Origin of the sequence: Methylobacterium sp. J-076 (assembly GCF_022829405.1) — a bacterium.
Taxonomy (GTDB): Bacteria; Pseudomonadota; Alphaproteobacteria; order Rhizobiales; family Beijerinckiaceae; genus Methylobacterium.
This window is the reverse complement of the sequence record NZ_JAKSXW010000133.1, coordinates 336319-392138: the sequence shown is the minus strand read 5'-3', so window position 1 is coordinate 392138 and position 55820 is coordinate 336319. Positions and strand designations below refer to the sequence as shown.

Below are 55820 nucleotides of genomic sequence, written 5' to 3'. Positions count from 1 at the left end.
CGGTCGGCTTCAGCCCGGCGGGGGTGCGGTCGAACAGCAGGAGGCCGGCCTCCTCCTCCAGCTGGCGAATGCGCGCGTAGAGCGCGGCGGAGGTGACGTTCAACTCCTGTGCCGCCCGCGTCATGGTGCCCAGCTTGGCCACCGCCGCGACCGCCTGGAGCTGTTTCAGGGACAGGTTGCGCATCGGCCGCTTTTCGTTTTTTTTGATCGGTGCCGCAAGGCTGTGGAGATTTCTTGACGAGGGTATCCGCGGGTTCTTATCGATCGTGCCATATGGCTGGCTATGATGGGCGGCCCCGGACGGCTACAGACCCGTTCCCGGACATGGCAGCGCGACAGAAGGACAGAGGCCGATGGCGGATCTAGCGGTCGGGACCCCCCTCGACGTCTATCTCGCGCAGGTGACGCAGGCCGATGCCGGCCTGCACGACACCGCCGCGGTGGTCGCGGCCATCGCCGAGGCGGCGATCGGGATCAGCGCCGTGATCGGGCGCGGGGCGCTGGGCGGCGACCTCGCCGCCAGCGGCGAGCAGAACAGCGACGGCGACGTGCAGAAGGCGCTCGACGTCATCGCCCACGAGCGCGTCACGGAGGCACTGCGCGGCGCACCCGTGGCGACCGTGGCCTCCGAGGAGGCCGAGGGCGTGATGGTGCTGAACGCCGCGGCACCGCTGGCGGTGGCGATCGACCCCCTCGACGGCTCGTCGAACATCGGCGTCAACATGGCGGTGGGGACGGTGTTCGGCATCCGCCCCGTGGTGGCGGGCGAGGATGTGGAGGCGAGCTTCCGCACGCCGGGCACCACGCAGCTCGCGGCGGGCTTCGTCAGCTACGGCCCGGCCACCGCCCTGATCGTGACCTTCGGCCAGGGGACGCAGAGCTTCGTGCTGGACCGGGACCAGGGGAAGTTCCGCCTCACCGCCGCGGCCATGAAGATCCCCGCCGCCGCCAAGGAATACGCCGTCAACGCCTCGAACGCCCGGTTCTGGGACCCGCCGGTCAAGGCCTTCGTGGAGGATTGCCTGCGCGGGACCGAGGGGCCGCGCGACAAGGACTTCAACATGCGCTGGCTCGGCTCGATGGTGGCCGACATCCAGCGGGTGCTCACCCGGGGCGGCGTGTTCCTCTATCCGGGCGATTCCCGGAAGGGCTACGCCCGCGGGCGCCTGCGGCTGCTCTACGAGGTCGCCCCGGTCGCCATGCTGATCGAGCAGGCCGGCGGGGCGGCGACGGACGGCCAGGAGCGCATCCTCGATATGGTGGCCGCCGGCATCCACGAGCGCGCGCCGCTCGTCTGCGGCTCGACGGACGAGGTCGCCTGCGTCAGCACCTACTATGCCGGCGGCAAGCCGGATGCGGGCCGCTCGCCGCTGTTCGGGCAGCGGGGCCTGATGCGCCCCTGAGGGCCGGCCCTTCGCGGAACACGGCGATGTCGGCGCGCCATCCCATCATCTCGGTGACCGGCTCCTCGGGGTCCGGCACCACGTCGGTGCGCAACACCTTCGAGCAGATCTTCCGCCGGGAGGACGTCCACGCCGTCTTCATCGAGGGCGACGGCTTCCACGCCTTCGACCGGGACACGATGCGCCGGATGATGGCGCGGGAATCGACGCTGTCCCACTTCGCCCCCAAGGCGAACCTCCTGCCCGATCTGGAGGAGGTGTTCCGCGCCTATTCCGAATCGGGCGGCGGGCGGACCCGGCACTACGCGCACGATGCCCACGACGCCCGCCTCTACGGCATCCCCGAGGGCACCTTCTCCGATTGGGAGGACTTCCAGCCGGGCTCGGACCTGCTGTTCTACGAGGGGCTGCACGGTTGCGTGGTGAACGACCAGGTCGACATCGCCCGCTTCCCCGACCTCAAGATCGGGGTGGTGCCGGTGATCAACCTCGAATGGGTCCAGAAGCTGCACCGGGACCGCTCGTTCCGGGGCTATTCCACCGAGGCGGTCACGGACGTGATCCTGCGGCGGATGCCGGACTACGTGCAGACCATCTGCCCGCAATTCTCGTGGACGGACATCAACTTCCAGCGGGTGCCGACGGTGGACACCTCGAACCCGTTCATCGCCCGGTGGATTCCCACCGCCGACGAGTCCCTGGTGGTGATCCGCTTCAAGAACCCGAAGGGGATCGACTTCTCCTACCTCGTGTCGATGATCCACGATTCGTTCATGAGCCGGGCGAATTCCATCGTGATCCCCGGCGGCAAGCTCGACCTGGCGATGCAGCTCATCCTGACGCCGATCATCATGCAACTCGTGGAGCGGCGGCGACGGCTCGCCTGAGCGCCGCCCCGACGAGACCCACCCGACCCCCGCCGAAAGACCCGTGATGCTTCCACCCGTCATCGCCCCCTCGATCCTCTCGGCCGACTTCTCCCGGCTGGCGGAGGAGGTCCGGGCCGTGGAGGCCGCCGGGGCCGACTGGATCCACCTCGACGTGATGGACGGGCATTTCGTGCCCAACATCACCTTCGGCGCCCCGGTGGTGAAGGCCCTGCGGCCGCACACGCAGAAATACTTCGACGTCCACCTGATGATCGCCCCGGCCGATCCCTACCTCGCCGCCTTCGCGCAGGCGGGGGCGGACGGCATCACCGTCCATGCCGAGGCGGGGCCGCACATCCACCGCTCGCTGCAGACGATCCGCGACCTCGGCAAGCGCGCCGGCATCGCGGTGAACCCCGGCACCCCGGCCTCCGTGGTGGAGCCCCTCCTCGACATCGCCGACCTCGTGCTGGTGATGACCGTCAATCCCGGCTTCGGTGGGCAGAGCTTCCTGAAGAGCGCGATGGAGACCGTCTCGCGGGTGCGGGCCATGGTGGCGGGCCGGGACATCCGCATCGAGGTCGATGGCGGCATCGACGCCGAGACGGTGCGGCTGGCGAGCCGGGCGGGGGCCGACACGTTCGTGGCCGGCAACGCGGTGTTCGCCGCCGGCCCCGGCGAGTACGCCGCGCGCATCGCGGCGATCCGCGACGGCGCCGAAGGGGCGTCGGGCCGCAGCCTGTCGGTGTGACGCCCGGACCCCGCGGTCCCGCCCTCCCCATCGCCGCCCTGCTGGCGGGGATGGTGTCGCTGCAGGGCGGGGCGGCCATCGCCAAGGCGCTGTTCCCCGCCGTCGGCGCGGCCGGGACGGCGAGCCTGCGCGTCGGGTTCTCGGCCCTCGTCCTGCTGGCGGTCTGGCGCCCGTGGCGGCGCAGCCTGAGCGCCCGGGACGCCGGCTGGATCGCCCTCTACGGTGTGGCCCTCGGGGCCATGAACCTGCTGTTCTACCTCGCCCTGACCCGCCTGCCGATCGGGCCGGCGGTGGCCATCGAGTTCACCGGCCCCCTGCTGCTGGCCATCGCCGGATCCCGGCGCCGGATGGATTTCGCCTGGATCGCCCTGGCGGTGCTGGGCCTCGGCCTGCTCCTGCCCCTCGGGGGGAGCGGCGGCCTGGACCCCGTCGGGATCGCCCTGGCGCTCGCGGCCGGCGCGGCCTGGGCCCTCTACATCCTGTTCGGGCAGCGGGCGGGGCGGGTCGATGGCGGGCAGGCGGTGGCGCTGGGCATGCTGGCCGCCGCCCTCGTCGTCGCCCCCGCAGGCCTCGCGGAGGCGGGGGCGGCCCTGTTCGCCCCGGCGACCCTCGCCCTCGGCTTCGCCGTGGCGCTGCTGTCGAGCGCCCTGCCGTATTCCCTGGAGATGGTCGCCCTGCGCCGCCTCGACCGGACGACCTTCGGCGTGCTGATGAGCCTGGAGCCGGCGGTCGCCGCGGTGATGGCCTATGCCCTGATCGGCGAGGCGCTGAGCCCCGTGCAGGGGCTGGCCATCGCCCTAGTGATCGCGGCCTCGGCCGGCATCACCGTCTCGGGCGCCCGGCGTGGGGCGGCGGCTACTTCCCCGCCAGAACCCGTGACGCGACGTTGATGTATTTGCGCCCCGCCTCCTGGGCATGGAGCACCGCGTCGCCCAGGCTCTCCTCGTCGCGCACGCTGGCGAGCTTGATGAGCATGGGGAGGTTGATGCCCGCCACCACCTCGACCGAGCCGCCGTTCATACAGGACAGGGCAAGGTTGGAGGGGGTGCCGCCGAACATGTCGGTCAGCACGACGACCCCCTCACCGGTGTTCACGCGGCAGACCGCGGACATGATGTCCCGCCGCCGCAATTCCATATCGTCCTCCGGCCCGATCGTGATCGTTTCGATCTGATCCTGGGGGCCGACCACGTGTTCGAGAGCGGCCTTGAACTCGGTCGCGAGCAAACCGTGAGTGACGAGCACCATGCCAATCATCGACACGTGTTCCGACATCCTGTGTCGTCCGCCATGTTGTGCATTGCACAGATTCTCACAAGGCGATCGCGACTCTTTGCCCGCACTTCTCGGAAATCATGCCACGAGCCGAAGTCAGGCGCTACAGGCTGCAATGATCTGACACAAATCCCCCGACGTGTGCGGCTGCGAAGTCACGCTTCCCTGCGGCGCAGGGCGGCCCGCACCAGCAGCGGGGCGAGCCCCGCCCGGCGGGCCCCCGGTTCGAGGACGAGGCGGGGGAGGGAAATCCCGAGGATCAGCGCATCCTCCGGCGGGTCCGGCATCCGGGGCGCCGCGGCCACGAGGTCGATCGCCAGGGCGAGCACCGCCTCGGGCCGGGTGGCGAGGCCGAGGTCGTCCGCCGTGAGCAGGCCCTGCCCGCGGATCTCCACCCGTCCCGCCTCGCCCGGATGCGGCCGGGCGACGAGGCGCCCCTCCCGCACCGCGATGCGGACCCGGTCGTCGGCGACGAGGGCGCCGCCGGCCGAATCGGCGAGCTGGAGGGCGAGCGTCGACTTGCCCGCCCCCGAGGGGCCGAGGATCAGCACCCCCGCCTCGCCGAGGGCGACGCAGGCGGCGTGCAGGCTCTCCATCAGGCCGCGTGCTGCGAGAGCTGACGCGACGCGGCGGGCAGGCGCACGATGAAGCGGGCGCCGCGCACGGTGGGCTCGCCGTCCTCGTTGGGCACGCCGGGCCGGTTCTCGGCGCGGATCGTGCCCCGGTGCGCCTGGACGATCTGCCGGGAGATCGACAGGCCGAGGCCGGAATTCTGGCCGAAGCCCTGTTCCGGCCGGTCGGTGTAGAAGCGCTCGAAGATCCGCTCCAGGGCGTGTTCGGGGATGCCCGGCCCCTCGTCCTCGCAGACCAGCTCGATCTCGCCCCGCACCCGGCGCAGCGCCACCCGCACCTTGGCGTCGGAGGGCGAGAAGGAGCGGGCGTTGTCGAGGAGGTTGTTCACCACCTGCCCGAGGCGGCTGTCGTGGCCGATGATCGCGTAGGCCCCCTCCGGGTCGGTGGGGTCTAGGTCGAGCTGGATCAGGCAATCCTTCGGCCGCCGCCGCTCGTTCGCCACCGAGACGACGGTGGCGAGCAGCTTCTTGAGGTCGACCCGCCGGGCCTCGGCCCGGGCCAGCTCGGCATCGAGGCGGGAGGCGTCGGCGATGTCGCTGATCAGCCGGTCGAGGCGCTTCACGTCGTGCTGGATGATCGCCATCAGGCGCCCGCGGGAATCCTCGCTCTTGGCCAGCGGCAGGGTCTCGACGGCACTGCGCAGGGAGGTCAGCGGGTTCTTCAGCTCGTGGCTGACGTCGGCGGCGAAGTTCTCGATGGCGTCGATGCGCCGGTAGAGCGCCTGGGTCATGTCCCGCAGGGCACCGGAGAGATGGCCGATCTCGTCGGTCCGTTCGGTGAAGTCGGGGATCTCCTCGCGGGTCTTGATGCCCATGCGGACCTTCTCGGCCGCCTCGGCCAGCCGCCGGACGGGGCCGGCGATGGCCCCGGCGAGGAGGAAGGACAGCACCACCATCACCATGGCGGCGATCAGGAACACCTGGAACAGGCCGAACCGCTCGGAGGCGATCACCCGGTCGATGGCGTCGCCCTGGGTCGAGATCAGCAGGGCGCCGCGCACGGCGCCGGCCTTGTGGATCGGCACCGCCACCGACACCGTGGTCTCGCCCAACGCGTTCCGCCGCACGAGGCTGCCCCGGGCGCCGTTCATCGCCGCCTGGACCTCGCGCAGGGAGTGGCCGTTGACCGGCCCGGCCTCCTCCTGCGGCGCCGAGCGCCCGAACAGGCCGGTGAGCTTGGCGTGGACCGTGTCGAAGGCCGATTCGAGCAGGCCCGCCTTGTGCGGTCGCCCGGTCGCGAGGCCGGTCGCGGGGTCCTGGCGCGAGGCGTCGCCGCGCTTGAACAGGGTGCGGGTGTCGAACAGCAGCCCGCCTTCCTGGTCGTAGACCCGGGCGCGGTTGCCGGTGGGCGTCACGAGGCGGGCGAGCAGGGGGGCGACCCGTTCCGGATTCAGGGAGAAGGCGAGGGACTGCGCCTCCTCGTCCCCTTCGCCGGCCTGCTGCTGCAGGAGCCTGTCGGGGTCGATGCGGATCGTGTCCGGATCGACCGAGGCCGAGGCGGCGATGGCGCCCGCGATGATCTCGCCCTGGATGGCGAGGCTCTGGACCCTGGCCTGGATCAGGCCCTGGCGGAACTGGTTCAGGTAGAGGAAGCCGACGAGGAGCGCGATCAACCCGACGAGGTTGAGCACCACGATGCGCCGGGTGAGGCTGGACGACGCCCGCTGGCCCACCGCGTCCCACAGGGCGCGGGGCAGGCGCAGGGGGTAGGCGAGCATCTGGCCGAGCGTCGGCCGTGGCGGGGCGTCGTCGGCGGGCGAGGAGGAGGCGTGGGGTTGCGACACGGATGAGCGATCCGTCCTGGCCGGGATCACGCCTCCTTGAACCGGTAGCCGACGCCGTAGAGCGTCTCGATCATGTCGAAGCTCTGGTCGGTCGCCTTGAACTTCTTGCGCAGCCGCTTGATGTGGCTGTCGATGGTCCGGTCATCGACGTAGACCTGATCGTCGTAGGCCGCATCCATCAGGGCGTTGCGGCTCTTCACGACGCCCGGGCGGTGGGCGAGCGCCTGGAGGATCAGGAACTCGGTCACGGTCAGCGTCACCGCCTCGCCCTTCCAGGTGCAGGTGTGGCGCTCGGGGTCCATCATCAGCGCGCCGCGCTCGAGCGAGCGGGCCGCCGCCTCGGCCTCGCCCCGGGGCGGGGCGCCGGGGGCCTCCTTGGCGAAGCGCCGCAGCACCGCCTTCACCCGCTCCACCAGCAGGCGCTGGGAGAACGGCTTATGGATGAAGTCGTCCGCGCCCATCTTGAGGCCGAACAGCTCGTCGATCTCCTCGTCCTTCGAGGTGAGGAAGATCACCGGCAGGTCGGATTTCTGCCGCAGCCGCCGGAGCAGCTCCATCCCGTCCATGCGCGGCATCTTGATGTCGAAGATCGCGAGGTCGGGGGGCGAATGGCGCAGGCCGTCCAGGGCCGAGGCCCCGTCCGTGTAGGTCTGGATCCGGTAGCCTTCCGTCTCCAGGGCGATCGACACGGAGGTCAGGATATTCCGGTCGTCGTCGACGAGGGCAATGGTCGGCATGCGCGGGTCCCTGGCTGAACGGGGTCGGGCGCGGTCGCCGGCGAGGGCGGCCACGTCGCATCCCGGCCCCATCGGGGCTGGCGGAAGGCGCGAGGGCATACCGCCGCGGGAAGCGGTTCCCGCTCGCGTCGAGGGGGACGGGTGCTTTAATATGTTCCCTCAGAAAAAGCGAGCGGCGGTCATAGCTTGGCCGTAATCTTCGGGACCGCAGGCGGATCGGGGGGATGGCGATGGCTGAGACTTTGGGCGTATCCGAAGGGCCCCGCGGCCCGGCCCGGCCCCTTCCGGCGGCGGAGGCCCCGTTCGACGCGGTGGGGCTCGCCCGGCTGCTCCTGCGCGGCACCCGCTCCGGCGCCCTGGCCACCGTCGATGGGGAGAGCATGCCCTTCGCCTCCCTCGTGACCATCGCCACCGACGCGGACGGCACGCCGCTGATGCTGTTGTCGCGCCTGTCGGCCCATACCCGCAACCTGCTGGCCGATCCGCGCTGCTCCCTGCTGTTCAGCCAGGGCGGCAAGGGCGATCCCCTGGCCCATCCCCGCCTGACGGTGGTGGGCCGGGCGGCCCAGACCGGCGAGACCCGGGCGAGGGAGCGGTTCCTGGCCCGCCACCCCAAGGCCAAGCTCTACGCCGACTTCCCGGACTTCGCCTTCTTCGCCCTCGCGCCGGAGGCGGGGCACCTGAACGGCGGCTTCGCCAAGGCGGCGACCCTGACCCCGTCGGAACTCCTCCTCGACCTCGCGGGCAGGGAGGCCATCGTCGCGGGCGAGGCCGGCGCGGTGGCCCACATGAACGCCGACCACGCCGACGCGCTGGCGCTCTACGCCGCGGCGGCGGGGGAGAACGGGGCGTCCTGGCGCCTCAGCGGGCTCGATCCCGAGGGGATGGACCTGATGGCGGGCGACCGCACGGCCCGGGTCCTCTACCCCGAGCCGGTGGCCGATATGGGCGGCCTGCGCCGGAGCCTCGCGGCCATGGCCGCACAGGCGCGCTCGGGCGCGGAACCGGCCGCGGACGGGGGACCTGCGGGAGATTCAACCCGCGCGTGAGAGGATTGCATTGCCGGGATGGCAAATGGCGGCCAAACACCCCATATGGGCACCATGAACGATACGCATTCCGACACCTTTCCCTTCAGCCTCGAGGTTCATCCGGTCGGCGAGAGCGGCGCTCTCTACCAGTGGAGCATCCGCAAGCACGGAAAGCTCCACCAGCGCTCGGACCGGAAGCATCCCACCGAGGCCAAGGCCCGCTCCCATGGCGAGGCCGAGATCGAGCGTCTGATCCGCGACCGCGGACGGTAAGCTTCGACCCGAACGACACGAGCCGCCCGGAGCGCCCTCCGGGCGGCTTCGTTTCGTGTGGACATCCCCTCAGGTCGCCCCAGCATCGGCCCCGCGCTCGACGCTGTGGCGCCGCGCTGCTATCCCGCAGGCGCACGGCCGGCCCCTCTGCCGGCCCCCCGCGATCTGACGGCATGCGCCTCGACCGGCTGCGCGCCCGAACGGAACACCGATGACCGCCCCGATCGACACCATCCGCAACTTCTCGATCGTCGCCCATATCGACCACGGGAAATCGACGCTCGCCGACCGCCTGATCCAGGCCACCGGCACCGTGGCGCTCCGTGACATGAGCGAGCAGATGCTCGACTCGATGGACATCGAGAAGGAGCGCGGCATCACCATCAAGGCGCAGACCGTGCGCCTCGAATATCCGGCCAAGGACGGCCGGACCTACATCCTCAACCTGATGGACACGCCCGGCCACGTGGACTTCGCCTACGAGGTCTCGCGCTCGCTCGCCGCCTGCGAGGGTTCGCTGCTGGTGGTCGATGCGTCGCAGGGCGTCGAGGCGCAGACGCTGGCCAACGTCTACCAGGCGCTCGACGCCAATCACGAAATCGTGCCCGTCCTCAACAAGGTCGACCTTCCCGCCGCCGAGCCGGACCGGGTGAAGGAGCAGATTGAGGAGGTGATCGGCCTCGACGCCTCCGCGGCGGTGCCGATCTCGGCCAAGACCGGCCTGAACATCGACCTCGTGCTCGAGGCCATCGTCACCAGGCTGCCGCCGCCGAAGGGCGACCAGAGCGCCCCCCTCAAGGCCCTACTCGTGGACAGCTGGTACGACGCCTATCTCGGCGTCGTGGTGCTGGTGCGGATCGTGGACGGGGTGCTCAAGAAGGGCATGACCATCCGCATGATGGGGGCCGACGCGGTCTACGGCGTCGACCGGATCGGCGTGTTCCGCCCCAAGATGTCGGAGATCGACGCTTTGGGCCCGGGTGAGGTCGGCTTCTTCACCGGCTCGATCAAGGAGGTGGCCGACACCCGCGTCGGCGACACCATCACCGAGGACAAGCGCCAGACCACGGGGATGCTGCCGGGCTTCAAGGAAGTGCAGGCGGTGGTGTTCTGCGGCCTGTTCCCGGTGGACGCGGCCGAGTTCGAGAACCTGCGCTCGGCCATGGGCCGGCTCCGGCTCAACGATGCGTCGTTCTCCTACGAGATGGAGAGCTCGGCCGCCCTCGGCTTCGGCTTCCGCTGCGGCTTCCTCGGCCTGCTGCACCTGGAGATCATCCAGGAGCGGCTGGAGCGCGAGTTCAACCTCGACCTGATCTCCACCGCGCCCTCCGTGGTCTACCGCCTGCAGATGCGCGACGGCACGACCAAGGAACTGCACAACCCGGCCGACATGCCGGACGTGATGAAGATCGAGACCATCGAGGAGCCGTGGATCCGCGCCACGATCCTCACGCCCGACGACTATCTCGGCGGCGTGCTCAAGCTCTGCCAGGACCGGCGGGGCGTCCAGATCGACCTCAACTACGTCGGCAAGCGCGCCATGGTCATCTACGACCTGCCGCTCAACGAGGTGGTGTTCGATTTCTACGACCGGCTGAAGTCGATCTCGAAGGGCTACGCCTCCTTCGACTACCACGTGTCGGACTACCGCGAGGGCGACCTCGTGAAGATGTCGCTGCTGGTGAACGCCGAGCCGGTGGACGCCCTGTCGATGCTGGTCCACCGCACCCGCGCCGAATCGCGCGGCCGGGCCATGTGCGAGAAGCTGAAGGACCTGATTCCCCGCCACCTGTTCCAGATCCCGGTCCAGGCGGCGATCGGCGGCAAGATCATCGCCCGCGAGACCATCCGGGCGCTGTCCAAGGACGTGACCGCCAAGTGCTACGGCGGCGACATCTCGCGCAAGCGCAAGCTCCTCGACAAGCAGAAGGAGGGCAAGAAGAAGATGCGCCAGTTCGGCCGCGTGGAGATCCCGCAGGAGGCGTTCATCGCCGCCCTGAAGATGGACGATTGAGACGGCCGCGCCCCATATCTTTGTCCTCGCGAGCGCCAACCCCCGTCATTGCGAGCGGAGCGAAGCCATCCAGGGTTCCGCCAACGCCTCGAGACGTCCCGCTGCCCTGGATTGCTTCGCTCCCCTCGCAATGACGGAGAGGGTGTTCACCCCGGCGGCAGCACGTCGATCTGGATCCCCGCATAATACGCCGCCAAGTTCGCGATATCCGCGTCCGACAGTTCCTTCGCGACGACGTTCATGATCTCGTTCTGGCGCCGGCCCTCGCGGTACTCGGTGAGCTGCTTCACGAGATAGGGCTCGACCTGCCCGGCGAGGTTCGGGGCCTCCGGCAGCTTCGAAAGGCCGTCCATCCCGTGGCAGGTCTGGCAGGCGGTCGCGCGCTTCTTGCCGAGGGCGGCATCGCCGGCCTGCGCGCTCAGCGGCACCAGCGTGGCGGCGAGGATGAGAATCAGGCGGGTCATCGTCACGGGCTGCTTGTCCTGATGGCATTTCGACTCCCAGCCTTCTCCTGCTCACCCCCCCTCATCCTGAGGTGCCCGCCTTGGCGGGCCCCGAAGGAGGGTTCCAGGGATGACAGCGCTGGCTGGAACCCTCCGTCGAGGCCGCGTCGCGGCACCTCGGGATGAGGGGGAGGGATGGATGGCGGGTGGAAGAGGCCCCTCCCGAGAGAGGGGCCCGCTCCCGAGAGACTACTTCTCGTAGGAGATCCGATACACCGCCCCGGCGGAGTCGTCCGAGACGAGCAGCGAGCCGTCGAGCATCACCGCCACGTCCACCGGACGGCCGAGATACTCGCCGTCGCCGGTGAGCCAGCCCTCGGCGAAGGGCTTCACCGACTCCACCTTCCCGTCGGCGCCGAGCTTGGCGAACATCACCCGCGCGCCAACCGGCTGGGTGCGGTTCCACGAGCCGTGCTCGGCGATGAAGATGCCGCCCTTGTACGAGTCGGGGAACGACTTCCCGTTGTAGAAGGTCATGCCGAGATCGGCCGCGTGGGGCGGCAGCTCGGCCTTCGGCGCCACGGCGTCGGCGGGCGGGGTCTCGCTCTTGTACTCCACCGTCCGCACGGCGCCGCCGCCGAACCACGGGAAGCCGAAATTCTGCCCGGCCTTGCTGGCCTGGTTCAGCTCGCCCGGGGGCGTGTCGTCGCCCATGCCATCGACCTGGTTGTCCGTGAACCAGAGGCTCTTGTCGGTGGAGAAGTCCATGCCCACCGAGTTGCGGATGCCGGTGGCGTACACCTCCCGGTTCTTGCCGTCGGCGTCGATGCGGATGATCCCGCCGATGCCCTGCTTCCGGTACAGGTCCATCTTGCCCGCGGGCGGCACGTTGTAGGGCTGGCCGAGCGCGATGTAGGTCTTGCCGTCCGGCCCGACCCGGCAGACCCGGGCGGTGTGGTTGAAGCTCTCCTCGGAGGTGGGGATCAGCTCGCCCTGCTTGACCAGCACGCCGGCGGCGACGTCCGGGTTCTCGTAGAAGAACTCCGCCGCCGGGAAGGCCAGCACCCGGTTCTGCTCCACGACGGTGAGCACCCCGTCGCGGGAGAAGCAGACACCGTTGGGGATCTTGAAGTCGATGCCCGGAGCGAAGACCTTCACCTCGTCGGCGACCCGGTCCTTGTCCCGGTCGGTGACGGTGTAGACCTTCGACTTGCGGGTGCCGACGAACAGCACGCCGGCATTGGGCCCCACCGCCAGGGCGCGGGCATCGGGCACGACGGCGTAGAGGGCGATCTTGAAGCCGTCCGGCAGCTTCACCTTCGCGAGGTTCTTGGCGATCGCGTCGGCCCGGCGGCCGGTCTGCGGAATCTCCGGGGCGGCCTGCGTGTTCGTGCTGTGGAAGCCCTCGAGCTTCTCCAGGTCGTCGGTCTTGGCCTTGGTCTCGGCCGGGGCCGCCCCCTGCGCGAGGGCGGGCATGGCCACGCCCGCCAGGAGCGCGGCGAGAATCAGGGTTCGCATCGGGCAGTCTCTCCCCCAACCGCCCTGTCCACCGGGCGATGATGGGGAAGGATAGATCGCCGTCGATGGGGCACAAGGGAGTGGTGCGACGGAAACCCGCCCGCGTCCCGTCACCAGTTCCATTCTTCGAAGCCCGGCTCCCGGCAGCGGTAGCCGATCGGGCATTGCGGGTTGTCCCGCGTCGGCACGAAGCGCAGCTCGGAGATCTCGGACAGCTGGCACTGGTCGCGGTTGCGTACGAGACGCTCGGGCGGGCCGTTGGCGGCGATGACGATGTCGCCCTCGCGCTCCACCAGGGCCATGGCTTCGGCGCAGGTCATCCGGGCCGTCACGGAGCCCCGGGGCGGGCGCGCCTGGGCGCGGGCCGCCGTCCCGGCCGCGGCGGCGAGGGCGAAGAGGAGGAGGGCGAGGACCAACGGCCTCATCGCAGGTCGAACCGGATCCGAGATACGCACGCCCCGCGAGCTGTCGCGGGTGGCGCCATCCTGCACGGGCCCGCGGCCGGCGACTGTCACCGGAATGCGCCACCGGCCTTCTTTCGCCGTCGGCCCGCCGCATTCCGGGGCATAAATGTTCGGCGAGGGCACGTCGGCCCTAACAATTTGTGAACGCGATCTGCTTGCGGGCACACGCACAGCGTGATTCCCGTAGCTCTTCCGGTCCGGGCCAGGGTGATCGGCCCCTCGGACGGCCCTACGCGCGGCAGCCAGGGACAATCAGCGATGTCGGCTCTCTCGATCCTCGACGTTCAGGCGATTCGCGCGGCCCCCCTGTCCCGGGAGCCCTATCCCTACGCACTAGGGACGAACGTCCTGAACCGGGAGTCGATCGAGGAGATCCGCCGGGACTTCCCGGAAATCGGCAAGCCCGGCTATCTCACCGTCGATGAGGTCTCGCTGCGGGGCCGCTTCAAGGCGCTGATCGACGAACTGGAGAGCGACGAGTTCTCCCGCATCCTCGGCGAGAAGTTCGGCATCGACCTCGTCTCCTGCCCGCGCCTCACCACCATCATGAAGCGCAGCCAGCCGAAATACGGCGCGATCCACACCGACGGGCCGTCGAAGGTGCTGACGCTCCTCGTCTACATGAACGACGCCTGGGACGCCCCGGCCGCCGGCCGCCTGCGGGTGCTCTACGACGGCCGGAACTTCGAGCCCTTCGCCGTCGAGGTGCCGCCGACGATGGGGACGATGTTCGCCTTCCTCCGGGCGGACAATTCCTGGCACGGCCACGAGCCCTTCGAGGGCGAGCGCCGGGTGGTGCAGGTCGCTTGGCTGAAGGACGCCTCGGAGCTGGAGCGCAAGCGCAAGCGCAACCGCACCGCCCAGTTCCTGAAGGGCATCTTCGGTCGCTGACGCGATGGAGGCCGTGATCGATCCGGGGGAATGGCGCGGCGGGCTCCCCGCGACGACCTTCCCCCCGCCGTCTCACGAAGAGGCCGGGCGCAACGCCCTCGTGGCGCTCCCCCCGGCGCCGGCCGAGCCCTCCGACGGGGGGGCGCGGTCCCGCTACGTGATCCCGGCCGTGCTCATCGCCGGCTGGGGCGGCCTGTTCGCCTACTGCGCCGCCTACCTGCGCGAGGACCTTCCGTTCCGCCCGCAACCGGCCTCCGAGACGGCGAGGCGCACCGAGGAGCCGCCCCGGCGGGTGGTGCTGCTGCCGGACCCGCCGGCCGAACCGCCCCGGGCCGTCGCGCCGCCGGCTCCGGCCGAGGCGGACAAGCTCGCCGCCGCCGCGCCGGCGCCCGCGGCGGCCTCTCCGGTGGCTCTGGTGCCACCCAGACGGGTGGCCCCCGCCCCCGCCCCCGTCGACTATGTCGGCATCTGGGGGCCGACCCCCGCGGCCTGCCGCACCCCCTCCCGCCGCCGGGGCTACCTCCCCGCCACCATCACCGCCGACCGGGCGCGGGCGGGCCGGACCACCTGCGCGTTCCACGACGGGCACCACACCGGCAACACGTGGCTGATGGCGGCCGAGTGCACCGACCGCGGGCGCCGCTGGTCGTCTCAGGTCCGCCTCGTCGTCGATGGCGACCGCCTGACCTGGGCCAGCAGCCGGGGCGCGGCCACCTATGTCCGCTGCGGACGCCGGGCGGGCTGACCCGCGTCCGCAGCCGCGCCGTGACATAGGACACCGACAGCCCCTCGACGCTGCGCCGCGCCTGCGCGAGAGGGGGGGAGGCGTCGGCAGGGTCCGGGCCGTCCCATCCGTCGTCCGAGGAGCGCGCAGCATGGCTGATTTCGCGGCCGAACCCGCCGCGGCCCCTCCGCAGGACGGCATCCCGCCCCGGGAGCGGATGCTGGCGATGGCCGGGCTCAGCCTCGCCATGGCGATGGCCGTCCTCGACGGGGCGATCGTCAACGTGGCGCTGCCGGTCCTGGCCAAGGACCTCGGCGTGACGCCCGCGGACGCGATCTTCGTGGTGAACGCCTACCAAGTGGCCGTCACCGCGAGCCTCCTGCCCTTCGCCTCGCTCGGCGACATCTTCGGGTTCCGGCGCGTCTACCTGCCGGGGCTCGCGGTGTTCGTCGTCGCCTCCCTCGCCTGCGCCTTCGCGCCGAGCCTGACGCTGCTGATCGCCGCGCGGATCGTCCAGGGCTTGGGCGCCGCGGCGATCATGAGCGTCAACATCGGCTTCGTGCGCTTCATCTACCCGCACCGGATCATCGGCCAGGGCGTCGCCAACGTCGCCCTGGTGGTGGCGGTGGCCTCCGCGGCGGGGCCCACCGTCGCCGCGGCGATCCTGTCGGTGGCCGATTGGCCATGGCTGTTCCTCGTCAACGTGCCGGTGGGCCTGCTGGCGCTCACCGTGGCCTCGCGGACCCTGCCCGCCACCCCCGAAAGCCGCCGGCCCTTCGACGGGCTGAGCGCCCTCCTCAACGCCCTGACCTTCGGCCTGCTGATCATCGGCATCGACCGCCTCGGCGATCCCGGCGGGGCGGTGACCGGGGGCCTCGAGATCGCGGCCTCCCTCGTGTGCGGCACGGTGTTCGTGCGCCGGCAGGTCCGCCTGCCGGCGCCGCTCCTGCCGGTGGACCTCCTGCGGATCCGCGCCTTCGCCCTGTCCATGGCGACCTCGGTCTGCGCCTTCTCGGCCCAGATGGCCTCCTACGTGGCCCTGCCGTTCTACTTCCAGGACGTGCTCCACCTGTCGAGCACGCAGACCGGCTTCCTGCTCACCCCCTGGCCCATCGCCGTGGCGGTGATGGCGCCGATCTCGGGCCGGCTGGCGGACCGCTACCCGCCGGGGCTCCTCGGCGGGGCCGGCCTCGCCGTGCTGGCGCTCGGCATCGCCTGCGTCGCCGCCCTGCCGGCGGACGCGTCCGTAGCGGACATCGTGTGGCGCCTCACCCTCTGCGGGCTCGGCTTCGGCCTGTTCCAGTCGCCGAACAACCGGGTCATCGTCACCTCGGCCCCCCGGGAGCGGAGCGGCGGTGCCAGCGGCATGCAATCGACGGCGCGGCTCACCGGCCAGTCCCTCGGGGCGGCCCTCGTCGCGGTGCTGTTCGGGCTCACCCACGGCCTCGGCCCATCCCGGGCGGTGACGCTCTCCCTGTCCTGCGCGGTGGCGCTGGCCGCCGTCGGCGCCTGCGCCAGTGTCCTGCGGTGGCAGCGGAGGGTGTAAGGATAGCCCATCGGGGCCGCGCCGGCCGCGGCCCCTCAACCGAAAGAAAGAACTCCCATGGACCTCGATCTCAGCGGACGCAGGGCCCTCGTGACGGGCTCGACCGGCGGCATCGGCTACGCCATCGCCAAGGCCCTCTGCGACCTCGGGGCGGAGGTCGGCATCAACGGGCGTACCGTCGAGCGGGTCGATGCGGCGCTGGCGAAGCTGCGGGGCGAGGCCAGCGCGGGCCGGGCCTTCGCCGCCGTGGGCGACGTGTCCGACGCGGCGGGGGCGGACGCCCTGGTCGCCGCCCACCCCCACCTCGACATCCTCGTCAACAACACCGGCATCTTCGAGCCGAAGCCGTTCTTCGAGATTCCCGATGCCGACTGGCAGCGCTTCTTCGATGTGAACGTGATGAGCGGCGTGCGCCTGTCGCGGGGCTACACGCCCGGTATGGTCGAGCGCGGCTGGGGCCGGGTGATCTTCATCTCGAGCGAATCCGCCCTCAACGTCCCGACCGAGATGGTCCACTACGGCATGACGAAGACCGCCCAGCTCTCGATCGCCCGCGGCCTCGCGCAGACGGTGGCCGGGAGCGGCGTGACCGTGAACAGCGTCCTGCCGGGGCCGACCCTGTCCGAGGGCGTGGAGACGTTTCTCCGGCAGATGAGCGGCAGCGCCACCGGCGACATCGAAGAAGTCGGCCGCCAGTTCGTGGCCGAACACCGCCCGACCTCGCTGATCCGGCGATTGGCCAAGGTCGAGGAGGTCGCCAGCCTCGTCGCCTACCTCTGCAGCCCGGCCGCCAGCGCGACGACGGGCGCTGCCATGAGGGTCGATGGCGGCGTCCTGCAGTATCTTGCCTGATCGGGGCTGAGGCCCCGCCGGACCTGCCGCGACCGGCCCTCGGGCCGGCCCGGCTGTCCGGCGATCAGGACTTGAGGTGGGCGGCGAGGTGCTTGTTCATCTCGAACATCGAGCACTTGTCCTTGCCGAACACCTTCTTCAGCTTGTCGTCGGCGACGATCTCGCGCTTGTTCTCGGGGTTCTGCAGGTTGTGCTTCTTGATGTATTCCCACACCTTGCTCACCACCTCGCCGCGCGGCAGCGGGCTGGTGCCGACGATGGCGCCGAGCTCGGCCGAGGGCTTCAGCGGCTGCTGAAGGGCGTTCGGCTTGGCGGCCGCCGGCTTCGCGGTCGCCTTGGCGGTCTTGGCGGGGGCGGACTCGGAAGCAGCCTTCGTGGTCTTGGCCGCCTTGGGCGCAGCCTTCTCCGTCTTCGTCGCCATCAATATCCTCCGATGCTCGGACATCACCGGGGCGAACCGCGCCCCGTCGCCGCGTCAGCATAGCAGCTTCAACTAAGCGGTGCCGCACCCGTTCCAAGAGGAAATTGGACGCTAACCGCCTCAATCCACAGGGCGCACCCGACTTCGGCCCGTCCCGCACCGATGCGCAAGCAGAATCTTATCGCATGGGGTCGGATATGAAACAGGATCGTAACCGTGATTTGCAAGGACCGGTGACATGTTCGCACCGATCTTCTCCCTCGCGCTCGCCCTCTCGGTCGCGCTGGTCGTCTCCCTGGCGGCCGGGACGCGGTCAGACGGCGGCCCCGGCGCTCCGGCGGCCCGCGGCCTGATCTGACGGGGGCGATTCGCCCCCGTGGGCGGCGCCGGACGACGGAACCGGTGGCGCCCACGCCCGTACTGCCCCTGTCGCCCCCACCCAAGCCGGGGCCGGACGCCCCGCGACGGGGCGCGCGTCAGGAGGGACCATGCCCACCGATCTGCCGACAGAACGGGCCGTCAGGAAGCCGGGTACGATGGAGCTCGACCCGGGGGCGGAGGGCGTCGCCCTCGACGAGACGCCGCGCCTGATCGCGTCGAACAAGGTGGAGGGGACTGCGGTCTACGACCGCTCGGGCCAGCACCTCGGCACGGTCCACAACTTCATGGTGGACAAGGTGTCGGGGCAGGTCGCCTACGCCGTCCTCGCCTTCGGCGGGTTCCTCGGCCTGGGCGAGAACCACCATCCCCTGCCGTGGCGGGCCCTGAGCTACAGCACCGATCTCGGGGGCTACGTGGTCGATATCGATCCCGGCGCCCTGTCGGGGGCGCCGAGCCAGGGGCCGGGCGAGGACGGTTTCGTCGATCCGAACTACAAGAAGAAGCTCGACGAGTATTACGGCAGCCTGTTCGCCGCCGGCTGAGGGCCGGCGTTCAGAACTTGCCGCCGAGGCCGACGCTGCCGCCGGGGGTGAGCGCCGGGGCCATCGAGGACGAGCTGCCGCTGCGGCTGTCGCTGCCCTCCAGCTCGTCGCGGCGGATGCGCCGCTCACCCGCATCGGTGCCGCGGCTGGCGGCGCCCGCGGTCCTCGGCACGTCGAGGTTCCGGGTCGGCTGGGTCTGGAGCGGCCGGCCCTCGTCGTCCACGCTGGCCGTCCGGGCCCCGCGGTTCGGCATGGCGTTGCGCATGGAGGGCGGCAGGCCGACATCGGTCTCGGGCATCACGCCGGACGTTCCGCCCAGGGCCTGGCAGCCGGCGAGGCCACCGGCGGCGAGCGCGACGACGAGAACGAGGGCGGGCACACCTGCCGACGACGGAGTCCTGGACATAGACGGTTCCTCGGGCGGGCCGCCGAGGGGCGGACCGCAGGTTGTTTCTCCGCGTCTACGCTGGGGTTGCGGCGAAAAACAGACGTCTCATGGGGTTGCACGCCGCGGCCCCGCAGGCCGCGCGGGCATGGCGGCGCGGAACTTGCGCCCTGTTGCCCAACGCCCACAGACCTGATCCATAACTTTGCCCAGGTCGGGGGCTACCCCCTCCTGGCCGCGCCGGGTTCGGGCGGCACGGCGCTTCCGCTCGGCCGCCCATCGATTTCACAGAGGACGACGCGTGCGTACTACCAGTCGGATCATTGCGGCCCTGGCGCTCGCCCTGGGGGCGACGGGAGCCGTCGCCCAGACGCCGCCCGGCGCCGAGGGCGGTTCCGGCACCGGTGCGCCTGTGGGCGCATCCCCGCCGCCGCCGGCCGCCGCGCAGACTCCTCCGGCCGCTCCCCCGCCCATCGCTTCCCAGCCCGCCGCCCCCGCGCCGTCCGCGCCCCCGGCGCTGCCCCCGGCCGCCGCCGCCCAGCAGGGCACCCCCGCCACCGTCCTCGACACGTCGGATTACGAGAGCCTCCTCGGCCGCAGCGTCCGCAGCGCGGGCGGGGACGAGCTCGGCCGGGTGATCGACATCATCATCGACAAGGACGGCCACCCCCGCGCGGCGATCATCGATTTCGGCGGCTTCCTCGGGGTGGGGACCCGCAAGATCGCCGTCGACTGGCGGGCCCTGCGCTTCGCCTCGGACGGCAAGGAGCGCCGGCTCTCCGTCGCCCTGACCCGCAACCAGGTCCGCGTCTCGCCGGAATACAAGTCCGGCGAGCCGATCGTCGTGCTCGGCCCGGCGAGCGGCGCCACCCCGCCCGAGGGCGGCGAGCAGGCGGGCGCGGCCCCGGCCCCCGCCGGGCTGGCCGCCGCCCCGGCCCAGGGGCCGACGCCGGTTCCGCCGCCGGCCCCGGCCCCGGCCCCGGCGCCAGCCCCGCCAACTCCGGCGCCAGCCCCAGTCGCCCCGCCGCAGGCCGCCCCCCAGCCCCCGGCGCCCAGCAAGGCTCCGGATAAATGACGGTGGCCCGATTGAAGGCAGGGCCTCACGTTCCGGCGGCTCCGGCCCGCGAACGCGATCCGGTCCGGCAGGAGGCCCGCAAGGAGTTCCTCGCCGGGGGCAAGCCGCGCGTCACCCCGGTGGCGGGCCCGGCGGGGGCATCCCCGGCCGCGCCCGCGCCGGAGGCCGCCCTCGCCCCGGCGGCGGCGGAACCCGTCTCCCTGCGCAGCCGCCGGGGCCTGGATGCCTTCGCCTTCTTCGTGGCCAACCTGCAGACCGGGTTCGGCCCGTTCCTGGCCGTGTACTTCTCCCAGGCGAAGTGGACCCAGTCCGACATCGGCTTCGCCCTGACGGTGGGCAGCCTCGTGGGCCTCCTCGGGCAGGTGCCGGGGGGCGCCTTCGTCGATGCGGCGCGCTCGAAGCGCTTCGCCGCGGGCGTCGCCGTGGTGTCCGTGGCGGTCAGCGCCCTGGCCCTCGCCGTGTGGCCGAGCTTCCCCGTCGTCCTGCTGGCGATGGCCGCGCATTCGGCGGCGAGCTGCGTGCTGACGCCGGCCCTCGCCGCCATCAGCATCGGCCTCGTCGGGCATGCCAGGGCCGGCGAGCGGCTCGGGCGCAATGCGAGTTTCCAGGCCCTGGGCAACGCCATCGCCGCCGCCGGCATGGGCGCCTGCGGCTACTACCTCTCGAACGGGGCGGTGTTCTACCTGACCGCGGCCCTCGGCATCCCGGCCGTGATGGCCCTGTCGCGGATCCGGGCCGACGAGATCGACGCCAACACCCGCGTTCAGTCGGCCCAGCCCGTCGGCGGCGGGCGCGGCGGCCTGTGGGCGCTGCTCGCCAACCGGGGCCTGATGAGCTTCGGCGCGTGCATGCTGCTGTTCTTCCTCGCCAACGCGGCGATGATGCCCCTCGTCGGCAGCGTCCTGACCCTGCGGGCGAGCGAGACGGCGACCGCCCTGGTGGCGGCCTGCATCATGGTTCCGCAGGCGGTGCTCGCCGTCTGCGCACCGGCCGTGGGGCGGGCGACGGAGCGGTTCGGGCGCTACCCGGTCCTGCTGGTCGGCTTCGCGGCCCTGCCGCTCCGGGGCCTGCTCCTCGCCTCCACCACGAACCCCTACGGCCTCGTGGCGATCCAGGTGCTCGACGGCGTGTCGGCCTCGGTGCTGGGGGTGATGGTCCCCCTCGTCGTCTCGGACCTGACCCGCGGCACCGGCCGGTTCAACCTCGCCCTGGGGGCGGTGGGCACGGCCATGGGCATCGGCGCCGCCCTCTCGACCTCGCTGGCCGGGATCATGGCCGACAGGCTCGGGAGCCACAGCGCCTTCCTCGGCCTCGCCTTCGTCGGCTTCGCCGCCTTCATGCTCGTGGCGCTGATCATGCCCGAGACCCGCAGGGGGGCGGCCGAGGCGCGGGCGGAGGGGCACTGAATGGCGCGGCACCGCTTTCGCTTGGGGCGGCCGATCAAGCTATGTTCAGCGTGAGCCGCTAAATGCGCGCTGGCCCGATCACGACACTGCAACGTATGGCAACGCTGCGGCGTTGGCGCTACGGGACGGACTTGCCTTTAATACCGCATGCTCGCACGGCTGCTGCCGGCCGGCCACGCGAGAACGGGATGGTCGCCACGATGGAAGAACTCCACCGATACGCCGAACGGCCCTTCGCCTTCGTCGGACGGTACCTGCGCCGCCGTTGGCTGCCGCATATGGTCATCCTCGTCTCGGTCCTGGGCGCGGTCGGATTCTCGGTCTCGACCGACTACGCCCTGAAGGGCGTGGTCGATGCGCTCACCAAGGGGCCCGGCCCCGACAACACCGTGATCTGGAGCGCCCTCGCGGTCCTCGTCGCCTTCATCGCGACGGACAACATGCTCTGGCGCGTTGCCGCCCTGACGGGGGCCTTCACCTTCGTGGGGGTGACGGGGGACATCCGCCGCGACCTGTTCCGGCACATGACCGGCCATTCGCCGTCCTTCTTCTCCGACCGGCAGCCCGGCACCCTGGCGAGCCGCATCACCGCGACCTCGAACGCGATCTTCACGGTCGAGAACATGTTCGTGTTCAACGTGATGCCGCCGACGGTCGCCGCCTTCGGCTCCATCGCCTACATCGCCACCGTCAGCATGACGATGGCCGGCATCCTCGCCGGCATCTTCGCGGCCGTCGTCGTGCTGATGTTCAAGATGGCCTCGGCCGGCAAGCCGCTGCACCACGACTTCGCGGCCAAGGCCGCCAGCGTCGATGGCGAGATGGTCGACCTCGTGGGCAACATGTCCCTGGTGCGGGCCTTCTCGGCGGTGAAGCGCGAGGGCGTGCGCTTCGAGGGGACCATCGGCACCGAGATGCGGGCGCGGCGCTCGTCGCTGCTGTACCTCGAGAAGCTGCGCATCGTTCACGCGATCCTCACCGTCCTGGCGATCCTCGGCCTGCTCTACTGGTCGATCCGGCTCTGGGAGGCGGGACAGGCGACGAACGGGCAGGTGGTCCTCGTCTGCACCCTGGGCATCCGCATCCTGGCGGCCACCCGCGACCTCGCCGTGGCCCTGGTGGACGCCACCCAGCACACGGCCCGCCTCTCCGAGGCCCTCCAGACCCTGCTGCAGCCGCACGACCTCGTGGACCACCCGGAGGCGAAGGCGCTCGCCGGGCAGGGCGCGAAGATCGAGTTCGAGCACGTCGCCTTCCACTACCCGGACGGGCGCAGCGTCTTCACCGATTTCGACCTGACCATCGAGCCCGGCCAGCGCGTCGGCCTCGTGGGCAAGTCGGGCGGGGGCAAGTCGACCCTGTTCTCGCTGATCCAGCGCTTCTACGATGCGCAGGGGGGCGCGATCCGCATCAACAGCCAGGATATCGGCCGCATCACCCTCGAATCCCTGCGCGAGGCGATCACCGTCGTCCCGCAGGACGTGTCGATGTTCCACCGCACCCTGCGGGAGAACATCCGCTACGGCCGGCCGGAGGCCACCGACGACGAGGTCTGGCAGGCGGCCGAGGCGGCCCATTGCACCGACTTCATCAAGGCCCTGCCCGAAGGGTTCGACACGATCGTCGGCGACCGGGGCGTGAAGCTCTCCGGCGGCCAGCGCCAGCGCATCGCCATCGCACGGGCGATCCTGAAGAACTCGCCGATCCTCCTCCTCGACGAGGCGACCTCGGCCCTGGACGCGGAATCGGAGCAGGCGATCCGCCATGCCCTGGCGAACCTGATGAAGGGCCGCACGGTCATCGCCATCGCCCACCGGCTCTCGACGCTCCAGGACTTCGACCGGATCGTCGTGCTGGAGGGCGGCCGGATCGCGCAGGACGGCCCGCCGGACAAGCTCACCCATCTCGACGGCTTCTTCCGCGAACTGATGAAGAAGGAAACCATGGGCGCCTCGCTGGCCGCGGCCTGAGGGCGAGGCCCGGTCCTTGCGTGGGCATGGCGGCCCTGCCCACGGAACGGTTCCCAGGGGGCTCGCCCTCTGGTGGGGTGTCGGGGCCCAACCCCGATCGTGGCGGGGCACCGCCCCGCCCCCGCGAGAGGTCCCCGACCTCTCGAAACCGTGACAGGCCATGCCCGACCTCGACACCGTCGTCCGTGAGATCTCGGAGGAGATGGCCGCGCGCCCGGACCGCGGCACCGTCGCCGACTACATCCCCGAACTAGCCCATGTGGACCCGAACCGCTTCGGCCTGGCGGTGGTGGAAGCGGACGGGCGGGTGAGCGCGGGCGGAGACAGCGAGACGCTGTTCTCGATCCAGAGCATCTCGAAGGTCTTCACCCTCACCCTGGCCCTCGGGATGATCGGCGACCGCCTGTGGCGGCGGGTCGGGCGCGAGCCCTCGGGCAACCCGTTCAACTCGATCGTGCAGCTGGAGCGCGAGCGCGGGGTGCCGCGCAACCCGTTCATCAATGCCGGCGCCATCGCCGTCACCGACGTGATCCTCTCCGGCCACGAGCCCCGGGAGGCGCTGGGCGAGATCCTGCGCTTCATGCAGTTCCTGGCACAGGACCAGACCGTCACCATCGACGAGAAGGTCGCGGCCTCGGAGCGGCGCACCGGCTTCCGGAACAGCGCGCTCGCCTACTACATGAAGTCCTTCGGGGTGATCGAGAACCCGGTGGACTTCACCCTCGGCGTGTACTTCCACCACTGTGCCATCGCGATGAACTGCCGCCAGCTCGCCATGGCGGGGCAGTTCCTGGCCCATAACGGCATCAACCCGGCCACCGGCTTCAACGTGGTCTCCCCGGAGCGGGCGCGCCGTATCAACGCGATCATGCTGACCTGCGGCCATTACGACGGGTCGGGCGAGTTCGCCTACCGGGTCGGCCTGCCGGGCAAGAGCGGCGTCGGCGGCGGCATCTTCGCCGTGGCCCCCGGCAAGGCCTCGATCGCGGTGTGGTCCCCGGGCCTCGACGCCGCCGGCAACTCCCACCTCGGCCGCGTGGCCCTGGAACGTCTGACCCAGCGCATGGGGTGGTCGGTGTTCGGGGTGTGAGGGCGCTTGCCCGGTCCCCTGTAATCCCCCGCCGTCATTGCGAGGCGAAGCCGAAGCAATCCAGGGCGCGCCCTGCCCGGATGAGGCGGTGCCGGCTGGACTGCTTCGCTGCGCTCGCAATGACGGCAGTGAGCGTGCGCCTTGCGCAGCCGCCCGTTCCGGGGCAAGCGGCCCGGCCAGCTTGAGGACGAGCCCCATGACGACCCGCGCGGCCCCGCTTCCGCAGGCGGCCGGACACCCGACCGCCTCCGACCCGGCGATGATCGTCGCCCGGCTCGACCGCCTGCCGGCGACGCGGACGGTGTGGCGCATCGTGGCGCTGCTCGGCCTCGGCTTCTTCTTCGAGCTCTACGACCTGCTGTTCACCGGCTACGTGGCGCCGGGCCTCGTGAAGGCCGGCATCCTCACGCCGACCACCCCCGGCCTGTTCGGCGCGACCGGCGTGGCGGGCTTCGTGGCCGCGCTGTTCACCGGGCTGTTCATCGGCACCATGGCCTGCGGCTGGCTCGCCGACCGATTCGGGCGGCGGGCGATCTTCACGTGGTCGCTCCTCTCCTACACGGCGGCCAACGTCGTGATGGCCTTCCAGACCGAGGCGTTCGGGCTGAACCTGTGGCGGCTCATCGCCGGGATCGGGCTCGGGCTGGAGATGGTGACCATCGGCAGCTACCTCTCCGAGCTGGTGCCGAAGGCCATCCGGGGCCGCGCCTTCGCCCTGTGCCAGGGCATCGGCTTCTGCGCGGTGCCGGTGGTGGCCTTCCTGTCCTACCTGCTGATTCCGCTCTCGCCCTTCGGCCTCGACGGCTGGCGCTGGGTGGCGCTCATCGGCGCCTCGGCGGCTTTGCTGGTGTGGTGGATGCGCGCCGGCCTGCCCGAGAGCCCGCGCTGGCTGGTGCAGCGCGGGCGGGTCGCCGAGGCGGAGGCGGTGATGGCCCGGCTGGAGGCGAAGGTCGCGGCGGAGTACGGCCGCCCCCTGCCGCCCCCCGGCCCGCCGCAGCCCGCCCGGCCGCAGGGCGCCTTCCGCGACATGTGGGTGCCCCCCTACCGCCGCCGCACGCTGATGATGGCGGGGTTCAACGTGTTCCAGACCGTGGGCTTCTACGGCTTCGCCAACTGGGTGCCGACCCTGCTGATCGCGCAAGGCATCACCGTCACGTCGAGCCTCGCCTACACGGCGCTGATCGCGCTCGCCGCCCCGGTGGGGCCGCTGATCGGGCTCGCCATCGCCGACCGGTTCGAGCGCAAGCACGTCATCGTGGCCGCCGCCCTCGTCTACATCGCCTGCGGCCTCGCCTTCGCGCAGGTGCGGGACGTCGCCGCCATCGTGGCCCTCGGCATCGGCCTGACGCTCGCCTCGAACGTCATGTCCTACAGCTTCCACGCCTATCAGGCGGAGCTGTTCCCCACCGGCATCCGGGCGCGGGCGGTGGGCTTCGTCTATTCCTGGAGCCGCTTCTCGGCGATCTTCACCGGCTTCATCATCGCCTTCGTCCTGCGGGAGGCGGGCACGCCCGGGGTGTTCCTGTTCATCTCCGCGGCGATGCTCATCGCCGGCGGCCTCGTCGCCCTCCTCGGGCCGCGCACCCGGGACGTGGCGCTGGAGGAGATCGCCAGCTGAGAGTCGTGCTATGCTTCCGCCGACAAATCGGGCGGACGAGATGGGCGCGAGGGCGGCACCGGACGGGCGGATGACGACGGAGGAGTTCCTGGCCTGGGCCGAAGGGCGACCGGGCCGCTACGAACTGATCGACGGCCGGGTCATCGCGATGTCGCCGGAGCGGGTGCGGCACGCCGAAGTGAAGTTCGCCGTGTGCCGAGCCCTTCGCGACGCCATCCGCGGCGCCGGTCTCCCCTGCCGCGCCATGCCCGACGGCATGACCGTCCGCATCGACGACCACACCGCCTTCGAGCCGGATGCCCTCGTCTATTGCGGCGGGCGGGCGGACCCGGACGCCGTCGAGATCACGAACCCGGTCATCGTGGTCGAGGTCGTCTCGCCGGGCACCCGCTCCGTGGACCAGGGGGCGAAGCTGCGCGGCTATTTCCGCGTGCCGAGCATCGCCCACTACCTGATCCTGTACCCGGACAACCGCCTCGTCGTGCACCACGCCCGGGGCACGGACGACGCCGTCGCCACGCGGATGATCAGCGAGGGGACGCTCCCCCTCGATCCGCCCGGCCTGACGATTTCCGTCGCCGACCTCTTCGCCCAAGACTGACGGGCCCGCCTTGATCCGGCCGGCGACCGGTGCCACAGCGGCCGGAATCGCTTCGCAGACGGATCACCGCATGACGGCCTCCCTCGATCTCCTCGTCCTCGGCAATGCCATCGTCGACGTCATCGCGCGCACCGACGACGCCTTCCTGGAGAAGGAGGGCATCGCGCGCGGGGCGATGACGCTGATCGACGAGGCGCGGGCGGAGTCGCTGTTCCAGGTCATGGGCCCGGCGACGATCGTCTCCGGCGGCTCGGGGGCCAACACCGCCGTGGGCGCGGCGATGCTCGGGGCGAAGACCGGCTTCGTCGGCCGGGTGCGCGACGACGAGCTCGGCCACCTGTTCCGCCACGACCTCAAGGCGACCGGCGTCGGCTTCGACGTGCCCGCCGCCGCCGACGGCCCGGCCACCGCCCGCTGCTTCGTGCTGGTGACGCCGGATGGCGAGCGGACCATGAGCACCTATCTCGGCGCCTGCCAGGGCCTGGGGCCGGACGACGTCCACAAGGACACGGTCGCCTCCGCCCGGGTCGTCTACCTCGAAGGCTACCTCTGGGATCCGCCTGCCGCCAAGGAGGCCTTCCGCAAGGCCGTGGAGATCGCCCACCGGGCCGGCAACGCCGTGGCATTGACCCTGTCGGACGCCTTCTGCGTCGGCCGCTACCGCGACGAGTTCCTGGGCCTCATCCGCGACGGCAGCATCGACATCCTGTTCGCCAACCTCGGCGAGCTGAAGAGCCTCTACCAGACCGAGGATGAGGAGGCCGCCGTGGCGGCGCTCCGCGACGAGCGCAACGGGCGCGGCATGCACCTGCTCGGCCTCGTCACCCGCTCGGAGAAGGGCGCCCTCGTCGTCCATGGCGGCCATGTCCGCGAGGTGGCGGCGAGCCCGGTGGAGCACGTCCTCGACACCACCGGGGCGGGCGACCTCTTCGCCGCCGGCTTCCTGGCCGGCCACGCCCGCGGCCTCGACCACCTCGCCAGCGCCCGCCTCGGCACTCTGGCGGCGGCGGAGGTCATCCAGCACATCGGCGCCCGGCCGCAGACGGATCTGGTGATGCTGGCGCGGGAGCGGGGGCTGCTTTGAGGCCCTGACCCTCCCCCCTCTGCGGGGGAGGGTGCCCTGCGACAGCAGGGCGGGAGAGGGGCCGCGCGACGGTTCGGGACGACGCGGCCGGCGCGGCTCTTCCGGAGAGGTCGCTCCCCTCTCCCGACCCCCTGACGGGGGCCACCCTCCCCTGCAGGGGGGGGAGGGCCACGCGGCAGGCTCACATCCGCAGCAACACCTTCCCCACGGCCTCCCGCCGGACGAGCACGCCGAACGCCTCGGGGAACTCCTCCAGCGGGTAGACGCCGTGGACCTTGGCGGTGAGCTTGCCCTCCGCCACCCATGCGAGCAGCTGCGCCTGGTCCGCCCGGTGGGCGGCCGAATCGCGCTCGGTGAAGGCGCCCCAGTGGACGCCCTGGACGTCGAGTTCCTTCAGCAGGATCAGGTTGAGGGGCAGGCGTGGGATCTCGCCGGCCGCGAATCCGATCACGAGGTAGCGCCCCCGCCACGCGAGCGCCCGCAGGGCCGGCTCGGCGAAGGCATCGCCCACCGCGTCGTAGACCACATCGACCCCCGCGCCCCCGGTGATCCGGCGCAGGTCGTCCTTCAGCGTCTCGGGGGCGTAGACCAGCCCCTCGGCGGCGCCGTGGGCGCGGGCGGCGGCGACCTTCTCCTCCGACGAGGCGCAGGCGATGACCTTCGCCCCCATCAGCGCCCCGAGCTCCACCGCCGCGAGACCGACCCCACCGGACGCCCCGAGCACCGCGAGCCACTCGCCGCTCTTCAGCCTCGCCCGGTTGGCGAGGGCGTGGAGGGTGGTGCCGTAGGTGATGGTGAGGCCGGCCGCCTGCTCGTCCGGCACCCCGTCCGGGACGGGGGTGAGCCTCTCGGCTGCGATGGCGATCCGCTCCGCGCAGCAGCCGTAGCCGGCATGGATCACCACACGCTGGCCCACCGTGAGCCCGGTGACACCCTCGCCCAGGGCCTCGACGATTCCCACGCCCTCGCCCCCCGGCGAGAAGGGCAGGGGCGGCTTCACCTGATACCGCCCGGCGACGATCAGCGTGTCGAAGAAGTTCAGCGCGGCCAGGGTGATGCGGACCAGCGCCTGCCCGGGCCCGGCCTCCGGCGCGGGCCGCTCGGCGATGGCCAGCGCCTTCGGTCCGTCGAGGGTCTGGCAGAGGAGGGCCCGCATCGTTTCGCTCCCGTGTCGCTACAATCGACGGATGTGGCGCTTCCCTAGATTGCTTCGCCCCGCTCGCAAAGACGGGGAGGGTGGCAGCTTTCCGTGTGGACGCCCCACCTCCGTCATTGCTTCGCTGCGCTCGCAATGACGGCTAGGATGCAAGGGGTACCGCATTTCTGTGAATTATCCGCCATCCGTCTTTGCGAGCGAAGCGAAGCAATCCAGGGATCCGCGACCTGAGTCGCAATCCTCCCGAGGGCCGCCGTGCGCGCGCCGACCGTCTACATCATGGCCAGCCGACGCAACGGCACGCTCTATGTCGGCGTGACATCGAACCTCGCCCGGCGGGTCTACGAGCACCGCGAAGCCCTGCTGCCGGGTTTTACGCGGCAATACGGCTGCAAGGCGCTCGTCTGGTACGAGTCTCACGCCGCGATGATCGAGGCCATCGAGCGTGAGAAGCAGATCAAGGCCGGGTCGCGGAAGCGCAAGCTTGCGCTCATCGAGGCAATGAACCCGGATTGGACCGACCTGTACCCCGGGCTTGCGTAACCTCCGGCGATGGCGCTGCGCCCTGGATTGCTTCGCTGCGCTCGCAATGACGAATTTGAGGGGGAAACGTCATTGCGAATGGAGTGAAGCAATCCAGGGACGCGGGCCGCTTCCGAACGTGGCGCCGCCCTGAATGCGCCGCGCTCGCAAAGACGGGGAGGGTGGCCCCTCAATGCGCCTCCTGCCAATTCCCCGCGGCCTTGGCCTCCACGACGAGGGGGACACGGAGCGTCAGGGCGGGGGCGGGGGCCTTCTCCATGATGGAGGCGATGATCGGGATCGCCGCGTCCACCTCCGCCTCGTCCGCTTCGAAGACCAGTTCGTCGTGGACCTGCAGCAGCATCGTCACGCCGAGCCGCTTGGCGGCCAGCGCCTCCTCCATCCGGACCATCGCCCGGCGGATGATGTCGGCGGCCGAGCCCTGGATCGGGGCGTTGATCGCCTGCCGCTCGACGCTCGCCCGCTCGGAGGGGTTGTTGGAGCGGATCTGCGGGTAGTGGCACACCCGGCCGAACAGGGTGGTGACGTAGCCCTTGTCCCGGCAGATCCTCTTGGTCGTGTCGATGTAGTCGCGGATGCCCGGGAACTGCTCGAAATACTGCTTGATGAAGGCCGAGGCCTCCTCCCGGCCGATGCCCAGGCGGTCGGCCAGCCCGAAGGCCGAGATGCCGTAGATGATGCCGAAATTGATCGTCTTGGCCCGGCGGCGCAGGTCGGGCGTCATGTCCTTCAGCGCCACGCCGAACATCGCCGACGCGGTGGCCGCGTGGATGTCGATGCCGTCCTCGAAGGCTTTGCGCAGTTCGGGGATGTCGGCCATGTGGGCGAGCAGCCGCAATTCGATCTGCGAATAGTCGGCTGAGATCAGCACCTTGCCGGGGGCGGCCACGAAGGCCCGGCGGATGCGCCGGCCCTCCTCGGTGCGCACGGGGATGTTCTGCAGGTTCGGCTCGGAGGAGGAGAGCCGCCCCGTCGTCGTCGCCGCCAGCGAGAACGAGGTGTGGACGCGCTGCGTCTCCCGGTCCGCATGGGTCTGGAGCGAGTCGGTGTAGGTCGATTTCAGCTTGGCGAGCTGGCGCCATTCGAGGATCTTCTTGGGCAGCCCGTGCCCGGCCTGGGCCAGTTCCTCCAGCAGTGTCGCGGGGGTGGCCCACTGGCCGGACGGCGTCTTCTTGGCGCCGGGCAGGCCCATCTTGCCGAACAGGATGTCGCCGATCTGCTTGGGCGAGCCCACGGAGAAGCGCTCGCCGGCATCCTCCTGGATCTCCTCCTCCAGCCGCACCAGGATCTGCGAGAAGTCCCCGGAGAGACGGCTCAGCATGTCCCGGTCGACGCGGATGCCCGCCATCTCCATCCGGGCGATGATCGGCAGGAGCGGGCGCTCCAGGGTCTCGTAGACGGCGACCCGGCGCTCGGCCACGAGGCGCGGCTTCATCATCCGCCACAGGCGCAAGGTCACGTCCGCGTCCTCGGCGGCGTAGGCGGTGGCCTTGTCGAGGGCGACCCGGTCGAACGTCACCTTGGCGCGGCCGGTGCCGGCCACGTCCGAGAAGGTGATCGGCTGGTGGCCGAGGTGGCGGCGGGCCAGCTCGTCCATGCCGTGCCCGCCCTTGCCGGCATCGAGCACGTAGGAGATCAGCATCGTGTCGTCGAAGGGCGCCACCGCGATGCCGTGGCGGGAGAACACCACCCAGTCGTATTTCAGGTTCTGGCCGACCTTGAGCACGCCGGGGTTTTCGAGGAGCGGCTTCAGCCGCGCGAGGGCCGCATCGAGGGGGATCTGGTCGGCGATCGGCTCGACCAGATCGGTGGAGGCGGCGCCCTGGCCGAACAGGTCGCCGGCATCGGCCTCGGCGGTCACCGACCGCACATGGGCGAGGGGGATGTAGCAGGCCCGCCCCGGCGCCACCGCGAGCGACACGCCGACGAGCCCCGCCCGGTACGAATCGAGGGAATCCGTCTCCGTGTCGACGGCGATCACCCCGGCCTCCTCGGCCTCGGCGATCCAGGCGTCGAGGTGTTCGAGGGTCAGCACGGTCTCGTAGGCCGCCGTGTCGAACGGCTTCACCGATTCGGCCGCCCGCGCCGCGACGAGGCTCCCCGGCGTCGGCTCGGCGGGGCCGCGGGGCGTGGGCGCCGCATCCGGCAGGCCGAGGTCGGCGAAGGGATCGACCTCGCCGCCCCCGGGCGGGGCGTCGCCCGGCGGACGCTCGGGGCCCGCGGCGGCGGTCTCGGGGTCCGGCGGCACGCTGTCGCCGAAGAACGGCGGGGGATCGCCGGCCTTGGCCCCGGCGCCCGGCAGCAGGGACGGATCGGGCCGCACCTTTTCGGGATCGACATGGAGCATCTGGGCGATGCGCCGGGTCAGGGTGTTGAACTCCATCGCCTTCAGGAAGCCGACGAGCTTCTCGGGGTCGGGGTGCGGCACGCCGAGGTCGTCGAGGGCCACGGGGACGGGCACGTCCTCGATCAGCGCCACGAGCTTGCGCGAGAGCTTCGCCTGCTCGACGTTGGCGAGCAGGGTCTCCCGGCGCTTGGGCTGCTTGATCTCCCCGGCCCGCTCCAGCAGCGCGTCGAGGGAGCCGAACTCCTTGATGAGGGCGGCGGCGGTCTTGAGGCCGATGCCGGGGACGCCGGGCACGTTGTCCGAGGTGTCGCCGATCAGCGCCAGCGCATCGCCGATCTGGTTCGGGCGCAAGCCCTCCCACTTGGCGATGATGGCATCGACATCGAGGTTGCGCTCGGGCCGGTAGCCCGGCTTGCCCTTGGCGCCCGATTCGAAATCGTAGAACCGCACCAGCGGCCCGACGAGCTGCATCAGGTCCTTGTCGGAGGAGACGATGATGACCCCTGCACCCCGGGCCTCGGCCTGCCTCGCATAGGTGGCGATGAGGTCGTCCGCCTCGTAGCGCTCGAGCTCCACGGCGTGCAGGCCGAAGGCCCGCACCGCATCGCGCATCAGCGGCATCTGGCGCTTGAGGTCGTCGGGGGCGTCCGGGCGGTGGCCCTTGTAGTCCGGGAACATCTCCTTGCGGAACGAGCCCTCCGACTTGTCGAAGACGATGCCGAGATGCGTCGGCATCGTGCCGGCGGCGCCGTCCTGCAGGAACTGCGCGATCTTGGTGCAGAACAGCCGCACCGCCCCGGTCGGCAGCCCGTCCGAGGGGCGCGAGTTGTACTTCTGGTCCTGGTTGATCGATTGGAAATAGGCCCGGAAGATGAACGACGAGCCGTCGACCAGGATCACCTGATCGCCGGGGCCGACCTGCTTCGGAGCGGGGGCGGCCTCGGCGGCGGTCTCGGAGGACTTGGCTGTCATGGGCGATGGCGTCTCGCGAGAACTCGTCAACGCGCCGGCGGATGCCTGAGTTCGGACTCGGCCGCGGCGACGAGGAGGGGTCGCTCGTCGTGGAGGCTCCGCCAGACGTTGTCCAGTGAAACGCGGTCATAGTGGCGCCGGTAGAACTCGCCGGCATCGGCGATGGGGCGCCAGGGGATGTGACGATGACGGGTTCGGGTCTCGTCATCGACCCGGCGACTCGCCTCCGAGTGATCCCCGGGCAGCGCGTCTCGCCGCCACTCAGAAGGCATGGATCGCATCCCGTTCGGCCGTCGGCCGAACAGGAGGCTTCAGCATGTCCCGGTTCGCGATATCGATCATGAGAGCGAGGTCGCTATCGGGTTCTGCTTGGTCGCGGGCCACTGAGCCGAAAAGGGACGAGCGGTTCACTCCCGGCGACGAAGCTCGGCTTGATTTGCGCGCCGGATGGCGAGGGCGGCGCTCGCAATGACGGGGAGGTGGCGCAGGTCGCACCGACGCGTACGGCCCTGCTCCACCCCACCCTCGTGTCCCTCCCCACGAGGGGGAGGGAAGCCATCCTCAGCAGCGGTTGCCGCCGGTGGTCTGGCCGTACTGCTTCACCGGGCGCGTCTGCTGGTTGGCGTTGCCCTCGGCGGCCGAGCTCGGGGCGCAGTAGCCGGGATGCGACTCGTAGAAGGGCGTGTCGTGGACGCCGATCGCGCCCGTGGTCACGACCTCGTCGCGGGGGGCGTAGGGAGAGGCCGTCGCGGCGGTCATCGGGGCCGCAAGGCCGATGACGAGGGCGGCGACGGTGGCGGCAATACGGGTCTTCATCTCTAAAAACATCTCCTCGTGCAGCGCGGTCCGGTTGTTCCGTCCGCTTCGTCTGTCATGAAAAAGATATAGGGAGTGAAGGTGCGGAGCGGCGTGTCTCCACGCACGCGCCACTAGGGATTAAAACGCGCGGCTCATGCGGAGAGCTCGGCGCCGAGCGTGGCGATGCGTTTCAGGTCGGCGACGAAAGCCGCGTAGGCCTCCTCCTTCGCCTCGTCCGGCAGGCGCAGCAGGTAGGAGGGGTGGACGGTGATGAAGCCCTGGAAGCGGGTCTCGTGCCGGTCGAACCGGAACGGGCCGCGGGCGCGGGTGATCGGGATCGCCTTGCCGGTGAGCGCCAGCACCGCCGTCGCGCCGAGCGCCACGACGAGCTTGGGCGCCACGAATTCCAGCTCCCGGTCGAGCCACCAGCGGTAGTGGCTGACCTCCCCGGCGGTGGGCTTCTCGTGGATGCGGCGCTTGCCGCGCAGGGTGAATTTGAAATGCTTGACCGCGTTGGTGAGGTAGCTCCCCCCGCGGTCGATGCCCGCCTCCTCCATCGCCCGCGAGAGCAGCTGCCCCGCCGGCCCGACGAAGGGGCGGCCCTTCAGGTCCTCCTGATCGCCCGGCTGCTCGCCGACGAAGGCGACGCTGGCGCCGGGCGGCCCTTCGCCGAGCACGGCCTGGGTCGCGCCCGGCACCAGGGGCTCTGTGCGGCGGATGATGGCGTTGAGCTCGTCGAGGTTCTTCGGGTCCTGGTCGGCCATCGCGGCGACGGCTCGGGCGGGTTCGCGGCGTGCGGGCACGGTGGGCTCCCTCTCGATCATCTGCGCCGTCCGTTCCGCCGCGCCCCTCAGGAGCGCGGGGATGGAGGCGGTCTCGGGCATGTTGCGCCAGTACTTCTTCGGCATCTCCGCCCGCATCGCCTTCGGGTTGACGCGGGCGGGGTTGAACGTCGTCTCGTAGTAGGTCTGCCAGCCGGCCTCGAAGCCGTCGCCCTCGGGCACGTCGCCCCGGGAGCCGGGCGGGCCGTAGGTCAAGGCGTCGCCGTCCCAGACGGCCCGGCCCTCGGGGGTCAGGATCGTCCAGCGCATCCCGGCGAAGCGCCGCACGAAGAACGGCGCGGCGGCCTCCAGGATGTGGTGATCCGGCTCGAACCACGCGACGTAGCGCTCGTCGCCGTCATCCGTGGTCCGGCGGAAGCGGAGGAAGGCGTGCATCTTGTGCAAGTCCCGGCCGATCGCCTTGGCCATCAGGTTCAGGCGATGCACCAGCGGGTCGCTCGCCACCTCCATCAGGTGCCGCTCGCCGTGGAGCGCCCGCCAGATCAGGGCGTAGAGCAGGCCGTAGCGTTCGGGGTCCCGGTGGGGGACCACCTGGGGGATCAGGGCGGCCACCGCCCGCGGGAGGGAGAGGGGCCGGTCGGCCTGGGGCGCGGCCTCGCTGCCGAACAGGCTCGGCGCGGATTCCAGGCTCCACGTCACCGCCTCCGGCGGCACGCCCTCGGCCGCAAGCCGCCGGGCGGCATCGCGAAAGCCGGTGAGATCGGCGCCTGGGCGCAGGAGGATGGTGCGAGGCGCGCGCATCCTCCCATCGTTCATGCCCATGCCCTCATCCTGAGGTGCGGCGCCAGCCGCCTCGAAGGAGGGCTCCAGGGCAGGCTCCTCAGGATGAGGTCGTGAGGGGGTCGATGGTGACTGCCCGGTCAGACCCTCAGGATGAGAGCGTGATCGAGACGGGTGATCCGCCATCAGAACAGGCTCAGCTGCTGCGCCGGCTCCACGAGCTTGGCCCGCAGGTCCGCCCGGTCGGTGAGGCCCACCGGGCGGTGGTCGGCGGCGATAAGGAACGGGCGGGCCCGCTTGAGGCTGGAGGTCAGCCGGGCCACGTCGTCCAGGCGGAGCGTCGTGTGCTTCCGCGCCTTGACGATCCGGTCCACCGCCCGCGCCCCGAGGCCGGGGACGCGCAGGAGCATCTCCCGGTCGGCGGTGTTCACGTCCACGGGGAACCGCTCCCGGTACTTCAGCGCCCAGGCGAGCTTCGGGTCGATGTCGAGGGCGAGCATCCCGCCCTCCGAGGCCGAGGCGACCTCCTCCGCCGTGAACGCGTAGTACCGGAGCAGCCAGTCGGCCTGGTACAACCGGTGCTCCCGGGCGAGCGGCGGGGCCTTCAGCGGCAGGATCTGCGAACCGTCGGGGATCGGGCTGAACGCCGAGTAATAGACGCGCTTCAGGCCGACGCTGCCGTAGAGCGTCTCGCTCTTGGCGATCAGGGCGGCATCGGTGGTGTCGTCCGCCCCGACGATCACCTGCGTCGAATGCCCGGCCGGGGCGAAGCGGCGCTTCTCGGCCTTGGCCTGGATGATCCGCTCGCCGATCTGCGCCATGGCGCCCTGGATCGCGGCGCCGTCCTTCTCGGGGGCGAGGCGGCCGAGGCTCGCCTCCGTGGGCAATTCGACGTTGATCGACAGGCGGTCGGCATAGAGCCCCGCCTCCTCGATCAGCCAGGGGCTCGCCTCGGGGATGGATTTCAGGTGGATGTAGCCCGCGAAGCCGTGGTCCCGGCGCAGGGACTTCGCCACGCGGGTCATCAGCTCCATCGTGTGGTCGGGGGAGCGGATGATCCCGGAGGAGAGGAACAGCCCCTCGATATAGTTGCGCTTGTAGAAGTTGAGGGTGAGGCTCACCACCTCCTCGACGGTGAACTTCGCCCGCCGCACGTTGGAGGAGCGTCGGTTGACGCAATAGGCGCAATCGAACAGGCACCAGTTGGTCAGCAGGATCTTCAGCAGCGAGACGCAGCGCCCGTCCGGCGTGTAGGCGTGGCAGATCCCCGCCCCGGTGGTGGAGCCGATCCCATCCTTGCCGGCGGCGCGCTTGGGCGCCCCGGACGAGGCGCAGGACGCATCGTATTTGGCGGCATCGGCGAGGATGCGCAGTTTCTTGGCAAGAACCTCGTCCATGGAACGGAAGATGAACACAAAACGGCGCCAAACAAGGGCGGCCGTGCGGCACTCCCGGTCCTGATTGACGCACCCCGCGGGAGCCTTCCCCCGCCACTGCCGTCCCACCCCACCCCCGCGCCGTCATCGGGGGCGGAGCGACGCCATCCGGCATCGCCACGGTCTGAGGCGTGCCGCCGCCCCGGGGTGCTTCGCTGCGCTCGCAATTACGGGGGGGAGGGTGGCCGCGACGGCGACGGCCACCGTCACGGGGCTTCGTCGGCCTCCACGATTTGCCGGGCGAGGCCGTAGGAAAAACCCTGGCGGGCGAGGCTGCCGAGGTCGCGCTCGCGGGTCTCGGCGCGCTTGTCCGGTGGCCGGTAGGGGCCGAGGCGGCGGCGCTTGGCGTAGGCCCAGGCGGCCTTCGCCTCGCCGTCCTCCCCCGTCTGCGCCTCCCGCTCGGCCTCCATCGCCGCCTCGACCACCTCCCGCGGCACGCCCTTGGCGGCGAGCTTGGCGGAGGCGGCCCGGCGGGAGGTGCCCCGGCGGCGCAGGGCGGCGAGGCGTCCCTCGGCGAAGCGGGCATCGTCCACCAGGCCGGCCGACACCGCGCGGGCGACCGTCGCCTCGACCATGTCGGCGAAGGCGGAGGCCTCCTCGCCCCTCGCCCTGGCCCGCTTCTCGACCCGGCGGGCGAGGGTGCGGCGGAGCATGTCCGTGGAGGCGCTGTAGCGCTGGAGGTAGTCCAGCGCCGCCCGCTCCAGCCACGCGGCGCTCACCGGGCGGGGGGGCTTGGGCCGGTCGTCCCCTCCCGGAGGTGCGTCTGGCCCGGAGGATGCAACGCTGGGACGCTTCACGTGTTCTTCACGATCTGGACAGGTTTGCGTTCCATGAACGAGCCATGGAGCGCGCGCAACGTGACAGGACGGGCCATGCCCTCGACCCTGATTCCGTGCCGGGGCCGCTGCAGCGAAGGCTGCGGACGGCAGCGTCCGTCCTGATGCGGCGCGAGTGGCTCCTCGTCCTGGTGGCCCTGGGGCTCACCGCGCTGGCGGGGGCGGTCGTCTACCTGTCCCGTCCGAACGTCCTCACGGTGGCGGTGGGCCCGCAGGACGGTCCGGAGGCCTCCCTGATCGATGCCTACGCCGCCGCCCTCGACCGGAGCCGGGAGGACGTGCGGCTCAAGATCGTCCGCTATGACGACGTGCGCGACAGCGGCCTCGCCCTCCAGCGGAACAAGGCGGACCTCGCCGTGGTCCGCCCGGACGTGTTCCTCCCGGAGAACGGCCTGACGCTGGCGATCCTGCACGACGAGGCGCTGGTCGTCGTGCGGCCGGACCACAGCGAGATCGAGGAGTTCCCCGACCTCGCCCGCAAGCGCCTCGGCATCGTCGTGCGCCACGGGGCGGACCTGCCCTTCCTCACCAACGTCCTGTCCTTCTACGACCTCCTGCCCGACACCCCCGCCGTCGAGGAGGGCGCGGAACCCGCCCCCGGCCACGTGACGGTGGTGCCCCTCAAGATCGCGGAGATCACCCAGGCCCTGGCCGACAAGCGGGTCGACGCCGTGGCGGTGATCGCGAGCCCCGCCTCGAAGATGGCGGGCAACGTGGTGCGCGCCGTGGAGGCGGGCTCGCCCGAGCGGAAGATCGGCTTCGTCTCGATCCCCGACGGCGACGCGATCCTCCAGCGGTTCCCGGAGCTGCAATCGGTCACCATCCCCGCCGGGACCTTCGGCGGCCGGCCCAAGCGCCCGGACGAGGAGATCCGCACCGTCGGCGCCTCCTACCGGCTGATGGCCCGGGGCACGGTGAGCCGCGTCGCCGTCGCCTCGGCCACGCAGCACCTGTTCGAGTGGCGCTCCCGCCTCGCCGCGGCGGCGCCCATCGCCAAGCTGATGAAGGCGCCGGACTTCGACACCACCGTCGCGGCGACCTCCGCCCGGCTCCCGAACCACCCCGGCGCGGTGGACTATTTCGAGCGCGAGCAGCAGACCTTCCTCGACCGCTACGAAGACTACATCTACCTCGTGGCGTTCTTCGGCGGCACCATCGGCTCGGGCTTCGCATGGCTCGGCCAGCGGCTGGCCCGCAAGCGCCGGGAGCGGGTCGACATCGTCCTCGACCGGCTGCTCGACATCCTGCGCGAGATCCGCGCGGCCACCACCGCCACCGAGCTGGACGCCATCGTCCTGGAGATCGACGACCTCATCGCCGACGTGGTGACCCACACCCGCGAGCGGACCATCGACCTGCGCACGGTGAGCGCGCTGATCCTGGCGGTGGATGGGGTCCACGAGGCGGTGGGCGACGCCCGGCGCCGGATCGGCCTGCCCTCGCCCGACCAGACCGAGCGCCGCCGCTCGACGCAACTCATGGCCCTCCACCTGCCCGCCGCCGAGTAGCCCCCCGGCGTCCCGGGGCATGACCCGCTCCGTCTTTGCGAGCGCAGTGAAGCAATCCAAAGAGGCGCCCCGTCCTGAGATGTCCCGCTGCCCTGGGTCGCTTCGCTGCGCTCGCGATGACGGAGAGGGGGCATCGCGGACGGGGGGCATCGCGGACCGGGGGGCATGACCCGCTCCGTCTTCGCGAGCGGAGCGAAGCAATCCAGGGAGGCGCCCCGTCCTGAGGCGTCCCGCTGCCCTGGTGCGCCGCGCCTGCGGGGCCCGGCCCTGGCACCGAACGCCCGCCGCCGCGTTTGGCCTGCGGACGGAAGCAGGACGGCAATCCCATGGGCTCGATCACCGCGTTCCTGCTGCGCCGGGAGGTTCTGCTCGTGGGGAGCGCCCTGCTGCTCTGCCTCGGCGGCGCGGCGGTGTGGTACCTGCTGCGGCCCACCACCCTCACCATCGCGGTGGCGCCCAAGGACGGCACCGAGCCGGGGCTGATCAAGGCCTATTCCGACGCCATCGCGGCCAGCGGCGAGGGCATCCGCCTCAAGATCCTGCCCTTCGATGACGTGCGGGAGAGCGCGGCGGCCCTGCAGGACGGCCGCGCCGACCTCGCCGTGGTGCGGCCGGACGTGCTGCTGCCGACCAACGGCCTGACCCTGGCGATCCTGCGCGACCAGGCGATGATCGTCGCCTCCCCCGAGCCCTCCGGCATCAAGACCTTCGCCAAGCTCGGCGGCAAGCGCCTCGGGATCGGCGCCCAGAAGGATGCCGATTACTGGCTCCTCAAGAACCTCCTGTCCTACCACGGCCTCACCCTGGAGACGGCCCCCGCCGCCGGCCCCGTGGCGGCCGGCGCGGTGCAGCTCGTCCCCGTGGACGAGGGCGCGGTCGCCGGGGCCTTCAAGGACAAGCGCATCGACGCCTTCCTCAGCATCATCGCCCCGTCGGCGCCCAAGGCCCTCGCCCTCGTCGCGGCGGTGCGCTCGGTGGCGCGGGACGGGAAGGTGGAGTTCGTGGCGGTGGAGGACGACGACGCCATCATCGAGCGGTTCCCGAAGCTCCAGGCGGTGACCATCCCGGGGGGGCTGTTCGCCGGCCGCCCGAAGCTCCCGGCGGACGACGTGAAGACCGTGGGCGCGTCCTACCGTCTCATGGCCCGGTCCACCCTCAACCGGGTGGTCGCGGCGGACTTCACCCAGCAGCTGTTCGAGAAGCGCACGGCGGCGGCCCAGCAGACGGATGCCGCCGAATACGTCCTGGCGCCGGCCTACGACACCACGGTGGCGGCCACCAGCGCCCGCATCCCGATCCACCCCGGCGCCATCGACTACTACGAACGCGAGCAGCACGGCTTCGTGGAGCGGTACGGGGACACGCTCTACCTCCTCGGCGCCCTGGCCGGCGGCCTCGTCTCGATGCTGGCCTGGGTCCGCCAGCGGCTCACCAGCCTGCGCCGCGAGCGGATCGACGACGTGATGGACCGGCTCCTGGAAATCACCGGACAGGCCCGTTCCCTCACCGATCCGGCGGCGATCGAGGCGCTGACGATCGAGGTCGATGGGCTGGCGACGGATGTCGTCCGCTTCGCCCGCGAGCGCGAGCCGGACAGCCGCACGATGTCGGCGGTCTCCATCGCCATCGACACGGCCCGGGCGACGATCCACGATTGCCGCCTCGCCGCGGGCGGCCTGGAGCGGCCCCCGCGCAGCACGCACCTGCGGACGGCGGGGATGGCGGAGGGGTAAGGCCTTGGGGCGCCTTGCTCTCCCTCCCCCCGCGGAAGGGGGGAGGGCGGCGTGCGCCTAGCGCCCCGCCTGCGGGTTGAACGCCGGGTCGATCAGCCCGTCCACCGCGCCGGCCACGTTCACGTCCGCCGCGATCACGCCCGCCTGCTGCAGGGCGAGGCCCGCCGCGCGGATCGCCTCGGCCTGGACCGGGCCGACCGCCGGCTGGGAGAGGTCGGTGCGCTCCAGCTGCCGGGCCACCACCGGCTCCGGTAGCTTGGTCGCGGCCACGAGGGCGTCTCGCAGGACCGTGGGGTCCTTCAGCGCCTCGGCCCGCACCCGCTCGTAGGCGGCGATCACCGCCCGGACGAGGTCGGGATTGTCCTTGGCGAAGGCCTCGCGCACGTCGAGCACGCCCCAGGTGTTGGCGGCGGCGTCCCGGTAGAACAGCACGTCGCCGTTCTCGATCTCGGCGGCGGCCATCATCGGGTCGAGGCCCGCCCAGGCGTCCACGTCGCCCCGGTCGAGGGCGGTGCGCCCGTCCGGGTGCTGGAGCAGCACCAGCTTGGCATCCTTCTCCGTCAGCCCGGCGCCCTGGAGTGCGCGGATCAGGAAGATGTGCGGGTCCGTGCCCCGGGTCACCGCCACGCGCTTGCCCTTCAGGTCCGCCGGCTTGGCGATGCCGGTGTCCTTGCGGGTGACGAGGGCGGTCCATTCCGGCCGCGAGAAGGCGTAGATCGCCTTGATCGGGTTGCCGTTGATCCGCGCCACCAGGGCGGCGGCCCCGGCGGTGGAACCGAGGTCGATGGCGCCGGCGTTCAGGAATTCCAGCGCCTTGTTCGATCCCAGGGACTGGACCCAGCGCACCTTGATCCCCCGCGGCTTGAGCGCCTCCTCCAGGTACCCGCGCTCCTTCAGGAGCAGGCTCAGGGGGTTGTAGGTCGCCCAGTCGAGGCGCAGCTCCGTCGGCTCGGCCGCGGCTGCCGGGCCCGCCGCGACCATGGGGAGGGGCAGGGCAAGGGCCAAAGCGAGGGCGGTGGCCCCCAGGAAGGTGCGGCGGGCCAGCGGCATCGAATCGTCTCCTCGGCGTTCGTCACCGCCGAGATTAGGGCGGTCGTTCGTTATGTCAAACGAATCGTCCGTCTCAAAGGACAATTGTGCGCGACGGGGCTGCGGCACGCAGGCATGACTGGCAACGTAGGCATATCATGCTAACGGGGGGCATGCTCGACCCAGTCGCAGAGCTCGACCAGATCCTCGCCGGCCTCGACCGGGATATCCGCGAGCCGACACGGCTGCGCGCGGCCCTCGTGCCTGAACTGAAGCGGGTGCTCGAAGCCGGGCACCGCGAGGCGGAGGCGCAACTGCTGCGCGACCGCAAGGGCATGCATTGCGCCCAGAGCCTGTCGCGCCTGACGGATGCGGTGGTCCGCGCGATCTACGATGCCGTGGTCTGGCGCCTCTACCCGAACGACAATCCGACCACCGGCGAGCAACTGGCGGTGGTCGCCACCGGCGGCTACGGCCGCGGGACGATGGCCCCGGGCTCGGACATCGACCTCCTGTTCCTGCTTCCCTACAAGCAGACCGCGTGGTCCGAGAGCGTCGTGGAGGCAATGCTCTACGTCCTGTGGGACCTGAAGCTGAAGGTCGGCCACGCCACCCGGTCCGTGGAGGAATGCCTGCGCGAGGGCCGCGCGGACATGACGATCCGCACGGCGCTGCTGGAGGCGCGCTTCCTGTTCGGCTCGCGGGTGCTCTACGAGGAGCTGGTCACCCGCTTCGACGCGGAGGTGATCGTCGGCTCGGCCGCCGAGTTCGTGGAAGCGAAGCTGCGCGAGCGGGACGGGCGCGTCTCCAAGGCGGGCATGTCGCGCTACCTCGTGGAGCCCAACGTCAAGGACGGCAAGGGCGGCCTTCGCGACCTCAACACGCTGTTCTGGATCGCCAAGTACACCTACCGGGTGCGCGACCAGAGCGAGCTGATCGGCGCCGGCCTGTTCACGGCGGAGGAATACGCCCTGTTCGAGCGGTGCGACGAGTTCCTGTGGCGGGTGCGCTGCCACATGCACTTCGTCACCAAGCGCGCCGAGGAGCGGCTGTCCTTCGGGCTGCAGCCGCGGATCGCCGAGCGCCTCGGCTACGAGGCCAGGGGCGGCCTGTCGGGCGTCGAGCGGTTCATGAAGGCCTATTTCCGCATCGCCAAGGATGTCGGAGACCTGACCGCCATCGTCAGCGCCGAGATGGAGGCGCGGCACGCCAAGCGCACCCCGGTGCTCGACCGCTGGATCGGCAAGTTCCGGGACCGGTTCCGGGCCACCTCGGTGGAGGCCGAGGATTTCTGGATCGACCACGGCCGGGTGAACCTGCGGGCCGAGGACGCGTTCGAGCGCGACCCCGTCAACCTCATGCGCCTGTTCTGGCTGGCGGACCGCCACAACGTGCCGATCCATCCGGACGCCAAACGGCTCGCCTCCCGCTCCCTGCGCCTCGTCACCCCGTCCCTGCGCGGCGACGGGGAGGCCAACCGCCTGTTCCTGGAGATCCTGACCTCGCGCAACGCGCCGGAGGAGGCCCTGCGCGAGATGAACGAGGCGGGCGTGCTCGGCCGGTTCATCCCGGATTTCGGCCGCGTCGTCGCGATGATGCAGTTCAACATGTACCACCACTTCACGGTGGACGAGCACCTGCTGCGCACGGTGGGCGTGCTGTCCTCCATCGAGAGCGGGCGGGTGGAGGAGACCTATCCCCTCGTCACGCGGCTGATCCACACCATCCACAACCGCCTCGCGCTCTACGTCGCGATCCTGCTGCACGACATCGCCAAGGGGCGGCCCGAGGACCATTCGGTGGCCGGCGCGCAGATCGCGCAGAAGCTGTGCCCGCGCTTCGGCCTGAGCCCCGCCGAGACCGAGATCGTGGCATGGCTGGTGGAGCACCACCTGCTCATGTCGATGACGGCCCAGAGCCGCGACCTGTCGGACCACAAGACGATCGAGCGCTTCGCCGCCACCGTCCAGACGCTGGAGCGGCTGAAGCTGCTCACCATCCTCACCGTGGCCGACATCACGGCCGTGGGGCCGGGGGTGTGGACCGCCTGGAAGGGGACGCTGCTGCGCACCCTCTACGACGAGACCGAGGTCTACCTCTCCGGCGGCCATTCCGAGATCGCCCGCACCGACCGGGTGCGGCTGATCCAGATGAGCCTGCGCGAGCAGCTTCCCGAATGGGGATCCGACACGTTCGACGCCTATGCCGCCCGGCACAAGCAGGCCTACTGGCTGAAGGTGAACAGCGCCAGCCAGATCAAGAACGCCCTCCTGCTCAAGCGCTCCGCCGAGGAGGGCCGCACCGGCGCCACCGAGGTCGGGCTCGATCCGGTGCGCGGGGTGACGGAGATCACCGTCTACTCGCCGGACCATCCCCGCCTGCTCGCCATCGTCACCGGGGCCTGCGCGGCGGCCGGGGCGAACATCGTCGATGCGCAGATCTTCACCACCACCGACGGCTTCGCGCTCGACACCTTCGTCCTCTCGCGGGCCTTCGACCGCGACGAGGACGAATTGCGCCGCACCAAGCGCATCACCGACGTGATCGACCGGGCGCTGAAGGGCGAGATCCGCATCGCCGAGCTGGTGGCCGACAAGCACCCGCCGATCAGCGCCCAGGCCAGGACCTTCCTCGTCGCCCCGGACGTGACCATCGACAACGCCCTGTCGAGCCGGGAGACCGTCATCGAGGTCACGGGCCTCGACCGGCCGGGCCTGCTGTTCGACCTGACGAGTGCGCTGGGCGCCCTCTCGCTCAACATCACCTCCGCCCATGTGGCGACCTTCGGCGAGCGGGCGGTGGACGTGTTCTACGTCACCGACCTCACGGGCACCCGCGTCACCCAGCCCGACCGGCAGGTCTCGATCCGCAAGGCGGTGCTGGAGGTGTTCGCGGGCGACGTGGCGATGCTGAAGGCCGAGGGGCTGGAGGCGCTGGTCGCCGCCCCGCCGCCGCGGGAGGCGTGAGGGCGGCGCCGGGGCCAGCGGCCGGGGGACGGGACACGCTCGGCCGGCCGGGCGCGTCGTGGATCCGTCCCCTGCCCGTCGACGCGGAGGGCGGGGCGGCCCGACCGGTCCGCCCCCCGGCATCGCCGTCCGCGGGCCCGGAACGTGCTAAAGCGGGGCAGCTCGGGTTGATTTCGCGGGGGCGGAGCCTGATATCACGCCCAGTTTACCCCCGGACCGCCACTCTTTTGAAGATGCGATGACGAACGACGCGAAGCCACAGGACGTCCACTCCCGGCCCGAGGACGAGGCCGCGCCGGCCCCTGCCGACGCCTCCGTCGATCCCGTGGCCGAGGCCCTGGCCCTGCTCACCGCCGAGCGGGACGAGCTGAAGGACCGGACGCTGCGCACCCTGGCCGAGATGGAGAACCTCCGTCGGCGCACGGAGCGCGAGGTCGCCGACGCGCGGACCTACGCCGTCACCAACTTTGCCCGCGACGTGCTGAACGTTGCCGACAACCTCCGGCGGGCGCTGGAAAGCGTCCCGCAGGAGCAGCGGGCCGCGGCGGAAGGCTCCCTCAAGAGCCTGATCGACGGCATCGAGCTGACCGAGCGGGACCTCGCCAAGAACCTCGAGCGCCACGGCGTGAAGCCGGTGGAGCCGCAGGGCCAGAAGTTCGACCCGAACCGCCATCAGGCGATGTTCGAGGTGCCGAACCCCGACGTGCCCGCCGGCACTGTCGTGCAGGTCGTGCAGACTGGCTACGTCATCGGCGACCGGGTGCTGCGCCCGGCGCTCGTCGGCGTCGCCAAGGGGGGGCCGAAGGCCGCCCCGAACCCCGCCGACGCCAGCTGACCGCGCAGGCGAGTATGGGGCCGCCCCATACTCGCGCTCACCTGATCGGGCGATGCGAGGCCGCGTCCTCGTCGCAGGGGATGGCGCTCGCGAAATCCGCGATGAACTGCGCCGTCTGCCGGGTCCGGTCGGGGGTCCGCGGGTCGCGGGCGACGCGGCCCGCCTCGGCGTGCAGGCGCGCGTTGCACGTGCAGGCGGGCAGCGTCGCCGGGTCGGACGGCCAGCAGGCGTCGTGGTGGGCGCAGGCGAGGTCCAGGGCGTCGATCGGCCGGTGGGCGGGGCCACGGTTGCCCGGCCCGCAATAATTCCCATAGATCAACAGGCCCGGCCCGCGTGGGGTCTCCGGCAAGGTCCGGGCGTGGGCGCCCGTGCCCCCCGCCAGGAGCAGCCCTCCCGCGACGAGCGAACGGCGGAGCAGCCCGCCGGGGGCGCGTCGGGCGGGGGCGGGTCGGCTGGGGGCGGATCCGCAAGGGGGATGGGTTCGAACGTTCGGCACGGGGAGGTCCTCCGGTTTCGCCCACTCGTGATGCGAGCTAGGCTCCCCCGAATCGCCGGCAATGACCTGGGGCCGGCTAACCGACTATTCCGCAATCGTCGTCGGTCCGCGTTGTCTCACGAGAGCCGGTTTCACGCACCTCGCCCGCCTGTCCCCGGCGCGCGAGCAGTGGAGAGGCGGGCGCGCAGCGATGTCGCGATCCGCCATCCGGCGAGACGTCATGCGGGGCTCCGGCCGTCCGGCCGAAGTCCCGCCCGTTTGCCTGGGGCGAAGGATCAGAACCGGTAGTTCACCCCCGCCCGGACGAGCGCGAAGCCGGCATCGGACTTCCCGGGGCCGTAATAGGCCGGAACTGCCGCATCGTAGTAGGTCGCGCCGCTGAAGCCGCGGCCGAGATGCAGGTAGAGCGCCTCGACCTTGGCCGAGAGCTTCTCGGTGAAGGCGTATTCCACGCCGCCGCCGGCCGCGTAGCCCGTCCGGGTCGTGCCCGGCTGGGTGTAGGGGTAGGCCGAGGCGGCCGAGGGCAGGGAGCCGCCGCCATAGGCGAAGCCGCCCGTCCCGTAGACCAGCACCCGGTCGAACGCGTAGCCGACCCGGCCGCGCACCGTCCCGAAATAGTCGAGGCTCGGGCGGACGCCGTAATACGGCGTGCCGCCGAGATAGGCCGCATCCGCCTTGGCCAGGGCCGCGCCCTGGATGTCGGTTTCGACGCCGACCACGAAGCCGGAGCCCGGCGTGAACTGGTAATTGTATCCGACCTGCCCGCCCCCGGCGAAGCCGCCGGAACGCCCGCCCCCCGTCACGGTGCCGTAGGTCGGGTCGGTCAGGCCGCCGCCGCCCGTGGGGAAGGCGTAGCCGGCATTCACGCCCGCGTAGAAGCCCGTCCAGGTGAAGACCGGCAGGGCAGGGGGCGGCGGGGGAGGGGGAGCCCTGCGGGGTAGGTCGGCCGCCTGCGCGGCGACGGCGAGGGACGCTGCCGCGACTCCGGAGAGCGCGGCCTTGAGGATGGATCGCATGAGGGGGCCTTGGTGGGCGCGCGGGCCGTGGCGGGGCCGCTGCCTCAGAGCGCGAGGAGCAGCAGGCCGGTGACGGCGACCGCCAGGATGAGGCAGAGCGCGAGGTCGAGGACCGGGGCGCCGCCGCAGGGTTCGTGGTTCGTCCGCCGGAGGGAGGCGGGCCGGGGCGCCGCCTCCGGGTGGCGTTCCTCCGGCCGGTCCATCGGGGATCGCGCGGCGAGGGAGGTCATACCCGGGGATCCCGGCCGAGGCCGTTCCGAGACGCCATCCCGACCCGACGGGCCGGGATGGCGTCCGGTCGAGCCGCTGCGCCTTCTGAGGGGGAAGTCGGGGCAGCGGCCTGCGTCACCCCCGGAGCACCGCCGCGATGGACCAGATCCGCGACGGTGAGCCCGAGGGCGGGCAGCGAGAACGCGGCGAGGAGCCAGGCGAGGCGCCCGAGCCGCGGAAGGGGGTCGTCCCGGCGGCACCGGGCGGTGCCGAAGGGGGAGAGGACGATCGGAGGAGCGGCCGTCGCGACGAGGATACGCTTCGTGTCGGCCATCGTCGGAAACCTGCTCCTCGGGTTCGTGGGAAATTTGACCACACGCAAAAGGTACGTGTGCAAAAATCCCACGTCAATCGGAAAAGCCACGCTTCCGGTGCGTAGTCGCACCTTGTGGGATTGTCTCCCACGGCGTTCGGACGCTAAGGACGGTGTCATGTCCGACAGCCAGGATACGCCGCGGGAGGGGGGAGGATTGCACGCGCCGCTAGCGCGGTTGCTGCGTCCCCTGGTGCGCCTCCTGGTGGCGCGGGGGATCACCTTTCCCGCGCTCACCGACCTGCTGCGGGAACTCTACGTGAACGTCGCCGAGTACGACTTCGTGCTGCCCGGCAAGGAGCAGACGGACAGCCGGGTGTCGCTGCTGACGGGGATCCACCGCAAGGAGGTCCGGCGCCTCCGGGGTGCCGGGGCGCCGGTGAGCGCCGTGCCGGCGACGGTGTCGCGCACCTCCCGGATCGTGGCGCGCTGGCTCGCCGACCCGGCCTTCACCGATGGCAAGGGCCAGCCGCTGCCCCTGCCGCGCACCGCCGAGCCGGGGCGGCCGTCCTTCGAGAGTCTGGTCGGCGGCGTCACGCGGGACCTGCGCCCGCGGGCCGTCCTCGACGAGTGGCTCGACCGGGGGCTCGCCTTCGCCGACGCGCAGGACCGGATCGTCCTGGCGGAGGCCGCCTACCTGCCCCGGGCGGACGGCGACGCGGAGGCGCAGCTCTACTATTTCGGCCGCAACCTGCACGACCACCTCGCCGCCGCCGCCGCGAACATCCTCGGCCCCGGCCCCCGGTTCCTGGAGCGCGCGGTGCATTACGACGGCCTGTCGGAGGATCTGGCCGTCCGGCTGGAGGCCCGGGCGCGGGATCTCGCCATGGAGGCGCTGGCCCAGGCCAACCGCGAGGCCCACGCCGCCTGCCGCGACGATGCCGGCGGCCCGCACCGCTGGAATTTCGGCCTCTACGTCTACCGGGAAGCGGAGGGCCGGGCCGTGGGGGCCGCAGAGCGCCCGGACGCGGGCTGAGGAGCCGCCCCGTTGGCCCGTCCCCCGCATCGCCGCCTCGTCCTGCACCTCCTGGCCGGCGCAGCCGGGCTGCTGCCCTCCCGCGCCCGCCCGCAGGAGGCCCCCCGCGACCAGGGCATCGGCGGCACGGGCGCGCGGCCGGACCCGGCCCCGGCCGAGCCGCCCGCCGGGCCTCCGCTGGGCGGGGGGGACCGGGGCATCGGCGGCACGGGGGTCATCGGCACCATCCGCCGGTTCGGCTCGATCGTCGTCAACGACCTGCGCATCGCCTACCCGAACGACGTCGCGGTGCGGATCGACGGCGAGCCCGCGACCGCCGCCGCCCTGAAGATCGGGCAGGTGGTGCATGTGGTGGCCCGCCCCGGCGAGGGTGGCCTGTCGACCGCGCGCATCGACGTGGCGAGCGAGGTGGTCGGTCCGGTGGAGTTCGCCGGGCCGGGGCGCCTCGTCGTCCTCGGGCAGCGGGTCGCCACGGCGGGCCTCGCGGGCGCTTGGGCACCCGGCGCCCGGGTGGCGGTGAGCGGCCTGCGCCGGCCCGACGGGGTGATCGTCGCGAGCCTCATCGAGCCCCGCGAGGGCGGCCTCGACCGGGTCGCCGGCCCCGTCCGCCGGGAGGCGGGCGGCCTCGCCATCGGCGGCCTGCGCCTCCAGGGGGCCGACGCCCTCGCCCCGGGCAAGCGCGCCCTCGTCACCGGCACGGCCGCAGCGGGCACCCTGCGGGTGACGAACGCCGCGCTCACCGGCACCCCGTTCCCGCCCGGGCTGCAGCGCGTGTCCATCGAGGCGTATATCGGCCGGGCGGGGTCGGGCCTCGCCCTCGGCTCGGGCCTCGCGGTGACCGGGCGGCCCGGTGCCGCCGTGCCGCGCCAGGGCAGCGTGCGGGCCGTGCTCACCGCCAGCGTCGCCCCGGATGGCGGCCTGACCGTGGAGCGGCTGCGGGCCGGTGGCCGGATCGCGCCGCAGCCTCCGGAGCCGCAGGCGCCGCGCTTCGAGCGCGAGCGCGACCGGATCGACATGCGCGTCCTGCCGGAGGACGGTCCCGCCCGCTTCGGCCCGGAGACCGGCGGGCGGATCGGCGGCTTCGAGCCCCGCGGCCCGGCGATCGACACCCGCCCCGGCTCCGGCGACCTGCCGGGCGCCGGCCCCGGCCGCGGCGAGATGTTCGGCCGTCCGGGGGGCGCACCCGGCGGGATGCCCGGTGGCCCCGGCGGTCCAGGCGGCCCCGGTGGTCCAGGCGGTCCTGGCGGTCCAGGGGGCGGCTTCGGCGGTCCCGGTGGCCCCCGCCGCTGACGGGCGATCCCGCCGCGGGCCTCACGGAGCTTCGCCCACCCCGTCCTTGCGAGCGGAGCGAAGCCATCGAGGGAAGCGCCACGCCTGGAAAGGCCCCGCCACCCTGGGTCGCGTCGCTCGGCTCGCGATGACGGCGGGGGGGGCAGGCGGCGGACCCGTCTTTGCGAGCGCAGCGAAGCCATCCAGGGAAGCGCCACGTCTGGAAAGGCCCCGCCGCCCTGGGTCGCTTCGCTTCGCTCGCGATGACGGCGAGGGGGGACAGGCTGCGGACCCGTCCTTGCGAGCGCAGCGAAGCAATCCAGGGAAGCGCCACGCCTGGAAAGGCCCCGCCGCCCTGGGTCGCGTCGCTTCGCTCGCGATGACGGCGAGGGGGGCGGGCCGCGGACCCGTCTTTGCGAGCGCAGCGAAGCAATCCAGGGAAGCGCCACGTCTGGAAAGGCCCCGCCGCCCTGGGTCGCTTCGCTTCGCTCGCGATGACGGCGAGGGGGGACAGGCCGCGCATTCGTCTTTGCGCGCGCAGCGAAGCCATCCCGGAAAGCGCCACGCCTGGAAAGGCCCCGCCCCCTGGATCACGTCACGCGCGATGGGGACGGGGCCTCCGGAACGCCCTCGCGGGTGAGCAGGGCGCGCTTGCGGGCGACGCCCCAGCGGTAGCCGGAGAGGGCGCCGTCCGTGCGCACCACCCGGTGGCAGGGAATCGCCACCGCGAGGGCGTTGGCGCCGCAGGCCAGGGCCACCGCCCGCGAGGAGCCCGGCGCGCCGATGGCCTTGGCCACCTCGGCATAGGAGGCGGTGGTGCCGGCCGGGATCGCCCGCAGGGCCTCCCAGACCCGCTGCTGGAAGGCGGTGCCGCCGATGTCGAGGGGCAGGTCGTGCCCCCGGCCGGGCGCTTCCACCAGCCCGATGGCGCGGGCCATCCACGCCTCGAAGCCCGGGTCGCCGCCGGTCAGGTCGGCCGCGGGGAAACGGTCCTGAAGGTCCCGCACCAGGGCGTCGGGCTCGTCGCCGAGCAGGATCGCGCAGACGCCCCGCTCCGTCGCCGCCACGAGGATCGCCCCGAGGCTGCAGGCCCCGACGCCGAAGCGGATCCGCGTCCCGGCTCCGCCCCGGCGGTAACGGGCGGGGGCCATGCCGAGCCGCGGCCCCGCCTCGGCGTAGAACCGGCTCGCGGCGCCGTAGCCGGCCTCGTAGAGCGCCCCCGTCACCGTGGCGGCGGCGGGCAGGGCCGCCGCCACGCGCTCCGCCCGGCGGGCGCGGGCATAGGCGGCGGGCGTCACCCCCGTGACGTCCCGAAAGACCCGGTGGAAATAAAAGGCGCTCATGCCCGCCGACCGGGCGAGCTCGGCCAGGGGCGGGGGCGCGGCGGCCTCGCCGATCAGCCGGCAGGCCCGGGCGACGGCATCCCGGCGGGCTTCGGCGGGGGAGGGGCCGTCGGGGCGGCAGCGCAGGCAGGGGCGGAAACCCGCCCGCCGGGCCTCCGCGCCGGTCGGATGGAAGCTCACGTTCTGCCGGCGGGGCAGGCGGGCGGCGCAACTCGGCCGGCAATACACCCCCGTGGTGCGCACCGCGTAGACGAAGCGTCCGTCCGCGCCCGAATCACGGGCGAGGAGGGCCGCCCAGCAGGCCTCCGTTTCGTCGGAGTGGGCCGGGAGGGGGGACTGCATGGGTCGGACTCCTCGGGACGCCGTGGGCGCCCCGTCCCGCGATCCTGCCCCGCCCCGGCCGGGCCGGCATCCCGCATCTTGCTCCGCAATTCCGGCCCGCCACCGCCATTCCGGCGTGGGACGCGGCGCCCCCGAGGAGGGCGGCTTACGCCTCCAGCTTGGCGATCAGCGCCGGCGACAGGGCGAAGTTGACGTAGACGTTCTGCACGTCGTCCTGGTCCTCGATCACCTCCACGAGGCGGATCAGCTTCTCGCCGGTCTCGTCGTCCACGTCGATCGTGTTCTGGGCCTTCCAGATCAGGCCCGTGCGGGTCGGGTCGCCGAACTTGGCCTCCAGCGCCTTGGCGACCTCGCCGTAGGAATCCTGCGCGCAGATCACCTCGTGGCCCTCCTCGCCGGAGGACACGTCGTCGGCGCCGGCCTCGATGGCGGCCTCCAGCATCGTGTCCGCGTCGGCCACGCCCGGCGCATAGGCGATCACCCCCACCCGGTCGAACATGAAGGCGACCGCGCCGGTCTCGGCGAGGCTCCCGCCGGACTTGGTGAAGGCCGAGCGCACGTCGGAGGCGGTGCGGTTGCGGTTGTCGGTCTGCGCCTCGACGATCAGCGCGGCGCCGCCGGGGCCGTAGCCCTCGTAGCGGATGTCCTCGTAGTTCTCGCCGTCGGCGCCGGACGCCTTCTTGATGGCGCGCTCGATGTTGTCCTTCGGCATGTTCTCGGCGCGGGCGGCGAGCACGGCGGCGCGCAGGCGCGGGTTCATCGCCGGGTCCGGCGTGCCGAGCTTGGCCGCCACCGTGATCTCGCGGGCGAGCTTGCCGAAGATCTTGGAGCGGACCGCATCGACGCGGCCCTTGCGGTGCATGATGTTCTTGAACTGGGAATGACCGGCCATGTGCCTTCGGACTTGCGAGTAGCGCGGTGCCGGGGAGCCTCGGCCCCCGGACGCCGCTGACGGAACTGCGGTTTTTATAGGCCGCCGGGCTCGGGCGAGGCAACGCGCACGTTCCTGCGGCGCCGACGGGAAAGAACGCCCCCCGACGGACGTTGAGGGCGCAGCGTCACTGCCTGGAGATGAGATGTCCGCCCTGAAGTCGAGACGGCCGACCGTCGTGGTCGCCGGTGCCAGCGCGGGCGTCGGCCGCGCGATCGCGCAAGAATTCGCCCGGCATGGCTGGATTGTCGGCCTCGTGGCGCGCGGCGAGGTCGGGCTGGCGGGGACGATCCGCGACGTCGAGCGCCTGGGCGGGCGCCCCATCGCCTTCGCCGCCGACGTGGCGGACCCCGCCGCCCTGCAGGAGGTGGCCGATTCTGTCGCCAAGACCTGCGGCGGCATCGACGTCTGGATCAACAACGCGATGGTGACGGTCTACGCCCCCGTCCAGGAGACGAGCCCGGAGGAGTTCCAGCGGGTGACGGACGTGACCTATCTCGGGCAGGTCCACGGCACGCTGGCGGCTCTGCGGCACATGGTGCCAGCCGACCGGGGCACCATCGTCCACATCGGCTCGGCGCTGGCCTACCGCTCGATTCCCCTGCAGGCGGCCTATTGCGCGGCCAAGGCGGCGGTGCGCGGCTTCGTGGATTCCCTGCGCTCGGAGCTGCTGCACGACGGCAGCAAGGTCCGGCTGACGATGGTGCAGCTCCCGGCCGTCAACACGCCCCAGTTCGATTGGGCGCGCTCGCGCCTGCCCCGCACGCTGGAGCCGGTGCCGCCGATCTACCAGCCGGAGGCCATCGCCCGCCACGTCTACCGGGCCGCCCACGCGGCGCCCCGGGAGCTGTGGATCGGCGGACCGGCCTGGAAGGCGATCCTCGGCAACATGCTCGTCCCGGGCTGGATCGACGGCTACCTCGCCCGCACCGGCTACCATGGGGAGATGACCAGCGTGAAGGCGTCGAAGAACCGCCCCGACAACCTCTACGAGCCCGTCGACACCGATCCCGGCGCCCATGGCCGATTCGATTCCCGGTCGCGCTCACGGGTGGCGGCGGCCGACCCGCGCTGGCTGAAATTCGGCATCGCGGCGGCCCTCGGCCTGGCCGCCGGCACGATGCTGTTCGCCACCGAGGCCCATGGCCGCGACGAGGCGCGCAAGCGGCTGCGCTGAGCAGCCCCATGTCGCGGGGGACGGGGGGGCTGCGATCCCGCCCCCACCGCCGCCCCTGCGGGCGGGGCGAGGGGAGCCGGGACCGCGCGACCTTCGTGAGACGTCCCGCGATCCTGGCTCGCTTCGCTGCGCCCGCAGGGGAACCCCCTACAGGATGAACCGGCTCAGGTCCGCGTTGGCGGCGAGGTTCTCGACGCGGTCGCGGACGTAGGCGGCGTCGATCGTCACCGTCTCGCCGGAGCGGTCGGTGGAGGTGAAGGAGATCTCGTCCAGCACCCGCTCCAGCACCGTCTGGAGCCGGCGGGCGCCGATGTTCTCCACGGAGCCGTTCACCTCCACGGCGACCCGCGCCAGGGCGTCGATGGAATCGTCGGTGAAGGCGAGGGTCACGCCCTCGGTCTGCATCAGCGCGAGGGTCTGCTTGATGAGGCTCGCCTCGGTGGCGGTGAGGATCTGCTTGAAGTCGTCCACCGTGAGCGGCTGAAGCTCCACCCGGATCGGCAGGCGGCCCTGCAACTCGGGCAGCAGGTCGGACGGCTTCGAGACGTGGAAGGCGCCGCTGGCGATGAACAGCACGTGGTCGGTCTTCACCGGCCCGTGCTTGGTCGCCACCGTCGTGCCCTCGATCAGCGGCAGCAGGTCCCGCTGCACGCCCTCGCGGGAGACGTCCCCGCCGCCGCGGCCCTCGCGGGCGCAGATCTTGTCGATCTCGTCCAGGAAGACGATCCCGTTGTCCTCGACCTCGCGGATGGCTTCGCGGGTCAGGGCCTCGTCGTCCACCAGCTTGTCCGATTCCTCGGCGAGCAGGGGGGCGTAGGCGTCGCGCACGGCGATGCGCCGGGGCTTGCCCCGCTGGCCGGACAGGGCCTTGCCCAGCATGTCGCCGATGTTGATGGCCCCCATGGAGGCGCCCGGCATCCCGGGGATCTCGAACATCGGCAGACCGGACGGCGCGCTGGCGACGAGTTCGATCTCGACTTCCTTGTCGTCCAGCTCGCTGTTGCGCAGCTTGCGGCGGAAGCTGTCGCGGGTGGCCTGGCTCGCGGTGGGGCCGACCAGCGCGTCGAGGATGCGGTTCTCGGCGGCCGCCTCGGCCTTGGCCTTCACCGCCTCGCGCTTGGCCTGCCGGGTGAGGCCGAGCGAGACCTCCACGAGGTCGCGCACGATCTGCTCGACGTCGCGGCCGACATAGCCGACCTCGGTGAACTTGGTGGCCTCGACCTTCAGGAACGGGGCGTTGGCGAGCTTGGCCAAGCGCCGGGCGATCTCGGTCTTGCCGCACCCGGTCGGCCCGATCATCAGGATGTTCTTGGGCGCCACCTCCTCGCGGAGCGGGCCGGTGAGCTGCTGGCGGCGCCAGCGGTTGCGCAGGGCGATGGCCACCGCGCGCTTGGCCTCGTGTTGCCCGACGATGAAGCGATCGAGTTCGGACACGATCTCACGCGGAGAGAACGTCGTCACCGCCTTGGCTCTTTCCTGGACCCCGGCCCCTGCGCCGGCCAGTCGGGAATGGGGTCCCGGCGGGCGCGGCGCAAGGGGGCGGGGCGCCGGGGAGCCCCGTCAGTGGTGCGGCAGCGTGGCCGCACCGGCCTTGTGATGGGTGCCGAAGCGCTCCACCAGCGTCGCGCTCGCCTGGTTCAGGCCGCGCACCTCCACGCTCCGGCCCCGCTCCCGGGCCTTGAGCACCACCCGGTCGAGGGCGGCCACGGCCGAGATGTCCCAGAAATGGGCCCCGCCGACATCGATGACGAGGCGCTCCACCGGCTCCAGCAGGTCGATGGCGTCGGAGAAGGTGGCCGCCGAGGCGAAGAACACCTGTCCCGTCACCGTGTAGGTCCGCGTGCGGCCGTCCGGGGACAGGGTGGAGGCGATCCGGCTGAGTCGCGCCACCTTGCCGGCGAAGAACACGCCGGAGAGCAGCACCCCCACGAGCACGCCGATGGCGAGGTCGCGGGTCGCCACCACCACCGCCACGGTGGCGAGCATCACCACGGAGGAGGGCAGCGGGTTGGTCCGCAGCCGGGCGAGGGAGCGCCAGGAGAAGGTGTTGATCGAGACCATGATCATCACCGCCGTCAGCGCCGCCACCGGCACCACCGCCAGCAGGTCCTGCAGCGCGACGAGCAGCAGCAGGAGGAAGGCCCCGGCCACGAAGGTCGAGAGCCGCCGCCGGGCGCCGGAGGAGA

51 protein-coding genes (2 of these 51 only partly in view) are annotated in these 55820 nt (G+C 71.6%); 27 read left to right on the top strand and 24 right to left on the bottom strand.

What is annotated here, in order from left to right; genetic code table 11:
• Positions 1 to 184: the 5' end (the start) of a LysR family transcriptional regulator gene (locus tag MKK53_RS17320; RefSeq protein WP_243929929.1), read on the bottom strand. The gene continues 764 nt to the left of window position 1, outside the view; the window shows 184 of its 948 coding nt (coding positions 1–184); it begins with the start codon at positions 182 to 184; its stop codon lies off the left edge, out of view.
• Positions 185 to 353: 169 nt separating this feature from the next.
• Here MKK53_RS17320 and MKK53_RS17315 point away from each other — a divergent pair, with 169 nt between their 5' ends.
• From MKK53_RS17315 to MKK53_RS17300, 4 genes are read left to right on the top strand one after another with little or no spacing between them, the layout of a single operon-like run.
• On the top strand, positions 354 to 1403 hold the full coding sequence (locus MKK53_RS17315; protein ID WP_243929928.1) for a class 1 fructose-bisphosphatase: 1050 nt from the start codon (positions 354 to 356) through the stop codon (positions 1401 to 1403).
• Positions 1404 to 1429: 26 nt separating this feature from the next.
• Entirely contained in the window at positions 1430 to 2290 is an 861-nt protein-coding gene (locus tag MKK53_RS17310) for a phosphoribulokinase (RefSeq protein WP_243929927.1), read from the top strand.
• A gap of 46 nt (positions 2291 to 2336) precedes the next feature.
• The gene (gene rpe / locus MKK53_RS17305) at positions 2337 to 3023 is read left to right on the top strand and encodes a ribulose-phosphate 3-epimerase (protein WP_243929926.1); all 687 of its coding nucleotides are present in this window, start codon (positions 2337 to 2339) and stop codon (positions 3021 to 3023) included.
• Positions 3024 to 3073: 50 nt separating this feature from the next.
• A complete protein-coding gene (locus MKK53_RS17300; RefSeq protein WP_243929964.1) occupies positions 3074 to 3913 on the top strand; it encodes an EamA family transporter in 840 nt (279 codons plus the stop codon).
• Here MKK53_RS17300 and MKK53_RS17295 read toward each other — a convergent pair.
• The 4 genes from MKK53_RS17295 to MKK53_RS17280 form a co-directional block, all read right to left on the bottom strand.
• A complete protein-coding gene (locus MKK53_RS17295) occupies positions 3879 to 4280 on the bottom strand; it encodes a PTS sugar transporter subunit IIA (RefSeq protein ID WP_243929963.1) in 402 nt (133 codons plus the stop codon). The genes MKK53_RS17300 and MKK53_RS17295 overlap by 35 nt on opposite strands.
• Before the next feature lie 173 nt (positions 4281 to 4453).
• The gene (locus MKK53_RS17290; RefSeq protein ID WP_243929925.1) at positions 4454 to 4894 is read right to left on the bottom strand and encodes an HPr kinase/phosphorylase; all 441 of its coding nucleotides are present in this window, start codon (positions 4892 to 4894) and stop codon (positions 4454 to 4456) included.
• On the bottom strand, positions 4894 to 6648 hold the full coding sequence (locus tag MKK53_RS17285; RefSeq protein ID WP_243929962.1) for a sensor histidine kinase: 1755 nt from the start codon (positions 6646 to 6648) through the stop codon (positions 4894 to 4896). The genes MKK53_RS17290 and MKK53_RS17285 overlap by 1 nt, the downstream gene beginning before the upstream one ends.
• 92 nt (positions 6649 to 6740) lie before the next feature.
• On the bottom strand, positions 6741 to 7451 hold the full coding sequence (locus MKK53_RS17280) for a response regulator transcription factor (protein WP_238252065.1): 711 nt from the start codon (positions 7449 to 7451) through the stop codon (positions 6741 to 6743).
• A 230-nt stretch (positions 7452 to 7681) separates the two neighbouring features.
• Between MKK53_RS17280 and MKK53_RS17275 the strand changes: the two genes are divergently transcribed.
• From MKK53_RS17275 to lepA, 3 genes are all read left to right on the top strand, one after another.
• On the top strand, positions 7682 to 8500 hold the full coding sequence (locus MKK53_RS17275; RefSeq protein ID WP_243929924.1) for a HugZ family protein: 819 nt from the start codon (positions 7682 to 7684) through the stop codon (positions 8498 to 8500).
• Positions 8501 to 8554: 54 nt separating this feature from the next.
• Positions 8555 to 8755: a hypothetical protein gene (locus MKK53_RS17270; protein ID WP_238201181.1), complete on the top strand. Its 201-nt coding sequence runs from the start codon at positions 8555 to 8557 to the stop codon at positions 8753 to 8755.
• A gap of 211 nt (positions 8756 to 8966) precedes the next feature.
• Entirely contained in the window at positions 8967 to 10769 is a 1803-nt protein-coding gene (lepA, locus tag MKK53_RS17265) for a translation elongation factor 4 (protein ID WP_243929923.1), read from the top strand.
• 146 nt (positions 10770 to 10915) lie between these two features.
• Here lepA and MKK53_RS17260 read toward each other — a convergent pair whose 3' ends face one another.
• The 3 genes from MKK53_RS17260 to MKK53_RS17250 all read right to left on the bottom strand — a co-directional run bounded on the left by MKK53_RS17260 (position 10916) and on the right by MKK53_RS17250 (position 13155).
• Entirely contained in the window at positions 10916 to 11233 is a 318-nt protein-coding gene (locus MKK53_RS17260; RefSeq protein WP_243929961.1) for a c-type cytochrome, read from the bottom strand.
• Between the two features lie 228 nt (positions 11234 to 11461).
• Entirely contained in the window at positions 11462 to 12730 is a 1269-nt protein-coding gene (locus MKK53_RS17255; RefSeq protein WP_243929922.1) for a PQQ-dependent sugar dehydrogenase, read from the bottom strand.
• 110 nt (positions 12731 to 12840) lie between these two features.
• On the bottom strand, positions 12841 to 13155 hold the full coding sequence (locus MKK53_RS17250) for a hypothetical protein (RefSeq protein ID WP_243929921.1): 315 nt from the start codon (positions 13153 to 13155) through the stop codon (positions 12841 to 12843).
• 297 nt (positions 13156 to 13452) lie between these two features.
• Between MKK53_RS17250 and MKK53_RS17245 the strand changes: the two genes are divergently transcribed.
• From MKK53_RS17245 to MKK53_RS17230, 4 genes are all read left to right on the top strand, one after another.
• On the top strand, positions 13453 to 14085 hold the full coding sequence (locus tag MKK53_RS17245) for a 2OG-Fe(II) oxygenase (RefSeq protein ID WP_243929920.1): 633 nt from the start codon (positions 13453 to 13455) through the stop codon (positions 14083 to 14085).
• A gap of 4 nt (positions 14086 to 14089) precedes the next feature.
• Positions 14090 to 14830 (top strand): peptidase inhibitor family I36 protein, encoded by a 741-nt coding sequence (locus tag MKK53_RS17240; protein ID WP_243929919.1) that lies wholly within the window; start codon positions 14090 to 14092, stop codon positions 14828 to 14830.
• Positions 14831 to 14960: 130 nt separating this feature from the next.
• Positions 14961 to 16355, top strand: coding sequence for an MFS transporter (locus tag MKK53_RS17235; protein ID WP_243929918.1), 1395 nt, complete (start codon positions 14961 to 14963; stop codon positions 16353 to 16355).
• Between the two features lie 57 nt (positions 16356 to 16412).
• On the top strand, positions 16413 to 17207 hold the full coding sequence (locus MKK53_RS17230) for an SDR family NAD(P)-dependent oxidoreductase (RefSeq protein ID WP_243929917.1): 795 nt from the start codon (positions 16413 to 16415) through the stop codon (positions 17205 to 17207).
• A gap of 64 nt (positions 17208 to 17271) precedes the next feature.
• Here MKK53_RS17230 and MKK53_RS17225 read toward each other — a convergent pair whose 3' ends face one another.
• A complete protein-coding gene (locus MKK53_RS17225) occupies positions 17272 to 17628 on the bottom strand; it encodes an SWIB/MDM2 domain-containing protein (RefSeq protein WP_243929916.1) in 357 nt (118 codons plus the stop codon).
• 488 nt (positions 17629 to 18116) lie between these two features.
• Between MKK53_RS17225 and MKK53_RS17220 the strand changes: the two genes are divergently transcribed.
• Entirely contained in the window at positions 18117 to 18551 is a 435-nt protein-coding gene (locus tag MKK53_RS17220; protein WP_243929915.1) for a PRC-barrel domain-containing protein, read from the top strand.
• A 10-nt stretch (positions 18552 to 18561) separates the two neighbouring features.
• On the opposite strand, the gene MKK53_RS17215 is transcribed toward MKK53_RS17220, so the two are convergent.
• Positions 18562 to 18957: a hypothetical protein gene (locus MKK53_RS17215; protein ID WP_243929914.1), complete on the bottom strand. Its 396-nt coding sequence runs from the start codon at positions 18955 to 18957 to the stop codon at positions 18562 to 18564.
• Positions 18958 to 19237: 280 nt separating this feature from the next.
• Between MKK53_RS17215 and MKK53_RS17210 the strand changes: the two genes are divergently transcribed.
• From MKK53_RS17210 to MKK53_RS17180, 7 genes are all read left to right on the top strand, one after another.
• On the top strand, positions 19238 to 20011 hold the full coding sequence (locus MKK53_RS17210; protein WP_243929913.1) for a PRC-barrel domain-containing protein: 774 nt from the start codon (positions 19238 to 19240) through the stop codon (positions 20009 to 20011).
• Entirely contained in the window at positions 20008 to 21417 is a 1410-nt protein-coding gene (locus MKK53_RS17205; RefSeq protein ID WP_243929912.1) for an MFS transporter, read from the top strand. The genes MKK53_RS17210 and MKK53_RS17205 overlap by 4 nt, the downstream gene beginning before the upstream one ends.
• 200 nt (positions 21418 to 21617) lie before the next feature.
• The gene (locus MKK53_RS17200; protein WP_243929911.1) at positions 21618 to 23387 is read left to right on the top strand and encodes an ABC transporter ATP-binding protein; all 1770 of its coding nucleotides are present in this window, start codon (positions 21618 to 21620) and stop codon (positions 23385 to 23387) included.
• 160 nt (positions 23388 to 23547) lie between these two features.
• Entirely contained in the window at positions 23548 to 24477 is a 930-nt protein-coding gene (locus MKK53_RS17195; RefSeq protein ID WP_243929910.1) for a glutaminase, read from the top strand.
• Between the two features lie 196 nt (positions 24478 to 24673).
• Positions 24674 to 26095 (top strand): MFS transporter, encoded by a 1422-nt coding sequence (locus MKK53_RS17190; protein ID WP_243929909.1) that lies wholly within the window; start codon positions 24674 to 24676, stop codon positions 26093 to 26095.
• 10 nt (positions 26096 to 26105) lie between these two features.
• Positions 26106 to 26696, top strand: a complete 591-nt coding sequence (locus tag MKK53_RS17185; protein WP_243929908.1) for a Uma2 family endonuclease — start codon at positions 26106 to 26108, stop codon at positions 26694 to 26696.
• 70 nt (positions 26697 to 26766) lie between these two features.
• A complete protein-coding gene (locus tag MKK53_RS17180; RefSeq protein ID WP_243929907.1) occupies positions 26767 to 27780 on the top strand; it encodes an adenosine kinase in 1014 nt (337 codons plus the stop codon).
• 181 nt (positions 27781 to 27961) lie between these two features.
• Here the strand turns inward: MKK53_RS17180 and MKK53_RS17175 are convergent, their stop codons facing one another.
• Positions 27962 to 28936, bottom strand: a complete 975-nt coding sequence (locus MKK53_RS17175) for an NADPH:quinone oxidoreductase family protein (protein WP_243929906.1) — start codon at positions 28934 to 28936, stop codon at positions 27962 to 27964.
• Between the two features lie 255 nt (positions 28937 to 29191).
• On the opposite strand from MKK53_RS17175, the gene MKK53_RS17170 reads away from it, so the two are divergent.
• On the top strand, positions 29192 to 29479 hold the full coding sequence (locus tag MKK53_RS17170) for a GIY-YIG nuclease family protein (RefSeq protein WP_243929905.1): 288 nt from the start codon (positions 29192 to 29194) through the stop codon (positions 29477 to 29479).
• 169 nt (positions 29480 to 29648) lie between these two features.
• Here the strand turns inward: MKK53_RS17170 and polA are convergent, their stop codons facing one another.
• The 5 genes from polA to MKK53_RS17145 form a co-directional block, all read right to left on the bottom strand.
• Entirely contained in the window at positions 29649 to 32798 is a 3150-nt protein-coding gene (gene polA / locus MKK53_RS17165; RefSeq protein WP_243929904.1) for a DNA polymerase I, read from the bottom strand.
• A gap of 561 nt (positions 32799 to 33359) precedes the next feature.
• Positions 33360 to 33614: a hypothetical protein gene (locus tag MKK53_RS17160; RefSeq protein ID WP_243929903.1), complete on the bottom strand. Its 255-nt coding sequence runs from the start codon at positions 33612 to 33614 to the stop codon at positions 33360 to 33362.
• Positions 33615 to 33748: 134 nt separating this feature from the next.
• Complete coding sequence (locus MKK53_RS17155; RefSeq protein ID WP_243929902.1) at positions 33749 to 35179, bottom strand: UdgX family uracil-DNA binding protein; 1431 nt, start codon at positions 35177 to 35179, stop codon at positions 33749 to 33751.
• A gap of 164 nt (positions 35180 to 35343) precedes the next feature.
• Complete coding sequence (locus MKK53_RS17150) at positions 35344 to 36555, bottom strand: putative DNA modification/repair radical SAM protein (protein WP_243929901.1); 1212 nt, start codon at positions 36553 to 36555, stop codon at positions 35344 to 35346.
• Between the two features lie 245 nt (positions 36556 to 36800).
• Positions 36801 to 37313: a regulatory protein RecX gene (locus MKK53_RS17145; protein WP_243929900.1), complete on the bottom strand. Its 513-nt coding sequence runs from the start codon at positions 37311 to 37313 to the stop codon at positions 36801 to 36803.
• A gap of 221 nt (positions 37314 to 37534) precedes the next feature.
• Here MKK53_RS17145 and MKK53_RS17140 point away from each other — a divergent pair, with 221 nt between their 5' ends.
• The gene (locus tag MKK53_RS17140; protein ID WP_243929960.1) at positions 37535 to 38938 is read left to right on the top strand and encodes a TAXI family TRAP transporter solute-binding subunit; all 1404 of its coding nucleotides are present in this window, start codon (positions 37535 to 37537) and stop codon (positions 38936 to 38938) included.
• Positions 38939 to 39264: 326 nt separating this feature from the next.
• A complete protein-coding gene (locus MKK53_RS17135; RefSeq protein WP_243929899.1) occupies positions 39265 to 40671 on the top strand; it encodes a TAXI family TRAP transporter solute-binding subunit in 1407 nt (468 codons plus the stop codon).
• A gap of 57 nt (positions 40672 to 40728) precedes the next feature.
• Here the strand turns inward: MKK53_RS17135 and MKK53_RS17130 are convergent, their stop codons facing one another.
• Entirely contained in the window at positions 40729 to 41721 is a 993-nt protein-coding gene (locus MKK53_RS17130; protein WP_409564351.1) for an aliphatic sulfonate ABC transporter substrate-binding protein, read from the bottom strand.
• A gap of 152 nt (positions 41722 to 41873) precedes the next feature.
• Here MKK53_RS17130 and MKK53_RS17125 point away from each other — a divergent pair, with 152 nt between their 5' ends.
• Entirely contained in the window at positions 41874 to 44666 is a 2793-nt protein-coding gene (locus MKK53_RS17125; RefSeq protein ID WP_243929898.1) for a [protein-PII] uridylyltransferase, read from the top strand.
• Positions 44667 to 44904: 238 nt separating this feature from the next.
• The gene (grpE, locus tag MKK53_RS17120) at positions 44905 to 45501 is read left to right on the top strand and encodes a nucleotide exchange factor GrpE (RefSeq protein WP_243929897.1); all 597 of its coding nucleotides are present in this window, start codon (positions 44905 to 44907) and stop codon (positions 45499 to 45501) included.
• A 37-nt stretch (positions 45502 to 45538) separates the two neighbouring features.
• Here grpE and MKK53_RS17115 read toward each other — a convergent pair whose 3' ends face one another.
• The 3 genes from MKK53_RS17115 to MKK53_RS17105 form a co-directional block, all read right to left on the bottom strand.
• Entirely contained in the window at positions 45539 to 45820 is a 282-nt protein-coding gene (locus tag MKK53_RS17115) for a hypothetical protein (protein WP_313901562.1), read from the bottom strand.
• A gap of 452 nt (positions 45821 to 46272) precedes the next feature.
• On the bottom strand, positions 46273 to 47013 hold the full coding sequence (locus MKK53_RS17110) for an outer membrane protein (RefSeq protein ID WP_243929896.1): 741 nt from the start codon (positions 47011 to 47013) through the stop codon (positions 46273 to 46275).
• Between the two features lie 44 nt (positions 47014 to 47057).
• The gene (locus MKK53_RS17105) at positions 47058 to 47243 is read right to left on the bottom strand and encodes a hypothetical protein (RefSeq protein WP_243929895.1); all 186 of its coding nucleotides are present in this window, start codon (positions 47241 to 47243) and stop codon (positions 47058 to 47060) included.
• A 471-nt stretch (positions 47244 to 47714) separates the two neighbouring features.
• On the opposite strand from MKK53_RS17105, the gene MKK53_RS17100 reads away from it, so the two are divergent.
• Entirely contained in the window at positions 47715 to 48572 is an 858-nt protein-coding gene (locus tag MKK53_RS17100) for a DUF6502 family protein (RefSeq protein ID WP_243929894.1), read from the top strand.
• Between the two features lie 12 nt (positions 48573 to 48584).
• A complete protein-coding gene (locus tag MKK53_RS17095; RefSeq protein WP_243929893.1) occupies positions 48585 to 49862 on the top strand; it encodes a DUF5666 domain-containing protein in 1278 nt (425 codons plus the stop codon).
• A gap of 569 nt (positions 49863 to 50431) precedes the next feature.
• On the opposite strand, the gene ada is transcribed toward MKK53_RS17095, so the two are convergent.
• Complete coding sequence (ada, locus tag MKK53_RS17090; RefSeq protein WP_243929892.1) at positions 50432 to 51526, bottom strand: bifunctional DNA-binding transcriptional regulator/O6-methylguanine-DNA methyltransferase Ada; 1095 nt, start codon at positions 51524 to 51526, stop codon at positions 50432 to 50434.
• Between the two features lie 145 nt (positions 51527 to 51671).
• A complete protein-coding gene (locus tag MKK53_RS17085) occupies positions 51672 to 52418 on the bottom strand; it encodes a YebC/PmpR family DNA-binding transcriptional regulator (RefSeq protein ID WP_243929891.1) in 747 nt (248 codons plus the stop codon).
• A gap of 184 nt (positions 52419 to 52602) precedes the next feature.
• Here MKK53_RS17085 and MKK53_RS17080 point away from each other — a divergent pair, with 184 nt between their 5' ends.
• The gene (locus MKK53_RS17080; RefSeq protein WP_243929890.1) at positions 52603 to 53634 is read left to right on the top strand and encodes an SDR family oxidoreductase; all 1032 of its coding nucleotides are present in this window, start codon (positions 52603 to 52605) and stop codon (positions 53632 to 53634) included.
• 147 nt (positions 53635 to 53781) lie between these two features.
• Here MKK53_RS17080 and hslU read toward each other — a convergent pair whose 3' ends face one another.
• Positions 53782 to 55095: an ATP-dependent protease ATPase subunit HslU gene (gene hslU, locus MKK53_RS17075; protein ID WP_243929889.1), complete on the bottom strand. Its 1314-nt coding sequence runs from the start codon at positions 55093 to 55095 to the stop codon at positions 53782 to 53784.
• A 99-nt stretch (positions 55096 to 55194) separates the two neighbouring features.
• Positions 55195 to 55820: the final stretch of a SulP family inorganic anion transporter gene (locus MKK53_RS17070; protein ID WP_243929888.1), read on the bottom strand. Its footprint extends 883 nt past the window's final position; the window shows 626 of its 1509 coding nt (coding positions 884–1509); its start codon lies beyond the right edge, outside the window; the stop codon is at positions 55195 to 55197.

Coding starts and splice junctions, on each gene's coding strand:
- MKK53_RS17245 (WP_243929920.1), top strand. CDS start 13,453: ATGTCGGCTCTCTCGATCCTCGACGTTCAGGCGATTCGCGCGGCCCCC.
- MKK53_RS17185 (WP_243929908.1), top strand. CDS start 26,106: ATGCTTCCGCCGACAAATCGGGCGGACGAGATGGGCGCGAGGGCGGCA.
- MKK53_RS17100 (WP_243929894.1), top strand. CDS start 47,715: ATGTCCGACAGCCAGGATACGCCGCGGGAGGGGGGAGGATTGCACGCG.
- MKK53_RS17280 (WP_238252065.1), bottom strand. CDS start 7,451: ATGCCGACCATTGCCCTCGTCGACGACGACCGGAATATCCTGACCTCC.
- ada (WP_243929892.1), bottom strand. CDS start 51,526: ATGCAGTCCCCCCTCCCGGCCCACTCCGACGAAACGGAGGCCTGCTGG.
- MKK53_RS17080 (WP_243929890.1), top strand. CDS start 52,603: ATGTCCGCCCTGAAGTCGAGACGGCCGACCGTCGTGGTCGCCGGTGCC.
- MKK53_RS17250 (WP_243929921.1), bottom strand. CDS start 13,155: ATGAGGCCGTTGGTCCTCGCCCTCCTCCTCTTCGCCCTCGCCGCCGCG.
- MKK53_RS17290 (WP_243929925.1), bottom strand. CDS start 4,894: ATGGAGAGCCTGCACGCCGCCTGCGTCGCCCTCGGCGAGGCGGGGGTG.
- MKK53_RS17295 (WP_243929963.1), bottom strand. CDS start 4,280: ATGATTGGCATGGTGCTCGTCACTCACGGTTTGCTCGCGACCGAGTTC.
- MKK53_RS17270 (WP_238201181.1), top strand. CDS start 8,555: ATGAACGATACGCATTCCGACACCTTTCCCTTCAGCCTCGAGGTTCAT.
- MKK53_RS17135 (WP_243929899.1), top strand. CDS start 39,265: ATGGGCTCGATCACCGCGTTCCTGCTGCGCCGGGAGGTTCTGCTCGTG.
- MKK53_RS17125 (WP_243929898.1), top strand. CDS start 41,874: ATGCTCGACCCAGTCGCAGAGCTCGACCAGATCCTCGCCGGCCTCGAC.
- MKK53_RS17300 (WP_243929964.1), top strand. CDS start 3,074: ATGGTGTCGCTGCAGGGCGGGGCGGCCATCGCCAAGGCGCTGTTCCCC.
- MKK53_RS17190 (WP_243929909.1), top strand. CDS start 24,674: ATGACGACCCGCGCGGCCCCGCTTCCGCAGGCGGCCGGACACCCGACC.
- MKK53_RS17235 (WP_243929918.1), top strand. CDS start 14,961: ATGGCTGATTTCGCGGCCGAACCCGCCGCGGCCCCTCCGCAGGACGGC.
- MKK53_RS17230 (WP_243929917.1), top strand. CDS start 16,413: ATGGACCTCGATCTCAGCGGACGCAGGGCCCTCGTGACGGGCTCGACC.
- MKK53_RS17275 (WP_243929924.1), top strand. CDS start 7,682: ATGGCTGAGACTTTGGGCGTATCCGAAGGGCCCCGCGGCCCGGCCCGG.
- MKK53_RS17105 (WP_243929895.1), bottom strand. CDS start 47,243: ATGACCTCCCTCGCCGCGCGATCCCCGATGGACCGGCCGGAGGAACGC.
- MKK53_RS17150 (WP_243929901.1), bottom strand. CDS start 36,555: ATGGACGAGGTTCTTGCCAAGAAACTGCGCATCCTCGCCGATGCCGCC.
- MKK53_RS17155 (WP_243929902.1), bottom strand. CDS start 35,179: ATGCGCGCGCCTCGCACCATCCTCCTGCGCCCAGGCGCCGATCTCACC.
- grpE (WP_243929897.1), top strand. CDS start 44,905: ATGACGAACGACGCGAAGCCACAGGACGTCCACTCCCGGCCCGAGGAC.
- MKK53_RS17160 (WP_243929903.1), bottom strand. CDS start 33,614: ATGAAGACCCGTATTGCCGCCACCGTCGCCGCCCTCGTCATCGGCCTT.
- MKK53_RS17260 (WP_243929961.1), bottom strand. CDS start 11,233: ATGACCCGCCTGATTCTCATCCTCGCCGCCACGCTGGTGCCGCTGAGC.
- MKK53_RS17205 (WP_243929912.1), top strand. CDS start 20,008: ATGACGGTGGCCCGATTGAAGGCAGGGCCTCACGTTCCGGCGGCTCCG.
- lepA (WP_243929923.1), top strand. CDS start 8,967: ATGACCGCCCCGATCGACACCATCCGCAACTTCTCGATCGTCGCCCAT.
- MKK53_RS17195 (WP_243929910.1), top strand. CDS start 23,548: ATGCCCGACCTCGACACCGTCGTCCGTGAGATCTCGGAGGAGATGGCC.
- MKK53_RS17255 (WP_243929922.1), bottom strand. CDS start 12,730: ATGCGAACCCTGATTCTCGCCGCGCTCCTGGCGGGCGTGGCCATGCCC.
- MKK53_RS17315 (WP_243929928.1), top strand. CDS start 354: ATGGCGGATCTAGCGGTCGGGACCCCCCTCGACGTCTATCTCGCGCAG.
- MKK53_RS17310 (WP_243929927.1), top strand. CDS start 1,430: ATGTCGGCGCGCCATCCCATCATCTCGGTGACCGGCTCCTCGGGGTCC.
- MKK53_RS17285 (WP_243929962.1), bottom strand. CDS start 6,648: ATGCTCGCCTACCCCCTGCGCCTGCCCCGCGCCCTGTGGGACGCGGTG.
- MKK53_RS17200 (WP_243929911.1), top strand. CDS start 21,618: ATGGAAGAACTCCACCGATACGCCGAACGGCCCTTCGCCTTCGTCGGA.
- MKK53_RS17220 (WP_243929915.1), top strand. CDS start 18,117: ATGCCCACCGATCTGCCGACAGAACGGGCCGTCAGGAAGCCGGGTACG.
- MKK53_RS17240 (WP_243929919.1), top strand. CDS start 14,090: ATGGAGGCCGTGATCGATCCGGGGGAATGGCGCGGCGGGCTCCCCGCG.
- rpe (WP_243929926.1), top strand. CDS start 2,337: ATGCTTCCACCCGTCATCGCCCCCTCGATCCTCTCGGCCGACTTCTCC.
- MKK53_RS17110 (WP_243929896.1), bottom strand. CDS start 47,013: ATGCGATCCATCCTCAAGGCCGCGCTCTCCGGAGTCGCGGCAGCGTCC.
- MKK53_RS17225 (WP_243929916.1), bottom strand. CDS start 17,628: ATGGCGACGAAGACGGAGAAGGCTGCGCCCAAGGCGGCCAAGACCACG.
- MKK53_RS17085 (WP_243929891.1), bottom strand. CDS start 52,418: ATGGCCGGTCATTCCCAGTTCAAGAACATCATGCACCGCAAGGGCCGC.
- MKK53_RS17140 (WP_243929960.1), top strand. CDS start 37,535: ATGCGGCGCGAGTGGCTCCTCGTCCTGGTGGCCCTGGGGCTCACCGCG.
- MKK53_RS17180 (WP_243929907.1), top strand. CDS start 26,767: ATGACGGCCTCCCTCGATCTCCTCGTCCTCGGCAATGCCATCGTCGAC.
- MKK53_RS17215 (WP_243929914.1), bottom strand. CDS start 18,957: ATGTCCAGGACTCCGTCGTCGGCAGGTGTGCCCGCCCTCGTTCTCGTC.
- MKK53_RS17175 (WP_243929906.1), bottom strand. CDS start 28,936: ATGCGGGCCCTCCTCTGCCAGACCCTCGACGGACCGAAGGCGCTGGCC.
- polA (WP_243929904.1), bottom strand. CDS start 32,798: ATGACAGCCAAGTCCTCCGAGACCGCCGCCGAGGCCGCCCCCGCTCCG.
- MKK53_RS17130 (WP_409564351.1), bottom strand. CDS start 41,721: ATGCCGCTGGCCCGCCGCACCTTCCTGGGGGCCACCGCCCTCGCTTTG.